We start from the raw sequence: 56006 nt of genomic DNA on the forward strand, positions 1-56006 counted from the left end.
TTCTCTCCTTCCTCTTGAAACCTGTACCCTATTTTAAATTAACAGGCTGTAAGTAGCAAACTTTATATTCAGCCATGGTTTACCTCACAACCAAGTTTCCAAATAAGTCACCCTCTCCATTCCATTCTTTTTCTAAAAGGCGAACCTCTAGCTCTAACAAACGACGATAGGTTAAGGAATAGTTAGTGACTGGATGCTTCCACTTTTCCTGCTTGCGATCTTCGTAAATTTGAATCATCTTTTTCCGCCCTTCTTCGCTAAGCCAAACTTGTTGTCCTCGTATGATGAAGTCTGCTTCTGGATCCCATTGTTTACGATTCACTGAAGCTACGATTGGCATATCCACAAGAGGCACGCGAAAGATTTCCATCAAGTCGAGAGCTAGAGGGGGTGCTTGAGAGCGAGGCTGGTGATAGAAACCGAGAGCAGGCTCTAGGCCTACCGTCAAAATAGCGTTCATGACGTCTTTAAGCAAAAGGGCATATCCAAATCCCAGTAGAGCATTAAAGCGATCCTTAGGGGGCCTTCGGTTTCGGCCTGAAAATCGCATCTCCTCTGGCACCTTATCTGATAGCACATAGGGCAAAGCGGCAAAGTAAAGTGCCGATAGATTTCCTTCCAAACCCAGCAAGCTTGATAATGACTCTGCTCGATCAACTTGCTTGAGTACTCGCCTCATTTGGTCAATGGCTTGCTCTACCTCTGGTGGACGAGCAGATCCCAGCCGCATCAAGAACTTACGCTGACTTTGACCTCGACACGCAACCAGCTTCCGAGCTAACTTCAAGCACATTTGAGGATCGCTCAGGGCCTGGTACTGTCGGATCCGGCGTTGGATGCTTCCGTGCCGGGGATCTAGGCTACCAACGTAGCGTCCACCCCCAGAGATTAGGTGAATCCCAATGCCTTGCTCAGCACAGAAATAAATGGCCTGAGTTGAGATTTGAGAAAAACCGTGCAGCACAATTTGCCCGGTTTGCTGAGCAGAGATAAACTCTTCGTTTTGGTTTCGGTAGCTTACTTTAAGACGGAATCCGCTGCGCCCTACCCGCGCCCCCGGCTCTAGAATGTGGACACACTGCCGTTCATCGTCTTCCGGGAAGAGGCGAATAGGCTGCCATTCTCTATCATGAGCTAGCCGCGCTTCTTCAGGTAAGCACACAGGGGCCAGAGAGCAGCCTGCGCAGAGTCGCTCGTTGTCAGTAATTGGGGGACGGAGATGGGATTGGCGCAGCAACCTTGCTTGCTCGATTGCCTGACGCACAGCTTGGCGCCCGGCATCATCGAGGGGAACGCGCACTAGCACATTGTCGCCGTGGTATCGAATTCGTCCTTCAGGGATTGGGATCCCCAGGACAGTTTCCATCAGATAGGCATAGGCCAAGATCTGCAGCCGGTCGCTTTCCCAGGCTTGGGGCTGGTTGTCCGGATCCCGGGCTGCCCGACCCCTTTTATGCTCATAAGGAATAATCTGACCGTCGCGAGTACGCAGGGCATCTACCCGTCCCCGCAAACCCAGATCCTCGCTTTCTAGAAATAGATCCTCCCAATCTTCCCCCTCTTGCTTTTCTAGCTCTGTATGTAGCCGCCGACCAGCAAAAATAGCTGCGTTTTCACTGTAGAGCTCCTCAACTTCTTCTAGGTAAAATAATCGTGGGCAGTAGGCCAATGCATGCAACGCTGAAACACGAATCAAATCTGAATCTATCTGTACAGAGAAATCAGCCAACGATAGCGGCATAATCCAAAGCTCCAAAACATAAACAACATGAAGAATATGAGAAAACCTCAACAATACTGAAAAAACCTTCTCCTCAGATAGAGGCAAAATCTAGTCTCAAAGCACTGCCCGTTCTCGCATACATGTGCAAGGATGACAGCAGACAGCAGCTAATCTGGCCGAATTTCTGTCCAGGCCAGTTCAGGTATCTCCTCACTCTCAAGAGTTTGGAGCAAGTACCTTTGCCAGCGGGTGCCACGGGCTCCTACGTGATCGACCCAATACGGCAAAGTGAGGATCCCGTCCTCATCTCGAATTAGCCATCGACTCTGCTTGGGAACTACTGGAATTGGCGTTATCGAGTTAACAAGGTCACGGCTCTCCCCCAAGCTCAGTCCTCCGGATCGGTTAATCGATTCGGGATTCTCAAAGGCTCTTTCCAAATCATGAGCAAGGGATCCTTTAACCAGCACTGCAATCTGCACGTCAGTGAGTAATTGCTGATAGTCAGGACGGGCGTTGGCCGGATCCCGAATGTCTTTGCTTTTAAAGCGACGAAAGGTGCGGATTACCGTAGAAAGTTGAGGTTGGCTCAGTAGGGCGATTGCCAGTTGAGCACCACAATAGCGACGCCGATCCCACTCTCCCAGCAAGGAAAGCAGCATCCCATAAACAGTAGCAGGTGGCGGCACCGGATAGGTTTCGGCAAACTCCCTGGCCCAAGATTGACGAAAGCAAGCAATAGGTACCTCAACCTGAAGCTGAATCATGCTGCCTCCCTAGAAGAAATTTGACTTTGAATTATGGCAATTAGGTCGTCAACCGTTGACTTAATGCCCGGACTTACATGAGCACCTAATTCAGCTAGCTTCTCCCCATCCTCAGTTTCGGCAGCAGCTCCTGCTAGCCATAGCTCTTGAGGATCTATATCTCCTACTTGTACTCGACGCACCAAGTCTGGCATGCTTATTTCTCCCTCAGAGTTTTCTTCAAAACAGTAGAGCAGGCGGGGCGAAAAGTCGTGCGTCCAGCGCAAGACTATGCTATCTGGTGAAAAATCGTAGAGAAAGCGGGAGTGATTGCCGGCTACCTCCCCTAACGAAACCAGTCCCCTCACTACTTCAACTACTCGCTCTTGCCGCTGAAGTCGAGCAGGGGTCATTGCAAAACCGTATTGATAGCGAGTGGCATGCACTTCTGTTCCGTAGAGAGAAGTGGATCCCTTCTGACCGCTTCTTGCATTGAAGGTTATATCGCCACTGTACGGTCGGGTGGAGATTGCCCGAGTTACCTCTAAAACACCGCGCCTAGCAGTGGTAGTGCCTTTGGCCGGCTTTTTCCCCTTTCCTTTAGATGAGCTTTCGTCTGAGGCATCTACTTTAGCTCCCTCCGCGCGCATAAAGCCTAAAACATCATCATCAATGTACAGATCAGGATCAAAATTAGGCTCTTCCCACTCGTTGTCGTTAGTTTCATCATTCCAGCGTCGGTTGACCTTGCAACCGCTTCCTGATGTTTGCCAGTAGTAACGCAATGCCCAGCGAATTGCTTCAGCAGAAACAGTAGTATGCACTTCATTTTTCCAGAGAATCTTTTGCAGGGTAGTAATATTGCCCTCACTCTCGCCGCGATTGTTTGCAGCGGTACCATAGTTGGTCAAAATGTTGCCGAACAGGTGAAAAGTCATGGTTTTTCTCCAAACTAGGTTGCTAAGTTACTGCTACGTTGATTTTTTGTCTGGCTCACAAGCTTCTACTTTGAAGATTATAGTCTTAGTCCTCTTCTAATTCGGCAGGAGCAATCAAGTCAGTACCGTCCTCATCGGGCTCATCTTGAGTTTCTTCCTGACGCTCCTTACCTTTGTAGCTTGCTAACGCCAGAAGAGCCAGATCCCGTGCTTTTCTCCACTCTTTGGGATCCATAACTAAGTCCATCAAATCATCCCAGTGCTCTTGAAGCGTTGGTATTATCCCAGCTTTTGCCCAAAAGTTAGTAATAAACTCACGGAAGCTTTCTGCATTTTTACATCGAGCTAATCCAGTGCGAATACGTACGTTTTCCCTATCAAAGTTAGTCTGCTCTCCTCGATCTTGAGCCTTCTGATATAAACGACCATAGGTAAAGCGAATAGCCTCATGGCAGGTCTGGACAAACCAGCGTTCTCTATCATCCATGTCTGCTCTCATGACCATCTCACTTAAACCTCTGCGTTCGTAGCACAGTTGTTGGAACCGCTCGTTACTGTTAACCCAACCTGAAAACCCGGCATACCAAGGATGATCTCTTGCCAGATTTTCAGCAATCATCTCACGAGCAAAGCTTGTTGCGATAAAGCTTCCTTCCTCCGCTTTTGTCTTAAGGATAACTCGATCTGGTAGTACCGCTTTGCAGATCTGGTAGTTTTTGCAGGCATGATACTTTGCTTCTACAGTAAATAGATCTGTGCGAGACTTTTGTTGGCTCGACCAGGGGACAGAACCTAGAGTAAGAACCTGACATCGAGTTACCTTAAATCCTCGAGAAGATTCTGTAACCTCTTGATATGTCAGAAACTTAAGCCCAGCATCTCCCAAACCGGCAGCATGTAAATCTCGATAACTTGCATAACGGAGCCGAGGATCTTGCCGATAGCCTGCATAGACCTCCATATCGGTAATCTCAGGAACCACCAGAGCATATTGAGCTTTTTGATCCTTCAGCCGTGACCGAAGAATGTAGTAGAAGGAAGAAACAGGAGCGTAGAGGAGTATAAAGGCCATCTCTGGAGACTCTTCAAAGCTTGTATCTGAGGGAAACGCATTATGTCGCACAACGGCACCTGGATTAAGCCAGCCAGCAATGCTAATTGGCTGCCTAAGCCAATTACCGTCTTTATCGCATAGATTTTTGGCAAATTCCTGATGGACATAGCTTTCTAAAGCTTTGTACTTGATAATGATGGGTGGGTAGTTCTCATCGATCTCTAGAGATTCAGTTTGCTCACCAAGAATTTTGCGAGTTTTGTTATGTTGTAAAAATGTTCCCAAGATCCCCTGGTGAATGATTACCTGTGAGTCTTTCCGCATTGACTTACTATCAATCCCTCGCAGTGCGATAAGTCCATTGTTAAGCTGAAAAGACTCTTTAAGCAGCCAGTCAATGACCTCAAAGTCATTTCCCTGCCAGAACAGTTGGACTTGTCGAGGTGTCAGTTCCCAAGTTAGGAACCCCGGCCGCTTCTCTGGTGGAATCTCTTGTTCTATCTGCTTAAGAGTCATCCACAGCCCAGCCAGACCTGCTCGATGCAGCAGTGTCAACCCAGGATGTCCTATGTGTAGCTTTAGCTCAGTCATGGCGTGCCAGATTCCTCGCTATAGCTGATGTATCCAGGCTCTGTGACGAAATAAAATCCACGTCGCTGCCAATTCCACCACTCTATCTCTTGATCTGGAATCCGAATCGGAATTGCCCAGGCTTGAGCCTCTTGCAGAAAAGCTTGCATCTTCGATAGCTTTTGCCCCTTGGCCAAAGCTTTTTCCTGCCGACCTTTAGCAGCTTCCCAAATAAACTCCTGATCCTCTGCTAGAAGCACCGTTATTGTGTGTCCACTTTTGCGTAGGAAGCTTGGGTAAGTGCACCAATCTTGATCAAGGCAGGCCGATTTTACTTCAACGGGCTCTTTTTGGCTGAGCTGAGAAAGAATGCTAGCTAAATCCCGCTGTGAAACGCGCTCTAGTCCTCTGTATTTAACCTCATTAACTAGTTTTTGCCCGCTTTCTAGTTCTTCTGCAGTATAGGGAGAGCTTTTATCCCATCTGTAGAGGAGAGCTGTACAAGGTTCTTCTTTTTCGCTTTTCATTCTTCGATTTAGCCGACCCAATCGCTGAACCAAAGCCGTTGCTGGAGCCATGGCAGAGACAAGTAAATCTGCACTTAAATCTAAGGACATTTCACAGACTTGCGTAGTGACAGCAAGAACAGGTTCTGGCTGACTAAAAGCGTTGATGACCTGCTCATGCTTGGTGAGTCTATCTTTGTAGCGAAAGCGACTGTGGTAAATTAAAACTTTGGCTTTTATATCTTTTAGTTTTTCCTTGGCAACTTGATAAATATCAATACAACTGGACACTGAATTAGTTACCCATAGAACCTTTTGCCTCTCCTGAACTGCCTTGATGACTTCCGGCCAAATGAGCTTAGAGTGGGTGGGGTCACCTTCTGCTTGTATTTGATAGCGCTTCAGTTCTTCTAGCTCTCGCGGTCCTTCAACGGGATCCTCTATAGGTTCACCCAACTCATCCATCACTCGCTTAATTGCCTGGAGCTGTCCTGGGGTAAAGCTAGCGCTCATCAAGAGGACAGGTGCACCTCGAAAAGTCCGTAAGAATCTCAGTAAAGCGCCGAACAATTGATTGTCATAGGCATGCACTTCATCAAAAACAAAGGCAGATTGAGCTAGAACTGGCCATGAAAACAGTGACCTTCTATTGTTTTGCATTAAACCTAAAATGGAATCCACGGTGCAGATAATTAATTTCTTTCGCCATGCTTGCAGCGCAGCCAGACGAGATGAAGTTGCCTCATCTTTTTCGCCCTCTCCGGTTAGCAGCATTTCTCGATCTAAGTCTGCCCGCGAGTGCATCAGCATTTTTTCTATTGGGGATCCCTCGGCATAGTCTAGGTAGCCCTGAGTAGCTGTTCCAGTGGTAGGGTAGCCAAAAAACAGCCGCTTTCCCACTGCCCACTTTTTTGCCCAAGCATAGGCTCCTAAGGTTTTCCCCGTACCACAGCCTGCTTTTACCAGTGTTACCCGACAGCGGGTATTAGCAATTTGCTCTTGGAAGGGTCGTAGAGAATTTCCTCCTAGTTTCTGGGTAACCAGTTGCTCTAGTTCGCTTTCCTGAAGAACCAAACTCAGGGTATTAGAGATCCAATCCTGTAGGTTTTCTCCCTCTGATGGCAAGATCGATCCTGCCAGATCTGCAGCGATGACTGTGGCTTTAGCCGCCGCCACCAATGCCCGCTGATCTGAGCTTAGACTCTTGGCAAAGTCTCGGAACTGATTTGCCAAGGTATGTAAATGCTCTTCTAGCTGTTCTTTTTTCCAATTTGCCGAAGGTACATCTGGAATCTCTTCTGGCAGTCCAAGTTTCTGGGATCCCAGTCTCAATATGGATTGAAAATCCCGATGGTCAGTGTAAATACGAACCTCAGCTCCTGTGCCATCCGGTAACTCTGTAATTTTGTGTGATTCCTTGCCCTGTGAATCCACTCCTGCCTTGAGATGATGTCCGATTGCTGCCCAAGTAGCCAAGAGTAGCTCCTCTTCGGTAAATGCTTTCCGTAGCCACTCCCGAAATGGGCTAACCTGTAAGGCGAGTATGCCGCTTAAAAATTCATGTCGAATAAGTTGTTGCTTATTGTGAGCTCTCCAAGCCTTCTCAAGTCTTGCTTTTGATTCGGCGTCTAAAATTGATGACTTGAGATAAATCATCTCTTGGAAATGTTGGTTTGCCTTGCCCCAATCATGTAAATAAGATCCCAGCTTAACAATAGATTTCAGACGACTTGCGTCCTTCAACCTCAACTGCTGCTGAATAGTCTCTCCTAGATGCTCTGAAAGAACTTCAGCCGCTGATAATACAGCCGTGACATGGCCTGTAAGCTTAGCAGCGCCTTTTGCTTGAGCGTACTCTTCTTCGGATTGGCGGCTGGGATCCCGTTTCTCCAGAGATTTTGCCAGTAAAAACTTAAACATTGTAGATCTCTCCTTACTTGTATGGTAGAAAGAACCCGCAGCCCATGCGCCGTCGGCCACCTAGGCCTACTTGCTGTAGACGAATTGAATCTTCCTCTTGTAAGTTCTCTACCAATGTTGAGAAACCTATGATTGTATGCCCCTTGATTCTTAAGGTTTTACGCAGAGGCTTTCCGGTTTTATCTTGCAGTACTGTTACCTGGCCTGAAATCTTTAGCTTCTCTAGCTGAGCCTGAGCAGCTTGGGCAAATGTATCCGGCTCAGTGTAGCCCTTGATCGTAACGATTCGAGCTTTCAGGGAAGTACTTGGTTTGAGAGTAAAAATCTTAGGGATCCCTAGCTGTACCTCATGAGATCCAATCTTCAATTGTTTACCGGCTAGCTTGTACACCTCCGCCACTGCCTCGATAGGTAGTCGAATCCTAATGTGGGAGTGTGGAGTTAGTAGGATTTTGCCTTGTCTATCTCTGATCCCTGCTGTTGTCAAAATACTGACGCAGGGATTCCGATGCAACATCGGCACTCGGTGACACAGTGCCGCCAATAAGCCGTATCCATGATCTGCCGGGAGCGTGGCTCCTCGTACAGGCAGGCACAAGTCTACTACGAGGGTAAGGAAGTCTGTTGAGTCAGGTGGTGAAGCCTCAGCAGTCATTGGTCTGGCTCCGCATACAACTGCAGTGTAAGGCATCCCAGAAAGGAGGTTACTGGGGGCTCTTATCCCTTGTCAAGTGATAGACAGCGCCCTAAGGCGATCAGTGGATAGGGCAGTCAGGGGTGTTAGAGCCTGCTGCCACCAGCAAAGCACTTCTGACCACAACGGCCATTTAAGGGTGCTCAACGCCCGGAGGCTTACCTTCGACAATATCATCGTTCTCGGCTCACTGCATCTGTGAGTCAGTTCTGGGAATAGTTCTCAGAAGGCTGTTGGATCCCCCGCCCCTGCATAGGCAGGCTCAAGGGGCAGGGCTTAGGATGGCTTAGCATCTTTCTGCTTTTCATGTCTCCCCACTGCACTGCCTATGAACTTGTTCTTCGTTGCCAAGCCGCAGCCGTTTTCTCTTCTACTGATCGCGCTTCAGCTAGCTTTGGGAGCACCAGCAACAGCTCATCCGAGTTCTTTTTCTGGAAGTGACTCGACGGCGATAGCAGTTCAGAGAGTAACAGAAATCCATGGCGGAGCCGGCCCTTGGGCAGTGATCGGCTATCGCATGGGGACGCGCGCTCTGGAGGAGCTAGGCTTAATGGATCCAACTCCCCACACTTCTAGGAACCGTTTTTTGGTGGAGGTTATTCACGAGTCGCCGCCGGAGATCCCGTTTGTGTGTATTGTGGATGGCTTGCACGCTGCAACAGGAGCCAGTTTGGGCAAACTGAACTTGAAGCTGGTGGAAGTTGGCTCCCTGGACAAGATGCGCAGTGTGGTGATCCACCGAGAGACCGGCAAGCGGGTGGAGTTTCAAGTTTTGCCTGAGTTTATCGCCAAATACCGGAATTTGCCCCCGGAACAACTGGCGGCTGCAGGCCAGGAAGTTCTCCAACTGGCCGATGAGAAGCTCTTCCGCTTCACGATTAGCCCTTAGCAGGAAATCTTGTTTTGGGATCCCTTCAGCATTTGTCAATGGCCTGGAGATAAACTAGCAGGCTGTTTCACGCTATTTGCACTAAACCCACTAAGGGATCCGCGCTTGGGCAAACACATCCTGGGGAACAACCTTCAAGCCCGGCAAGCAATCGTCTTGGATGGCCTGGGATCCTGCAAATGTCTGCGGCGGGGCATCGGGGTAGAAGACGGTGATGCTCTTGGCCTGCGGATCCACAATCCAAACGCGCAGGATCCCGGCCTGCAGGTAATCTGCTGCTTTTTGAACCACAGCCCCAAAACTCTGACCTGGAGAAAGAATCTCAACCACCAGCTCGGGAATGGCGGAACAAGGCTCATCGGCCATGGCCTCAATTGGCAATCGCTCATTGGAGATGTAGGTGATATCCGGGATCGGGATCCAGGGCTCCGCATGTCGGGTTAGGACAATTGCCCATTCAGTATGAGCGGATCCCGGCTTGGGACACTCAGCAGCGGAGCACCAGTCCTCAAGGATTCGCCACAGGATGGGCTGGAGACGAGCGTGGAAGCGCTTTGGCGACATGGGTTCATATTTGGGAACAGCTTGTCCATCGACCAGCTCGTAGGTAATATCTTTCTCTGGCAGGGCAAGAAATTGTTCGGGAGTAAGTTTTTGATCTGAAGTCAACAACTCTGTAGTTGCCGTCACAAGAGAGCCCTCCTTGTTGAGAATAGCCAAGTTCTTGCTCAAGCCAATTCTCTCTCGATCTGCCTCAATCTCTTGGAGTGGGTGTCTGCAAAGATAACCGCACTCAATTGTAAACTCAGCTCACCCACTAAGGGATCCGCGCTTGAGCAAACACATCCTGGGTGATAACTGCTAGACCTGGCAAGAAGTCATCTTGGATGGCTTGGGATCCTGTAAAGGTCTTTGGTGGGGCATCGGGGTAGAAGACGGTGATGCTCTTGGCCTGCGGATCCACAATCCAAACGCGAGGGATCCCGGCCTCTAGATAGTCCGCTGCTTTTTGAAGTACAGCCCCAAAACTCTGGCCAGGAGAAAGAATCTCCACTACCAGTTCGGGAGCTGTTGGACAAGGGCCGTCTTCCACCTGCTGCTCCGGCCAGCGTTCAAACGAAACATAGAGCAAATCAGGAACGGGAAGCCACTTCTGACCCTGCCTTTGCAAAACAATTGCCAGCTCTGTATATACATCTCCCTTGCCCTGACACCACGCATCCAGAATGAAAAGCAATCGCTTCTGCAGAGAGGCATGAAATCTCTGAGGGGACATCGGCGCATCTTTGGGAACAGCTTGTCCATCGACCAGCTCGTAGGTAATATCTTCCTCTGGCAAAGCAAGAAACTGTTCGGGAGTGAGTTTTTGATGAGAAATCGATAGCTGTTCGGTCGAGAGCATGCCCAGATCCTCATCGTTCTAGAGGCCAACTGCTTTCTAGGCTAACCCCGGGCTCCTTCCACCTTCACTGCTTGGGAAAAGGCGTCTTGTTTTCGTGAAGGGGGAGCTTCCAGGTTGCGGTAGCTTGCAGGCGGTTGTGCTTTGATGCTTTGCAGACCCAACCGCGAGGATCCCTATGGCTAAAACCCTTTTGACCACCCTGGGCACCGGCGATTACACCGAGACGGTGTATTGTTTTGGGGAGCGGCGGGCAGAGAAAACCTGCTACGTTGCCAAAGCCCTCTGCCAGCTCTTTGAGATTGACAGAATTATCCTCCTGCTGACGGAAGAGGCCCGCGCCAAGCACTGGAGCCGCCTGCAGGAAGATCTACCGCCCCATGTGGAGAAGGTGGCCAAGGCCATTCCCGAAGGCAAAACCGAGGCGGAGACCTGGGCCATCTTCGACGTGCTGGTTGATAGCATCGAGCCCAACACCCGGCTGTTTTTCGATATCACCCACGCCTTTCGCTCCATCCCCCTGCTGGTGCTCTTGGGAGCTGCCCTTTTGCGCAAGGCCAAAAATGTCGAGATCCAGGGGCTCTACTACGGCCTCTACCGCCCTGGTCAGGCAGAAACCCCCATTATCGATCTCACCCCCGCCCTTCGGCTTTTGGACTGGCTGACGGCCACCGACAAGTTCATCAGTACCGGCTCAGCCCTGGAGCTGGGGCAGCTTTTGGACAGGGTTCAACGGGACTTTTACCGGCAGCAAAAGCCCGGCAAAGGGGATCCCAGGCCCACCCGGCTGCAGAGCTTTGGACAAGCCATCCGCGACATCTCCCGTTGCCTGGAGCTGGTGAGGCCGGTGAGCCTTTTGGAGGATGACCTGCCCAGGTTGCAAAAGCACTCTACCCAGGAGTTGGCAGAAGAGGTGGGCCAATTTGCCAAGCCCTTTGGCCTGCTGCTGCAAAGCATTCAAGACAGCTACAGCCAACTGGCGCTGCCGGCAGACCAGAAGGAGGATCGCCGAGCTCAAGTTCAAAAGCACTTTCAACTGCTGCGCTGGTATGTGGAAAAGCGCTTCACCACCCAAGCCCTTCTCTTGGCCCGGGAGTGGGTGGTTTCTGCCCTTTGCCTCTGTGAGGGAATCCAAGACTACCGCGGGCGAGAAGCGCGGCAGGGAATTGAACACCAGTTGGGATCCCTCATCCCGCGGGAAGAGCAGCTCTTGGGAGATCCCCCTGCGACTGGATCCCTTATCCAGCAAGAAGAGCAGCCTCAGTCTCTTCCTCCCATTGCCGCCCATGTCCCAGATGTCCAGCAGCTTGCTGATCTTTGGTCTCGCCTTAGCCAGTACCGCAACGACGTGGCCCATGTGCAGATGAATCCCAAACCTCTACCCAGCGAAGCTCTGGAGAGCTTTGTGCTGCGGGATCTGCTGCCCAGGCTGGAGGCGCTGTTTCCGGAATTGACCCGGACAGAAGGGGAATTGGAAGGGGATTCTTCCATTTCTCAGTAGGCTACAGACATCGGCCCACCCTCAGGTTCTGAGTTTTCAAGCTCGGTCAAACAGTTGGCAGGGGCTTAGCTTGTACAAGTCCTACTGAGCTGGAGAAATACTAAAGAAACCTGAGGGCTGGTCGGGATCGGTGGATTTTGTTTTGTAGCTTCTGCAGCCAGGTATCGGGTGGCTGCTGGGGTTTTTTCTTGCGCGTTCAGTTTTTAACTCTCCTGCGAAAACACCATGTCTCATCACTACTGGCAAGCGAAGCTCTGGGGTTTGCTGCACGACCCTGCCCTCAAGGCCCTCCACGACGCCTCTGGCCGCGCCAAGGAAGGGCTGTGGCCAAACCTAGCGGCGATGCAAGGGTGGATCTCGCCCAAGGCAGAGGGATCCCTCCTAGCAAGCGTTGGCGATGCGGATCTGGTTGCCGCCGCCAGCGATCGGGCTGCCATTGGCCACCTGCCGGTTGCCATCGACTACCAGGTAGCCGATCGCGGCCACAGCCTGGGGCCGGGCCTGGAGATGAGCCATCTGCTTTCGGGGCGCAAGCGCTTTTGGCAACTGCCCGAAGAGGAACACCGGGCCCTGCAGCAAGCCGGCTCCCGCGCCGAGCACCTGATGCAGCTAGAGAAAAAGGTGATTCCCGATTGGATCCGGCAAGAAGAGGAAGATATCCAGAAGGTGTTCTGGTGGTTCTGGCGCTGTTTTCCCCAGGCGCTGGTTCGGGAGTTGGGCGATGAGAACCTCCTGCTTTTGCCGGCGGAAACGCGGCTGCCGGATGGATCCCTGTGGAGCCACACCAGTGTCGTGGCGGCCCTGGCGGGCTGTTTGGCCGGCTACGACGAGCCCAAGTTCACGCGGCCCTTTTTGGCCAGCTTCACCTTCAACCCCATCCAGGAGCTGATTAAAGCCAGCCGCAAGATGCGGGATTTCTGGGCCGGATCCTGGCTGTTGCACTACCTCTCGGCACGGCTTTGCTGGCGCCTAGCGGAGAAATACGGCCCCGACTGCCTGCTCTACCCCAGTCTCTACGGCCAGCCGTTGATCGATGCCTGGCTGCTGGAGCGATATCCCGCATTTGCCGAGTGGATCCCTCAACCTTCTGCCCACGCCCTGCTCACCGCCGGCTTCCCCAACGTGATCCTCTTGCTGTTGCCGGAAGAGCGGGTGCAGGCGGCCATGCAGTTGGCCCAGCAGACCCTCAAAGAAGAATGGCGCCACCTGGCCGAAAGAGCGCTGGAGCACCTGCAACTGGAGCGCCGCTGGCTGGTGCAGTTGCGCCCGGAGGATCCCACCTGGGAGGGATGGCTGGAGCACCAGTGGCAGCTCTACTGGGCAGCAGCACCCCTGGGATCCCCCCAGCAAAGGCTCAAAGACACCGCCATCCTCAAGTCCCAGGAGCCGGTCGAACGGGATCCCTGGGTCAGCGCCCAAAACCGCACCTACCACCTAACAGGAGAGCGGCAGCTTTTTGCCGACGCGGAGCTGAAGTTCCTGCGGATCAGCTTCTGGGATCCCCAAAAGCAGCAGCACCGCCAGGGCAAGCCGGGGCTAAATGTCGGCTCCTGGTGGGCAGCAGCCGTAGAGGCGACGCGCCGGCTGCAGGCGGCTTGCAAACAGGCCCGCGATTGGCAACTGCCGGTGGCCTTTGGACCGCGCAGCACTGTCTCCGGCCTGGGGCCGGTGGTTCACCCTTCCCCCAGGGATCGCTGGATTGGCGAAGGGGAGAGCCGGCGGCTTTGGCAGCGGCAGGCGGGGCTTTTCGATGGCCGCGAGCAGCTCAACGCCACCGAAACCGTCAAGCGGGCCCTGGACAAGGTGTTGCCGGAGCTCTTTCCCAACCTCGATGAAGACAAGATTGCCGCTTCCTACCCCGATCTCACCGCCGGTGTGGCCGGCTACCTGAAAACCCACGGGCGACGGGAGCAGGAGCACTTGGAGCAAGCCTGCCGGGCCGTTGAGGCCATCCACCCCGGCATTCGGGAAGTGCTGCGGGAGATGCGCGGCAAGTGGGGGATCCCGTGGGCCGACCAGCAGAACCTACGCTACCACCCGCGGCTGCTCAACGCCGGCTGGCTGGTGGAAGACCTGGAAGCAGACGCAGCAACCCAGAAGCGCTGCCGCCAGGAGATAGAAGACACCCTCAGCCGCTACTACCCCAGCATCAACCCCGCCAGTTGGTACGTGCTGGCCGCCGGCGACGGCGACGACATGGGCCAGTGGCTGAGGGGGGAGAAGATGCGACCCTACTACGACTACCTGCCCCAGCCGCTGCAGCGCCTAGCCGATAAACAGAAGGACACCATTGGCCAGGTCATCAACTCCGAGGAGCTCGACCAGGTCAAGGATGCCTTCGGCGAATTTGTCAAAAACAGCCGCAAGCGCATGGGCCCGGCCACCCACAGTGCCCTCAGCCGCGCCCTGTTGGATTTTTCCGGCCAGTTGGTGCCCTACCTCACCGAGCAGCGCTACGCCGGCAGGCTCATCTACGCTGGGGGAGACGACGTTTTGGCCTATACCAACCTCTGGGAGTGGGATGGCTGGCTCTGGGACATCCGCCAATGTTTCCGCGGCGGCGAAGACGACTGGCGGGAGTTCGCCAACGAAGGGGACTACTGGCAGTGGCAAAAGGCGCAGTTGCCGCCTGGCCTCAGCCGCCGCCCTCTTTTTACTCTGGGATCCCTGGCCAGTATTAGCTTTGGCGTGGTGATTGCCCACCACTCGGTGCCCTTGGCCATTGCCCTGGAAAATCTCTGGGAGGCGGAAAAAGACGCCAAAGGGCAGGCCTATGCCCATGGCAGCCCCAAGGACAGCGTCCAGGTGCGGGTACTGTTTGCCAACGGCAACCAACTGGTGGGCACCAGCAAGTTCGACACCTTCGACAAGTGGAAAGACCTGCTGGATTTTGACTGGAAGTTGCTGGGCCAACAGCAGGATCAAAGCTCGCTGTTTGAGCAGGCTGCCCAGCTCTGGGAGCAGCACCCCGCCCCCAGCTTGGAAGCTGTGCCCGATTGGGCCCGCTTGTTCTGTAGCCGCCGGGATCTCTTTGGCGGCGAAAGCGAGCAGAGGGATCGCTTCCAGGCCAAGCTAATCGAGTTTATCCAGCACTTTTGGCAGCACAGCCTGCCCGCCCAGCCGGCAGCCTGGGATCTGGCCATCAAAAACTGGTTTAAGCTAGCGGCCTTTGTGCTGCGCAACCGCACCGTGAAATTGGGGAGGAACGGTCGATGAGTTGGTTTGTGCTCTCACCTTTGGATGTGTGGATGTTTCGCGATGCCAGGCCCTTTGCGCCGGGGGAGCGGGCCTGGGCCACCAGCGGCTTTCCGCCCAGCGGCCACACCCTGGCCGGAGCCATCCTGGCCCACCTGGGCCAGCCGGCAACCCTGCGCCTGCGCGGCCCCTTCCTCTGCTGGGATGAGCAGCTTTACTTCCCCAGCCCCCTGCACCTTGACCAGGGATCCCCGCTGGTGCCCATCCCCTGGCTGGAAGAGGAGCATTCCTACAGCGGCTACCGTTGGGATCCCACTCGGCCCGCCCCTTTGGTAGCGGCAGCTCCGGAGGAGGAACGGCCAAGCCCCAAGCAAAAGGCCGCCGGCTACCTGCCCTTTCAGGCGGTGCAAAAAGCGCTGCAGGGCAAGGGCTGGGATCTGGCTCAAGCTGTTCCGCCCCCCTGGGTGGCAGAGGTGCGGCCCCACAACACCCTGCAGGCAGGCAAACGTCAGGTGCGAGAAACCGATGGCTACTTTGTGGAAACCTGCATCCGCTTGCAGCCCGGCTGGAGCCTGGCTCTTTCCATCGAGTGCTGGGATCCCGAGCGCGAAACCTGGGATCCCTTGCCCCTGGAGCAAGAAGAGGTGGTGCGGCTGGGGGGAGAAGGCCACGGCGCTCTCCTGGGCCCTTGCCCAAAGCTGGGCAAGCAGTGGCAAGCGCTGCAGGAGCTCTCCCAAGAGACCTTCCGGCAAACCCGGCGGGCTCTCGCCTACCTGGTTACGCCTGGAGTGTTCATCAAGAAGGTGGATGGGCGCTCCCTCTGCCGCGCCTGGCCCTGGGAATGGCGCTTGGCCACCCCCCATCCCGCCCACTCCCTCACCGGCCCTCTGGTAAGCGTGGCCACCGGCAAGCCGGTTCCCATCAGCGGCCGCCTGCAGGTGGATTCCCTAACAGAGCCGCGCAAGACCAGCTTACCCGCTCCGCAAGTGTTTGCCGCCCCACCCGGCAGCGTCTACTACCTAGAGCAGCCGGCTCCCCTTGGGCAGGACGAGCCGGAGCTGGAAAATGGCCGGCTCAACGTCTTCCACCGCTGGCGGCTGTTGGGCTACAGCGAGTTGCTCTGGCTGCCCTGGGTCAACTGATGCTTTTGCAGCCCTGTTCTTTGTCGATAAGGAGTGTTTTTTCGATGACTTTTCACCTGGTCTATCTCACCCTGTTAACCCCCCTGCACACCGGCGGCACCACCCAAGAAGGCAACCTCTTGGGCATTGCCCGCGAAGCCCACACCAACTTGCCCTACATTCCTTCCAGCACCATCCGCGGCAAATTGCGGGCCAGTGTGGCTGAGAAAGAGTTAAAGTTTGAGCTCTTTGGCAACGAAATTGGGGAGGGGGATCAGCTTACCCAAGGCTCCATTTGGATTGGGGATGGATCCCTGTTGTGGGTGCCGGTGGCTTCCCTCAGCCACGGCGTAGTCTGGATGAGCTGCCCCCTCTTGCTCAAGCGCTGGCTGCGGCTAAGTGGCCAGCAGTTGCAGGTGCCGGATCCCTATAGCACCAACTTGGAGACAAACCGGGCCATCTACCTCAAGGATGCCATCCTGAAAAATGGCCTGAAAAAGTGGGCCAACTGGCAAGACTTTGTCAAGTCTTCCAGCATCACCCGCGTCATCGTCTTGCCGGATCAGCACTGTGCCACCCTTATTCAAATGAGCCTGTGGCGGCAGGTAAAAGTTAAGCTCAGCGAGCACAAAGTTGTAGAAGGCGGCTTTCGCTACGAAGAGGCCATTCCCCCCGATAGCTTGATGTACTTTACCTGGGGGGTAACAGCCCAAGCCAATGGCAGTTCCCAAAAAGCAGTGGAGCAATTCCGGAAGCTTCTGCAGGATAACCAGCTTCTGCAAATTGGCGGTCAGGAGAGCCTAGGTCGGGGCTTTGTCGAGTTGTCTTGGAACTAGTTGAGGAGGTTTTATGGAAACTTTTGATCCCCGCACGTTGGCCAAGCCTGTTTACGAATCCCTTCGCCAGTTAAGGGCTCAAACCAGAGACCAAGAAAAGCTTAAGGAGCAGAAAAACCAGGCTGTGGAACTCTACACCTACCTTTCCACCTGGGGCCTGCTGCGCCTTAAGGCAGAAGAAGATGCCCTCGGCCAAGACGGCAAAAAGCAAGTGGTCAAGGAGTTCTTTAATTGCCTGGAAGAGATTTCTGGTCAGAAGGGAATTGCTAACTCCAATGGTCTGGATCGTCTTATGGGACTGGGAGTCGAAGAGTATCTAGGTTTAACAGGGTTAGGGCTGGCTTTGGCTCAGGAGTTTGGCTTTTGGGCCATGGCCATCTACCACGACATTAAAGGAGGGGAGTAATGGGCGTCGCAATCCCCCTACAATCGATTTCCCTGCAAGAAGGCAGCCGAGTGGTTATCCATTCTCTTACCTGGCAAGACTGCGAGAGCATTCTGGAGGAGCTGGGCGAAGATCGCCACACTCGCATTGCCTACTACGATGGCACTTTTGAGATCAGGTCTCCCTTATCCAAACACGAGCGCCTTCATCGCATTGCCGGGTATATTGTCTCAGCCATTCTCGATTCTCAGGGTAGGGATTGGGAAGACTTTGGCTCAACAAACCTTAAAAAGTCAGGCAGGGCTGGAGTGGAGCCCGACACCTGCTTCTATGTCAATCACCTGGAGTTGGTGCGAGGTTGCGAGGGCAGGATCGATGTCGATCAGTTGCCCCCACCTGATTTGGCCATCGAGTCCGACGTTACTTCTCAAACTTTTATCGAGGCCTATAGAGCCATCGGCGTGCCGGAAGTTTGGATCTTGGGTGAGCGAAGTTTGCGGATCTTTATCCTGCAGGGAGAAGACTACGTAGAATCAAGCCGCAGCCGGCTTTTTCCAGACTTCGACATCCCCAATCTTGTACCTCAACTCATTCGACGCGCCCTAGAAATTGGTACCAGCACCATGTTGCGTGAATTTCGCCAAACCCTTGGCAATTCCTAACCCTGTTTCCCGCTTTTGGAGAAGATTCCATGACCGGTCATCGCCCTACTCGTCAGCCGCTTGCTCGTCCCCCCAGGCCAGGGGATCCCAGTCGCCAGCCACCTCAGGAAAATCGAGGGCCCAATTCTCCTAGAGGAGGCAATGGAGGGGGAAACCAGCCGCGCGGTGGAGGCGGTGGCGGAGGAGGCAACAATCCTCCGCCCTCGCCTTGGCTGGGTCACCCCTTGGATCCCACGCCCAGGCCGGATCCCACCGCCGGTTTTATTGAATATCTGCGTTGGATGCGAGCGCGGCTCGATGCTTTTAAAGACGGCACCAAAGCGGAGCTGGCGCACCAAGTGGAAACAACGATTAACCTTGGAGCCCGCCTGAAAGTTTTGAATGAGCGCACCCAACGCCTTGCCAGCGACACCCTTCAGGTTACCTGTCCCTGGCGAATTCGAGTCGGTGGGGCCAAGGGCCCAGAGAGCATGTTGCTCCCCGCTTTCGATCACTTAGGGATCCCTTACATTCCTGGCTCCACCCTGCGCGGTGTAGCCCGCTCCCAGGCCATTCGGGAGCTGATGCAGGAGCGCAACCTATCTTGGGATCAAGCAGACCAAGCTGTAGCTCCTTGGTTTGGCCACCTACAAGCTGAGGAAAAAGATAGCGCCGGCAAGGTTGTCTTTTTGGATGCCTATCCGGCACCCACTCGGCCCCAAAGGCGGGAGGATCCCGATAACTCCAAAACGGGGGGGCTGGCTGTAGATATTGCTAATAACGTCTGGAAATGGAATGGAAAAAATCTTGAATACTCGACCAACCCCAACTTGTTCTTCTCTCTCAAGCAAGCCACTTTTTTGATTGGCCTACGCAAAGGCAGCGGCTGCACCGATGAGATGCTGGATCAAGTTAAGCAATGGCTCCTCCGGGGTTTGGAGCAAGGGGTGGGATCCCAGGTGAATACCGGCTACGGTCGGCTAATCCCCTCAGGGAAATCGCCGGACAAGAGCCAAGGAGAATTCTTGCGCCTGCCCTTTGAGTTAGAAGGCCAACTCATTCACGGGCGCCAGGTAGTCAACTGGAGACCCGACAAGAATCGCTACGACAACCGATCCATCGCCGAAGTGCGGCCTGTGGCCTTTAAGAATATGCTGCGCTATTGGTTCCGCACCTTTGCCCTGGGAGTTTTGCCGGTCGATCAGGTGCAGGAGTGGGAAGGGCAACTTTTTGGCGCCATCACCCCTAAGCAAAAACACGGCTGGATCCATGTAGATCTCCTAGATGGCAAAGTCTCTCAGCCGGAGCCGGAGCCCAATCAGCAAGGAAGAAATAAACCTGCCGGACGACAAGAAGGGATCCTCGTCTTGAGTCTTTCGGGCGAGTGCCAAAATTATGCTTCGCAGGAAGATCAAGAGGCGGCGAAAAAGCTCTTTGCCAACCTCACCTGGATGATGTTCCATCTGGGAGGTGTGGGCCAAGGGGCCAGAAGACCCTGCTACTCCCGCCAAAACCGCGAGCGGGCTCCCTGGTGGCGCGGCTCTACCCTAATTCCCAGGTCAGAGGATGCCTTTTGGGAGCTGCCGAAATCGGTGGCTGAGTTTCAGAAGCTTTTCCAAAAGCGTCTGGAAAACTTTTTTGCTGCTCTCAAGACTCTAACCAAGCAGGCTATTAACCCCAATAGCCCAAGAAGTGTTGGCCGAGTTGACAGGGATAAATGGCCGCAAGCAGTGGATGCCAACTGCCAGATTGTGGTCTGCAGCGGCGAGGAAGAGTTTAATAAACCCTATGCCCTGGCAACTTTGCATCGTCTTGGCCGGCAGGGCGAAGGCCGGTACGACAAATTCTTGTGTGGGGGTGTACAGGTACCCTCTCCAGTTTGGATTGCCGATTTGGGTGATTACCAAGTGGTTACCGTTTTTGGAGCAACGGCGGATCCTAGGAAAATGTATCTCGACGAGCTCAAGGGAAGTGCCGATGGCTTTGGAGTAATCTGGCCCTTGAGATAGAAAAATCTTGGAGAGTTTTCGGGAAAACCATGCCTAGAAAGAAGACCAAAGCCAAAGTTCTCAGAAACCTTGTTACAGCTACAATCAATGGCCTGATTACACTAGTCATTTTGCTCATTGCCCCCTTGGGCCTAGCAGCCGTGATTACCAACATATTCTGGTTACAATTGCCAGCTTCTTTTCTGGAAGCTTAACGGAGATAGTCATGGATCTTTTGTCAAGTCCTGAAATTAATGTAGATGTTTTACCAGAAGAGCGCCAATCCAAGACCAGCACTTCCATAGAGCCAAGGCGAGGCTCAGAGAGTCTGCGCCGAGATGATCGATAATGCGAACCTTGTATGTTTCCCAGCAAGGGTGCAGGCTAAGCCTCAGGCAAGAGTTTGTGCTGGTTCATTTGGGCGATTTGCTCTTGCAGGAGGTGCCTCTGCCCTTGCTGGAGCAAATTTTAATCTTCGGCCGCTCGCAGGTGACTACCGATGTTGTAAGAGAGTGCTTGAAGCGCAATATCCCCATTGCCTACCTCTCCCGACTCGGCTATTGCTACGGTCGCCTCATTCCCATTGAAAGGGGCTACCGCCGCTTGGCCCATTGGCAACAAGCACTCCCTGAAGCATGGCGATTGCAAACAGCAGCCCAGATAGTGCGAGCTAAGCTCCTCAATAGCCGCGTGTTGTTGATGCGGCAACTTAGGCAGCGCCCCAGCGAAACTGGGGATCTAACCCTGCGCAGCCTGAAACATCTGGCCGAGCAAGTTCTGCAGGCTAAGTCTCTAGATCAACTGCGCGGCATTGAAGGGATCGGCGCAGCCCTGTATTTCCCGGAATTGGGCAATTGCTTACAACAAAAAGGGTTTGTTTTGCTCAAGCGCACCCGACAACCACCCACCAATCCAGTCAATGCCATGCTTAGCTTTGGCTATATGGTGCTCTGGAACCACCTATTAACCTTGATTGAGCTGCAAGATTTGGATCCCTATCAAGGTTGCCTACATGCCAGCAGTGAACGCCACGCTGCTCTGGTTTCCGATTTGCTGGAAGAGTTCCGAGCACCTATTGTGGACTCACTGGTACTGTGGCTTGTCAACAGCAGTGTTATGGATATCCAAGAAGACTTCGAGTATCGAGATGGGGGCTGTTTTCTCAACGATGCTGGCAGAAAGAAATACCTCAAAGCTTTTCTCCAGAGAATGGAGGGATCCATTACAACTCCTGCTGGGGATCAGCCCCGCTGGGATTTACTGACACAGCAGGTTAGGAAGTTTAAGCAGTCCGTCTATAATCCTCAAGACTTGTATCAGCCTTACCGGATTCGCTGATGTTTCTTTATGTTGTTACCTACGATACCCCCTGTGACAAGCGCCGCAAGAAAATTGCCGACTTGCTAGAAGGCTACGGCAAGCGGGTGCAGTACAGTGTCTTCGAGTGCGTCCTCAACAAGGACAAGTTCGAGGAGCTCAAGCTACGGCTCCGGAAAAGGATCAAGCCCAACGAAGACAGCGTCCGCTTCTATCCCCTCACCAGCCACGCCCTCGATCAAGTGGAAATCTGGGGTGAACCCCCTTTAACTGCACCCCCTGGCTCGGTCATTGTGTAGCTCAGGCAACTTTCCCCCTACCTAAGTACTTGATGTTCTCGAAAGCACAAAAAAATGGTATCAGCAGCTCTGCGAGCGCCTCGCCAAATCCCGCAAAGGCCGATTCTTTCGTTGACCCGCTCGATGCCTTGCCCCACAAGGCTTTCAGGCCTCTTGCCCCCCCTCTTCCAGGCCCTTTTTTGCCGTCTTCGACCGACCCCCTCGCAAATGGGTCTTGCATTCCTTGCCCCGCTTGGGTTTAATAGGGGTAGAGTTCCCCCTTCGGGGGGATCCCTAGAAATTGGAAACCCCTACAGTGTGTAGGGGGGGCCGTTAAACCCCCTCAATTGTTCCCCCTTCGGGGGGATCCCTAGAAATTGGAAACTCAAAGGCGGGGACATAGAGCGGTTCCGCCAACTGGCGTTCCCCCTTCGGGGGGATCCCTAGAAATTGGAAACTCTAGATACTCTTCTCTCACTGCATTGATTAATTCCAGTTCCCCCTTCGGGGGGATCCCTAGAAATTGGAAACACAATAACCTCAGCAAGCCTACTGTGAGGAAAATCGAGGTTCCCCCTTCGGGGGGATCCCTAGAAATTGGAAACTTGAAAAGAGGAAAAATTAAACGTCAATTACTTGGCCTAGTTCCCCCTTCGGGGGGATCCCTAGAAATTGGAAACCCAGGTACAGCAGCTCCACCTCAGCCGGGTAGCGGGCCGTCTGCTGTTCCCCCTTCGGGGGGATCCCTAGAAATTGGAAACCTTATCACGCATTTCATTAGGAAGCCGTCGAGTGTTGTTCCCCCTTCGGGGGGATCCCTAGAAATTGGAAACCTGCAAAAACCCAACTTTGGGATAGCCGAGAAAACAAGCCGTTCCCCCTTCGGGGGGATCCCTAGAAATTGGAAACAACAAAAAAGCCCCCTTGCGGGGGTTGGAGACAGGCTGTTCCCCCTTCGGGGGGATCCCTAGAAATTGGAAACGGGAGACACGAGTTCGAACGCCGGCTCGCCTTTACTGAGTTCCCCCTTCGGGGGGATCCCTAGAAATTGGAAACCTGCCCGTCGTAGAGCAGCCCCTCGCCCAGCCCGTCGGGGTTCCCCCTTCGGGGGGATCCCTAGAAATTGGAAACAAATCGTCAATCCTGATATACCCGTTTACCAGCCTGAGAGCGTTCCCCCTTCGGGGGGATCCCTAGAAATTGGAAACACCGGGGTATCGGAGCACCAGCGCTTCAGGCAGTCCAGGTTCCCCCTTCGGGGGGATCCCTAGAAATTGGAAACGAACTGCCGCTGGCCGAGATCCAGGGGCTCTGGGTCGGTTCCCCCTTCGGGGGGATCCCTAGAAATTGGAAACTTGGCCACCGCCGGGGGTGGTGGGGGTAGCGGTTCGTTTGGTTCCCCCTTCGGGGGGATCCCTAGAAATTGGAAACTGCGCAGACCCGGTACACGGGATCTATGTAGCAACTGGTTCCCCCTTCGGGGGGATCCCTAGAAATTGGAAACGCGCTGCCGCACAGCAATGGCCTCGGCCAAAAACTCCGCCGAGTTCCCCCTTCGGGGGGATCCCTAGAAATTGGAAACAGAAGACCCCCGACGAGAAGAGTCTCTCAATGTCCTCTGGGTTCCCCCTTCGGGGGGATCCCTAGAAATTGGAAACATCCAGAGTGGTTCTGGGGCGGTGTGGCCCATCTGCTCCAGGTGGTTCCCCCTTCGGGGGGATCCCTAGAAATTGGAAACTACCGGGCCAACGCCCGATTCAACGGGTCGACAAACGTCTCCACCGTTCCCCCTTCGGGGGGATCCCTAGAAATTGGAAACAAGAACCAAGTCATGGAGAGGGGTATGAAGGTTTTGTTCCCCCTTCGGGGGGATCCCTAGAAATTGGAAACAATCTCAGCCAACGACTTCTTCATGGGGGTTCTCCTAGTGTTCCCCCTTCGGGGGGATCCCTAGAAATTGGAAACATGGTCTAGACCTATAAGCTCTGGATGAACAGTAGAGCTGTTCCCCCTTCGGGGGGATCCCTAGAAATTGGAAACTTTGCAGTCCAGCGAGCTGCCCTTGTTCTGCCAGGCAAGTTCCCCCTTCGGGGGGATCCCTAGAAATTGGAAACTGTCAACGTACTGGAGCTCTGGCGGCAAGGTGCCGTGTTCCCCCTTCGGGGGGATCCCTAGAAATTGGAAACATTAGGTTAGAGGCAACTGGGTAGGGATCGCCGTTGATGTTCCCCCTTCGGGGGGATCCCTAGAAATTGGAAACAAACCAATTGCAATAAAGCTGCCGCTGCTCAGCAGTAGACAGATAGCGCTGTTGGTAGCCGGGCCACTCCTGGAGTGCTAGCTTTTGTTGCTCTTGGAGAAGGGTTTGCAGTTCTGAGTCTGCGGGCAGCTCGGCTTGCAAAACCTGCAAGTCGTTAAAGCGGCCCAGTTGGTCTTGCAGGCGCTTCAGGGTCGCTATCCAATCTTGCATGGCTTCCCCGTAAAAGGGCGCAAAAAACTCCACCTGATAGCGCAGCCGTTTGGTAGCCTTGCGCAGCTCGTGCAGTTGCTCAGCTTGAGCCTCCGTCCTGGGAAAAGCAGGGATCCGCCAACCCGGTTGCAGCAGCCACTCGGCCAGCAGAGGGGTCAGCAAATGGGGCAAGCTTTCCAGCAAAGGCAGCTCTGCCTGAGGCTTGTAGCGCGGGTGAGCCAGCCACTGCTCGCAGGCGGCTTGAAACTCCAGAAAGTCAGAATCTTCGAGGATGCGACGGGAGCGCTTCTCAGCTTGGGCTCGACGTTGCCGCAGATCTTGCCTTAGCTTCTCCAGCTCCGCTTGCTGGGCCGCCGGGATCCCTTCCCAGCACGGCTCCTGCAGGATTTCCAGCAGCACGTCCAGATCCCGCTGTTTGCCCAAAGCCCTGGCCAACTTTTGCAGGCGTTTGGGCTTAAGAGGTTTGGGCAGCCGGACAGATCCCTGAAACACCTCCACCCAGGTGCCAATACGGCGCAGGATCACCCGGATTTGATGCAAGGATTCTACTGCCTCTGGATGCTGGGCCAGAACTCGCCGCACGTGTTTTTGCAGTCGCTGCCATTGCTGGCTCAACAGTTGGTGGGCTTGGAGCGCCAGAGAGGACGAGGACAAAGGGGAAAGCATGATCTGGTTCTGTTCACCCTTTTGCTCGGTACCCAGCAACATCGCATCTATAGACAGGTCTCCCTTTCCAAAAGCCCAGCGAAGCAATCGAAAAGACAAAACTCTCGCCCGCGGAGCTGCCCAGCCAACCTAACCTAGGAAGAGGTAGAGCGGCTTTGCTTCTTAACCTAATCTTAACTTTAAGAGGGCGAGAGGGGAGAGATACTAGCTTGCACTGTTGTCGCGCCGGGGTAGGCGGGGCTTCACCACCGACCAGATGCGCGCGGCTACCTCGGCAGGGGATCCCTCGGCATCGATGCGGACAGTCCGCTGCGGTTCTGCAGCGGCCAGGGCTTGGAACCCTTGGTAGACGCGGCGGTGGAACTTCAGGTGCTCCTGTTCCAGTTTGTCGCCAAGATGGGAGCGCGCTAGCCCCACTTCGGGAGCAAGATCCAGCCACAGGGTGAGATGCGGCTGCAGCCCGCCGGTGGCCAAGTGGTTGAGCTGGCGGATCTGCCCCAAATCCAGCCCCCGACCGTAGCCCTGGTAGGCCAGGGTGGAATCGGTGTAGCGATCACAGATCACCACTTGTCCCGCCGCCAGGGCCGGCGCGATGACCTTGCTCACGTGTTCAGCCCGATCCGCCGCGTACAGGAGCAGCTCGGCCAGCGGCGTCATGGGATCCCCGTGCAACAGCAGCTCCCGCAGCACCTTTCCCAGTGCTGTGCCCCCTGGCTCGCGGGTACACAGGCAAGCATAGCCCTCTTGTTGAAGCTGCTCGGCCAAAAGGGACTGCTGAGTGGTTTTGCCCGCTCCTTCTCCACCTTCTAAGGTGATGAACACGTCCTCGCCCAGGAGAGTGTGTCAAAGGATTGTTTGAGGGGCATGGCTAGCGCAGGTTGAGTTGAGGCTGCAAATTGAAGGAGTGCCCCGGCACCATCACGTACACATCGGGGATGTTGGTGGGCTCCAGGCCTTGCAGGGCCAGCCCTTCGATGTTGGAGCGCAGGGCGTCGTTGATGGTGGTTTCCAGTTGGGACAAAACCTGGGCCTCGTTACCCTGGGTGGCTAAGCTGGGAAACTGGTTGTAGATGGCGCGGGCCAAGCCGCTGGCGAGAGGGAGCTGGATGAGGGTGAGGTTGGATCCCCCCAATTGTGGGCCTAAGGTGTCTGCCCGCCCGCGGATGCCCAAGGCCTGCAGGGCGTTGGCGGTTTGGCTGACGGGGATGGTGCAGGTGTCCATCTTGTAAATGGGCACCGAAGCCATGGTGAGGGCGGAAACGCTGGTCAGTTGCACCACGGTAAAGGAAGCCGTGCCATTGTAGGCAAAGCAAAAATCCCGGAAGGCCGCCGGCACGTTGGCCGCGCGGATGGGACGCTCATCGTCGAAGCCGCCCGACTCGGCAAAGATGTTGCGGATGGCAAACCCGCCGAAGAAAGCCAGCAAGGCCACCACCAGCAGGATTGTCAGATCCGAGGAGGAGACTCCCCCTGAGGAGCTGCTGCTGCGTCCTCCACCTCCATATCCTCCACTGCCGCCGTAGCCGGCGGTGTAGCCGTAAGTTGCAGACCGGTAGGAGCCGGCATAGGCAGAAGAGCGGGCGGATCCGTTCCGGCTGCCGGAGACAGAACGGCGGGGAACTAGGGCCTGTCCAGAACGCTCACCCGCTCTTCTCTGCTCACCCTTTTCGTTGTCTCGGCTGCGGCCAGAAGGTCGCGAAGCCCTGTGGCTATCCCGCCCATTCTCCTCATCCAGCCAATCTTCTGCGCCCGCAACAGTTGAGCCCTCTTCCGGCAAAGGGGGCGGAGAACGACGGCCGCCCGCTGCTCCGCTGGAGTTTGGACTGGAAGTAGAATCTGGAGAACCACGGCCAGCAGCCTGCTCTGTCGCGGCGGTGGGATCGCGATCCTCAAACTCGGAGAAGCTCATGTTGCCTCAAGTACTCCCTTTCGGCTGCCAACGCAAGAGGGTTTTCCCTGTCCCAAACCCTCAAGAATTGGACTAGTGTATCCTAGCAGCTCCCAAGCCTTTGGTGAGTCTAGGCTAGCCCAGACTGCCCTCCAAGGCGAGCAACTGCTCCTTGAGGGCACGTAGGGCCTGGCCGCGGTGGCCGATGGCTTCTTTTTGCGCCGGGCTCATCTCGGCAAAGGTTAGCTCCACCTCCGGCACCCAAAACAGCGGGTCGTAGCCGAACCCCCCCTTTCCCCGCGGCTGGGTCAAGATTTCCCCGTGGCAAAGGCCTTCCACCAACGCCTGCACCTGGCCCTGGGGATCCACCAGGGCGATGGCGCAGTGAAAGGTGGCTCGGCGATTTGGGATCCCTTCCATCTCCTGCAGCAGCCGCTGGATGCGGGCGGCATCGCTGTTAGCATAGCGAGCCGAGTGGATCCCGGGGGCGCCGCCAAGGGCTGCCACCGCCAGGCCGGAATCGTCGGCAATGGCCCACTCTCTCAGAGCTTTGGCCACGGCCTTGGCTTTGAGAAGGGCATTTTCAACAAAGGTGCTGCCGCTCTCTTCCACAGTCAGCTCGGCAGGCATGGGGCGCAGCTCCCAAGCGGGGGCATGGGCTTGGAAAAAGGCGTTGAACTCGCGCCATTTGCCAGGGCTGCTGCTGGCCAAGATCAAAGAACGGGGCATGAAAGGGATCCTAGCGCAAATCCAAGGGATCCCTACCTAATCAATCTCGAGAACCATGTTGTGCAGAGCCGCGTTGATCACCAGGGTGGATCCCCACCGCTCTACCTTGCCCCCATCCCAATGCATGTGTCCGCAGATGTAGTAGCGCGGCTGCACCTGTTCCAATAAGGGGCGCAAAGTGGGCGTGCAATGGTGATACCATTTTCCGCCTTCATCCAAAAGACCTTGCGGCGGAGCATGGGTCAGCAGCAGGTCAATGGGCCGGGGGGGTTGACGGTAGAGGTGGAGCAGCTCCTGCAAATGGCCGGAGGTGAGAGACCAGCTCCAACCACAGGGGGGAGTCCAGGGCACAGCCAAAACCTGTAACCCCAGCCACTCAAAGCAGCAGGACTGGGTGATGGCCCGCCCCCAACTGCCAGCCAGCGAATCCAAAACCGCAGCCGCCGGATCGTGGTTGCCGGGCAGGAAGAGCCAGGGCTTGCCCAAACTCTCCACCGCCGCCAGAAAAGATTGCAACTGGGCTACCTCGGCTTGCGCTGCCGGATGAAAGCCCTGGGTGGCTTTACGGGAGGGCTTGCCGGCCTTGGAACAGAAATCGCCGCAGTTGATGTAAGCATCCACCTGTGGCAGATGGGCCAGGGCCTGCCGGATCAGCCGGTCGCTGCCGTGGTAGTCGGAGCCCAGCAGTAGCTTAATTCCCATGCTGCCCTACACCGCTGGCGCAAAAGGAATCTGCAGCAGCCGGGCGGCCACTTGCTGCCAGGAGCTGCGGTACCAAGCTTGCTGGGCTTCCAGTTCTTCGTCCAGGGATCCTGTGGGGCCAAAATCCGAACAGGCATACCCCAGGGAGCGCAAGCCTGCCACCAATACCGCCGGAGACAGCCACCATTGCTGGGCCAAGCGCAGCAGATCCACCTGGCTGTGGGTTTGCAGGTATTGGCGGAGCTGGCGTTGCAAGCCGGTGGCGGAGGGTAGGGGCACCGCTTGCCGATGGACGGCGATCAGCAGCTCACTGCTGGGAGTACCCCAGAGCAGCCACTTGAGGTGATCCACAGAAGGAGGCCAACTCCACAACCAGAGTTGATCGTAGCGGTGGCCGGTTTGGGGGCGGTCGTAGTGGAGAGTCAAGTGCCGCCCAGAAGACAGGACAAGCGAAGGGCGGCGGAAGCCGTAGAACAGGATGGTTCCCCGCGCCCGGGGCAAGAGGACAGAAAACCGGTCTACAGCTTGCCAACGCAAAGGCTGGGTGGGCTGGGGGGTGGGTCGCCAGATCAACAGGGGTGAGGACTCGGTCTCGCTCTGGGAGTGGGACATGGAAGGAGCAGCGTCCAGAGGAAAGGGGGGAGTGCGGGCAGCAGCCTCTTGGGCAGGTCGGATCCCGACAATTTCCAGCTCCAGTTGGGTTTCTCCCTGCCACGTTTTGGCCTTCAGAGTGTAGGCGAGGTCAACTCGGTCGGGCAGGGGATAATTCTCAGCCCCTCGCCAGCGAATGGCCCACAGGGGACGGCTGCGGGCTTTGGCGGTTGAGGCTAGTGAGGGTTCTGCTCGGTTGCCAAAGGCAGAAGTGTCGGGATCCTGAACCAGCAGCTTCAGGTGGCTGGGGGTATCCCCACTAACGGCCCTTGCGCCAAAGCGCTGCTGTTGCAGCACCTGCAGGTTGCGGCTGCAGAAGACCGGCTCAGGGTTGCCGATGCCACAGGGCTGCAGATGCTGAAGCTCTCGATAGAGGTCAAGGGTGAGATCCGCCAGTGCCACCTCCACGTCGATCTGTACCAGCGGCTGGATCTGCTCCGGCTGCAACTGCTGTTGGGCAAACTGCCGCAGCCGCTCTTCAAAAAGAGGCCAGTTTTCCGCCCTCAGGCTAAATCCCCCTGCCGCCGGGTGGCCGCCGTGTTTGCTGAACAGATCTTGGCAAAACTCCAACGCCTGAAACACGTCGAACTCCGGGATCCCCTGCCGCGCCGAGCCGCTGACCTCTCCTTGCCGCGACTGGCTGCCGATGAACACCGGACAGCCCAAACGCTCTGCCAAGCGCGAGGCCACGATGCCGATCACCCCTTTGTGCCATTTCTGCTGCGGGGATCCCAAAATCGTCAACACCCGTTCCTGCCGCAGATCCCGACCTTGCCGGGCAATTTGCTCCAGGGCCTCGGCCTCGATGCGGCTGCACATCTGCTGCCGCACCTGGTTGAGGCGTTCGCAGCGGCGGGCCAGTTTCTCCGCCTGCTGCGGGTCGTCGGTGGTCAGCAACTGGATCCCCATTCTCGCCTGGCCAATCCGCCCAACGGCGTTGATGCGCGGCCCCAGGCCAAACCCAATCCACTCAGGCCGCAGCTCCTCTGGGGATCCCTGCACCCCCATCACCTGCAACAGGGCGCGGATCCCGGCCACCTGGGAAGTGGGCAAGAGGTTCAGCCCCTGCCGCACCCAAAGGCGGTTGATCCCTGTCAGCGGCGCCAAATCGGCAATGGTGCCCACGGTAAACAGTTCCAGCGCCACCCGCTCCAAATGGCCGTCACCGCGCCGCTCCGCCAGCGCCTGGGCCAGGAGGTAGGCCACCCCCACCCCGGCCATCCCTCGATAGGGAGAAGAGAGCGGGAGCTGTTTGGGATTGAGGATGGCGTCGGCAGGGGGCAACTGGGGCGGCAAATCGTGGTGATCCGTCACGATCACCGTCAAACCTAGGGCTTTGGCCAGTTGGATGGGCTCGTGGGCAGAGATGCCGTTGTCCACCGTGAGGATGAGGCGCACCCCCTCGCGGTGCAGCTCTTGCACCATGCGGCTGTTGAGGCCATAGCCCTCGGTCATGCGGCTGGGAATGCGGTAAACCACTGGCGTGCCCCGCAACGCCCGCAGCAGCAGAGCCGTGCTGGTCATGCCGTCGGCATCGTAGTCGCCGCAGATGGCAATGGGCTCTTGTCGGCAAATCGCCCCATCCAGCAGTTCCACCGCCAGCGGCAAATCGGCAAAATCCTGGCTGGGCGGGGGCAGGTGGGCGGGATCCGGCTGCAAATACCGCTGCACAGCAGCAGGGCTAGAGAGGCCGCGATTGAGCAAGATCTGAGCCAACACAGAGGAGACCCCCACTGCCTCGGCCAAGTTCTGGGCAGCCAGTGTGTCTGCAGAATGAAACAGCCAGCGTTGGGCAGGGATCCCGGCCATTGCAATCGGTCTTCAGGTAGCAGTGCTACAGTTGGCCTATGGGCTATCCTTTTGACATTAACTCAAAACGCTCCTCTGCTCTTTCCTGCCGCCGATGTATTCTCTGCTGCTTACCTATGGCCTCAACCCGCTGACAGGCTGGAAGCTATTGGTCAAGTCTCCTGAGCAAGCCTCTCTGTGGACGTTGGCCCGGCAGCTTTGGAGCCGCCCTGGATCCCGGCGCCGCAGGCCGCGCCTCCAAATCTCTCTCGGCCGCCTCGTGCCCGAACAGACCGAGCGCCTGTCTAAACTGGAGGTGCTGCTGCGTCTAAGATTTTTCATCGCCCTCGAAGCCGAAACCCCGGATCAGCCCTTGCCAGCTCTTCCCTCCGGCCAGGGATCCGCTATTCAGCTTGCCCACTACACAGAGGGCTCGCAGCAGTACAAGACGGAGATCATCCGCTTTGCCCTGGGGGGATCCCGCACCCTGACTGCTCGGCGCCGCCGGCGCCGCCGCTTCTGAAAACCCCTGGGCCGCAAACCATTCCCGCCAGGGGTGGAGTTCTGCCGACCTGTCTATACTAGAGATGCACCCAAAAATGCGCTAAGTCTGTGCTTATCCCGTGAACGCCGGGCTGTTTCAGTGCCGCAGATGGCTTATAAACCAAAGGGCCGCTCCAGGGTGGCAGGGGCTCCCTGCTCCACGGCTGGGGATGACAGCGGCCCTCTTGGCCGGATCCCTGGCGGCTTTTGTCCTCGCCCTGCCTGCTGCTTTGGCCTTGACCCGCTACCAGGTACATGTGCTGGCCAACGAGGCAGCCGCTCTAGCCCAGGTGCGCGGCCAGGTGCCGGATGCCTATTTGGTGCAAGGGGACGGGCAGGTGTTCATTTTAGCGGGGACGTTCATCAACCGCAACCACGCCCAACGCCGCCAGGCTGAATTGGAACGGTTGGGCTTGCCGGTGCGGGTGGTGAGCCGTCAAGATACGGATCCGCCCCTTTCGCCCGCTTTTCCCGCCCAAACAGCGCCCGACCGCCCCTCCCCCAGCTCTGAAAACCCTGCCCCGCCGGCGCCAACGGCTCCCCCCTCCGATCCCCAGCGGCCCTTTGCCACCCAAGTGCCCAACCCCAGCAGGGATCCCCGGCTGGAAGAGCGGGTGCGCCGCTTTTTTCCAGGAGCTGCTGTGGTGCAGTACCGCGGCCAGGCGGCTTTGCAGACGGGCACCTTCTCCCGCCTGTCGCTGGCGCAGGATCAGGCCCGCTGGCTGACCGCCCAGGGCTTGCCGGCAGTGGCGGTGTCGCTGGCAGGGGAGGAAGCTGTAGGGGATCCCGACTCCAATCCACCTCAGGGGGAGCGCTACTGGGTGTTGGTGGCGGATCCCAGCGGTGAGAAATGGCCTGCACTCAAACAACTGCTAGAGGGATCCCTGCCTTTGATCTACGACGACCTGCGGGTGGTGCGCACGGGCGGGTTTGCCGATCCGGCTGCTGCCGCCGAACAGGTGCGGTACCTGGCCGACCGAGGCTACGAAGCCGGGATCTTCCCCGCCGATCTGCGCCGCTCTCGACCGCTTCTGGTTCAGGATCCCACCCCCTCTCCCGCATCCCTGCGCGAAGAAGGCACAGGCGGATTTTGGGTGGTGGTATCCGCCGGCGCAGAGGCGCTGCCCAAGCTGCAGCAGTTTGCCCCTGACGCTTTTGTGCGCGGCTCTGTGATTCAGGTGGGCACTTACCGGCAGCGGGCCAATGCCGAACAGGCGCGGCGCGCCCTGGCCGAGGCGGGGTTTGACGCCCGCATCCTGCCCGTGGAGTAGCAGCAGCCAGCTTCAGCTCCTCACCCCCAGCCCCTCTCCGGAAGGTCGGGAACCGTCTCGCTGCTGCTGAGAATAGCCCCATTGGGCCTCGCTGCCCTTTGCACCGCTTGTTGGAATCGCCAGGGATCCTTCTGCAAGTGAGATCGCCACTAGGGTGAGGCGCAGGGTTTCCGCCTGCAATTGGGCCGGGCTGGCCAGGGGATAGGCCAACTGTTGCACCACGTGGGGGCGATCCCCGCCGCCAAGATCTAAGCTGGGATCCAACCAGTCCAGTTGCCTTTCGCAGGGGCTGGACAAGATGCTGTGGACATCCTCCACCCCCCGATTGGCCCCGGTGAGGCGGAGCCAACGCCGAAAGCTGGGCCAAAGGTGCTGGGGCAAGGGTCGCACCTGACCCGGCACAGCCCTGTCGAAATAGATGAGAAAGTCTGCCTTCCAGCCGTTGCAGGCCGGGCAGAGGGGCTGCAAGTTGGCAGCCGTGTTGGGCCCTCCGCGGCTGAGGGGGATGATGTGATCCTGGACAGGAGCGGATCCCACCTGTGACCATGGCCTGCCACAGCAGGGGCAACAGGGGTACCAGCGCAACAGTTGCCAGAACTCGGCAGCAGCAACTTGGCCCGTCAGGTCGTAGCTGCCCCGCTTTTCCTTGGCGCGAGCGGCCCGCTGCTTCTGGCATTGTCGGCTGGCACAGGTGGGGCAGGGATCCGGTCGAAACAGGAACTCATCCCCACACTCCGGGCAACGATAGGGACTCGACATCAGAACCTAAGACCCTGAACGGGCTAAAGAGCTTGTTTGGCCTGTTGCAGCGTCTGCTCAAACACCTCCAGCGGCTGCGCCCCCGAGAAGGCAATGCCGTTCAAGATGAAATAGGGCGTGCCGCCAATGCCCAGTTGAGAGGCCAGATCCATATCCCGCTGAATGGCTCGCTCTGCCGCCCGGCTGCGCCGATCCCGGTTGAACTTCTCCACGTTCAGGCCCAACTTCTCGGCAGTGGCCACATAAAACGCATCTCCAAGCTGGGATTGGTTGGCGAACAGCTCGTCGTGAAATTCCCAGAACTTACCCTGGCGCTGGGCAGCCCAAGCCGCGCGAGCCGCCGCCATCGCCTCCGGGTGGATGCTGGTCAAGGGCAGGTGCTTGTACACCAAGGTCACCTCGTTCCCGTGCTCGGCCATGAACTGTTTGAGGGTATCGTGGGCGCGGGCGCAGAAGGGACATTGAAAATCGGAAAACTCCACCAACACCAACCGCAAAGCCTCGGATCCCAGTTGGGGAGAGTCTCCGATGACGGCACGCGGGTTCTCCCGCAACTGACGGCCAAATTCTTCCGCCAACTGCTGCTGCTGTTGCTGTTGCTCTTGGTACTGTCGCTGCTGGTATTCCTGGACAGCCTCTAGGATCACCTGGGGGTTCTTGCGAATGATCTGGAGCACCTGCTCTTCCAAATCTGCCGGGGCCGCCGCCGCCGGCAGGAAAACCGCAGCTCCACTTCCCACTTCCAGCAGAACCATTAGCCCAAGCAAAAGTCCGGCCTGAGCCCAAGCGCGAAAAACCCTCACCAGCCTATTCATCCTAACCCCCCTCTCAGACATGCCCAGAACTCCACACAGCCTACCGTCGGATCCCAACGGTGTCTATCACTCCTTCGGGGGGATCAGGAATTGGTGGCCTGCAGAAGCTGCTCCTTGATCCGCTGCAACTGGCTGGCCCAGCGGGGATCCGGCTCAGAGGCTGCCTCGCTGGCGGCAGCGACAGTGGCGCGCCCGCCTTTGTTGCCGCGCTGGCGTTGCTTTTTGCTGGGAGCAGAGTTTCCTGCTGATGGATCTTTAGAGCCTTTGGCCTCAGAATCTCTGGATGCTCTGGAATCTTTAGACTCCTTGCCAGACTCTTTGGCTGAGGGCTCAGGAGCTGCCGCTTTGGATGGGGCCTCTTCCCCTCGGTCGCGCGGCTGGGCGATCTCAATGCGCAAGTTAACATCCCCAAAGCTGTGGCCATTGAACTTTTCGATGTACTGCTGCGCCTGCTCCTCGGTATTCACCGTTACAAATCCGAAGCCGCGACACTTGCCGGTCTTGCGATCCCGAATCACCTTGGTGGAAATCACCTCGCCGGCAGAGCGAAAGAGCTTCTCCAACGCCTGACGATCCACCTCTTCCGGCAGATTTCCGACATACAGACGCACAGACATGATTCAGTGAAGCTCCTAATCGAAATAACAAAAGGCGACCAAAAAGCAAGGTGCTGGGTCAAAGGCGCTCAAGTCGGCACAGTTGGAGTCCAGAACCCAATCGTTAATTGTCACACCACAGCGCGACACGAAGCACAACCTTTGCAAATCACAGAGCTATTCTTTAATCTACCCCAACCTGGAGCTGCCAAGACGAGGAGAACGGTTTTTATGAACGCTTGCCTCATAACCTTTCCGGGGCAGGCCGTGTCCCCTAGGCCAAACCGGTGTTGTTCAGACGATCTCGATGTTGAAAAGGCCGGGCCTGCGGGCCTGTATAGTCGGCTACAAGATGTCCTTGCCCTCGCAGTTGGTAGCGGTAGGTCACCAAGCCCTCCAAACCCACCGGGCCGCGCGGCGGCAGTTTTTGGGTGCTGATCCCCACTTCTGCCCCAAAGCCGTAGCGGAAGCCGTCGGCAAAGCGGGTGGAAGCATTGTGAAAGACTCCTGCCGCATCCACTTCATCCAGAAATCGCCGGGCGGCGGCGGCATCTTCGGTCACGATGGCCTCGGTATGGCGGGATCCGTACTGCTGGATGTGGGCAATGGCCTCGTCGAGGGAGCCGACCATCTTGATCGAGAGGATCAAATCGGCGTACTCGGTGCTCCAGTCGGCCTCAGTGGCCGGGATCAGATCCGGCACCAGCTCGCGGCAGCGGGGATCCCCGCGCAACTCCACCCCTTGCTCGCGCAGCGCCTGGACCGCCGGGGGCAAAAACTGGGGGGCAATGTCCGCGTGCACCAGCAGGGTCTCGATGGCGTTGCAGGCGGCGGGGTACTGGGTTTTGCTGTCCAGCGTCAGCCTCACCGCCATCTCCACATCGGCAGCCCGATCCACGTACAGGTGACACAGGCCATCGGCGTGGCCCAGCACCGGGATGCGGGTATTTTCCATGATGTAGCGGACAAAGCTGCTGGAGCCGCGGGGGATAATTAGATCCACCAGCCCCTCCAGTTGCAGCAGGGCTTTGATCTCCTCACGGCTGGTGAGCAGCTGCAAAGATCCCTGGGGAAAGTCCGGGATCTGCTGCAGCCCCGCCTGGATGGCCGCCATCAACGCCTGACAGGAGAGCAGGGCTTCGGATCCCCCTTTGAGCAAGACGCTATTGCCCGTTTTCACCGCCAGGGCGGCAATTTGCACCAGAGCATCGGGCCGCGACTCGAAGATCACCCCCAGCACTCCCAAAGGATAGGTGCGCCGCTCCAGTACCAGCCCCTCGTCCAGCTCTCGGATCAGCAAAGCTCGGCCCACCGGATCCCCTAGCCGGATCACCTGCCGCACTCCGGCCACCATGTCCGCCAACTTGTGGGGATCCAGCTTCAGGCGGGCATAGGCGGCTGCCGACAACTCCCCGGCCTCGACCCTCTCTGCTGCCTGCTCCAAATCCGCCTGGTTGGCCGTCAAGATGGCCTCTTGGTGTTCCAGCAGGGCGGTGGCCATGGCCTCCAGAGCAGCATTTTTAATAGCAGTGGGCAAGGTGGCTGTGCGCTGGGCGGCAGCGCGGGCCAACTGCACTTGGGACAGCAAAGGCCGATCGAAAGCGGCCGCAAGCGAGTTGGGGCAGTCGGTGGAGAGGGACATAGGGTCAAGAAGGCGGCACAAGCGCCCATCCAGAACAAAGAGCGGCAATTGGGTTGGGATGTGTGATGAATGGGATCCCAGGAGCGCCCTTGTGGGGATCCCTATGCTAGGTTAGGCACATTCGGGCTGTGCCATTTGCAGCCTACCAAACTTTGGATCCCACCGGCTGCGGCGGGGTACTCCTCCTTCATCTCCGATGCTTCTGGGATGAGGGCGGACGAGAGAAAGCTTTTGCTTGCACTTCCGTTCCCGGACGGTTAGCGATCCACCTCGTCAACCTCGACTTTTAGCACCTTGTCTTCCAGGAGAGCCAATGAGAAAGCGTGGGTTTGTGGTGAGTGCAACGGCTGCGGTAGTCACAGCCGTGTCGCTGGTTGGCGTGCAGCTATCCAGTCCGGGTTGGGCAGGGTTTCGCCGGGATCCCAAAGAAGTGGTGGACGAAGTTTGGCAGATCGTCAATCGCGAGTACGTCGATCCTTCCTTTAACTCCGTCGATTGGGAGGCGGTGCGGCGGGATCTGCTCAGCCGAGAATATGCCACCCGAGAAGATGCCTATGCGGCCATTCGCGAAGCCCTGAAGAAACTGAACGATCCCTACACCCGCTTTTTGGATCCCGATCAGTTCGCCAGCATGCAAATTGATACATCCGGCGAGCTGACCGGGGTGGGGATCACGCTGGGCATGGATCAAGAGACGAACGAGCTGGTGGTGATCTCCCCCATCGAAGGGTCCCCCGCCGACCGGGCCGGGATCAAATCCAAAGACGTGATCGTGCGCATCGACGACAAGTCCACCGAAGGCATGGACACCAACGCCGCGGTCAACCTCATTCGGGGCGAGCCGGGTACGCGGGTGCGGCTGACCATCCGCCGCGAGGGAGAAGGGCTGAAGGTGTTCGACCTGGTGCGGGAGAGAATCGAGCTGGCCACCGTGCGCTACGAGGTTCACGAGGAAAGCGGCCTGCCCATCGGCTACATTCGCATCACCCAGTTTTCCGGCAACGCTGCCGAGAAGATGCGCCAAGCCATTCGCGAGCTGGAGAAACGAGGGGTGGCCGCCTACGTTCTCGATCTGCGGGCCAACCCAGGGGGGCTGCTCTACTCCAGCGCCGAGATCGCCCGCATGTGGATCGACCGAGGCAGCATTGTCTCGACGGTGAACCGGCAAGGGGAGCAGGATCGCCTCACGGCCAACAACACCGCCCTCACCGACAAGCCTTTGGCCGTTTTGGTGGATGGGGGATCCGCCAGCGCCAGCGAGATCCTGTCGGGGGCTTTGCAAGATAACCGTCGCGCCGTGATCATCGGCACGCAAACCTTCGGCAAGGGCCTGGTGCAGTCGGTGCATCCCCTGTCGGATGGGTCGGGCCTGGCGGTGACCATCGCCCGTTATCGCACCCCCAACGGCACCGACATCGATCACAAGGGCATCACCCCCGATATTTTGGTGGAGTTGTCTGAAGAAGATCTGAAGCGGCTGGGCCAGAACCGGGAGTTGGTGGCCACCTCGGCCGACCCCCAGTATGCTGCCGCCATCCAGGCCCTCCAGGCTCAGATCTCGGCCCGTCGGCAACAGGCCCAAGAGGCCATTCGTTCCTCTTCGCGGTAGCCGGATCCTGAGGCCGTGGTCGAGCTGAGGCTCAAAGACCAACGCGGGGTTGGCAATGCTGGGTTGTTCGTGGAGGTGGCGCGCGGCACTATGGCCGAGTCGAAGACCGTGGGATCTGTGAACTTAGCCGGGCGGGATCTGCTCCGGCTCAGCGACCTGACATCGGCAGAGCTATCGGCCCTGCTGGCTCAAGCGGCGGAACTGAAGCGGGATCCCTATCGGGCGGATCTGCGGGGTCGGGTGCTGGGGCTGTTGTTTCAAAAGGCTTCCACCCGCACCCGCGTCAGTTTTACTGCTGCCATGGCCCAGTGTGGGGGCAGCACCCTGGATCTGGTACCGACGGCGCTGCAGGTGAGCCGCGGCGAACCCCTGCCGGATACGGCCCGCGTCCTCTCCCGCTACCTGGATGTCATTGCCATTCGCACCTACGACCAGCGAGAGCTGGAGATCTTTGCCGAGTATGCCGAGATCCCGGTGATCAACGCCCTCACGGATCAGTTTCACCCCTGTCAGGTGTTGGCCGATCTGCTCACCATCCAGGAGAACTTCGGCCAACTGGCGGGCCTGACCTTGGCCTATTGCGGCGACGGCAATAACGTTGCCCATTCCCTGCTGCTGGGCTGTGCCATGAGCGGGATCCACATCCGTGTCGCCACACCCCCCGGTTACGAGCCGGATGGGGCGGTGGTGGCAGAAGCACAAGCCCTGGCCCAGGGATCGCAGGTGCTGGTCTTACGGGATCCCTACGCAGCAGTCGCAGGAGCTCAGGTGGTCTATACCGACGTGTGGGCCAGCATGGGCCAAGAGGATCAGGCCGAGGCCCGCAAAGCCCACTTCCTGCCCTACCAGGTCAACGCCGCGCTGATAAAACAGGCGGATCCCGAGGCTATCGTGCTGCACTGCTTGCCTGCCCACCGGGAAGAGGAGATTACTGCCGAGGTCTTAGAGGGATCCCAGTCCCGTGTGTGGGATCAAGCAGAAAATCGCCTCCACGTGCAAAAGGCGCTGCTGATCCAACTGCTGGGGGCAGGGTGACCCCAGAGAGAGGGAAGGTGTCAACGGTTATTGGCGGGGCGGCGAGCGGCAATGGCCAGGCTGACGTTGGGCAGCCGCTGCAGGGTATCCATCACCTCTACCACCTTGCCGTGGGAGAGGGCCAAATCGGCGTTGATCACCACCAGGCGGCGCCCTTCAGCCGGCTTCTCGGCCAGGATGCGTTCCACCGTCGGGATCAGAGCGGAGATATCGGCGATCTTCTCCTGGTTGACGGCGATCTGGCCTTCTGCCGTGATGCTCACCGTTACATCCGGCTGTAGACGAACTTGGGCCGTGGTTGCGTCCGGCAGGTTGACATCCAGCGCTTCCGAGCGGGTGAGCACCAAGCTGGCGATGACAAAAAACACCAAGATCGAAAAGATGACATCGATCAAGGGCACAATATTAATCTCGCCGGAGCGGAAGTTTTCTTCGGGGATGCGCATGGCTTAAGAGGGCTCAAGCGAAGAGTAGGGCGGAAGGGTGGAGCTGCCACCGGGTCTGGACTGCGTGTAGGGGTACTGGGAAAGTTGCTGGGCTTGCATCTCTTGCCGCTGCCGATGCAGCAACTCCAGCTCGCCGCCGTACTCCTGGATCTTGGAAAGTTGCCGCAGGTAGAGAGAGCGGAAGACATTGGAGATCAGCAAGGTGGGAATGGCCACGATCAGCCCAAAGGCGGTCGAGTAGAGGGCTTCGGCAATCCCCTGACCCACCCCCTGTGTGTCGGTGCCGCCGATATCTCCCAGTTGGATGGAGCTGAGGATCTGGATGATGCCGGTAACCGTGCCCAGCAGTCCCAGGAAGGGGGCAACGGTAATGACAGTGTCGAAGACCGTGTTGAAGCGCTTCAGCAGGGGCACCTCTGCCGCCAGGGCTGTTTCCAGGGCCAACTTAAAATCTTCGGGGCTGGCTTCGTTCAGCTCCAGGCCGGCCAAAAAGATGCGAGCAATGGGCAGGTCGGCATTTTGTTCCAGCAGATACTGGGCAGCGCGTGGGTTGCGGCGGTACTGGCTGAGGGCTTGCCGCACCACCTCCTCCTGCCGGTGGGTGACCTTCCACCAGAACAAGGCCCGCTCGATGCAACAGGCCACCGAGAAGACCGAGAACGTCAGCAGGGGGATGGAATAGTACCAACCCTGGATCAGGAGCTGCAAAACTCTATCCATACGACCCTGACTTCCCCCTTCTTCTTCGCTCATCTTGTCATAGCACTTTCTCGGCAGGGCTGGGATCCCTTCTTGCGCGGCGAAGGTTGCACCTTTTGGCAATTTTGCCCCAATCCCGGATCGCATCTCGTCAATCGTCGATCCAGAAGGCATACTGGTTGCAACCATTTTGGTTTGGATCCCGAGGGCGTGAATTATGAAATTCAGACGCTGGTTGGGCCTTTGCTGCGCCGGACTGATGGCACTGCTGTTGACGGCTTGCGGCAAGGGATCCACCCCCTACGACAGCATCGTGGTCAACTTTGTTAATACGGCCACCCCCAGCCAGATTGCCGCTATCGCCAAAGAGTATAATTTGACGCTCCGCCCCAGCAGCGACAGCGCTTTTGCCCGCCAAGAAGCGATCTACCTATTTGACGTGGATGCCGACCATCTGGGATCCACGCGGCGGCTGGTCAAGCGGCTCACCAACGAAGCTTTGATCGAGTACGCTCACCCCAACTATCAATTCCAGGCGGCCTTTGTGCCCAACGACCGCCTCTATCCCCAGCAGTGGAATCTCAGGGCCATCCGCATGCCGGAAGCCTGGGACATCTCTCAGGGGGAAGGGGTGACGGTAGCCGTGGTGGATACTGGGGTGACGCGAGTTCCCGACCTGGCCCAAACTCAATTTGTGCAGGGCTATGACTTCGTGGACGATGATGAGGACCCGGAAGACCTCAACGGCCACGGCACCCATGTGGCGGGAACCATCGCCCAATCCACCAACAATTTCTTGGGTGTAGCCGGCATCGCCTTCAAGGCCAAGATTATGCCGGTGCGGGTGTTGGATGCCAACGGCTTCGGCTCCCTGTCGGATGTGGTGGAAGGGATCCGCTATGCTGCCGACCACGGGGCCACGATCATCAACCTCAGCCTGGGTAGCCGCGCTTCGGCCCGACTGATGGAAGAGGCCGTAGCCTATGCCCACAGCAAAGGGGTGACGGTGATCGCAGCCGCCGGCAACGAAAACTCCGACCAGGTGAGCTACCCGGCTCGCTACCCGCATGTGATCGCTGTCTCGGCCACCGGCCCCGATGGCAGCAAAGCCCCTTACTCTAACTATGGGGTGGGGGTGGACATCTCTGCCCCGGGTGGCGCCAAAACCCCCGATCACCCTGAGTACGGCATTCTGCAGCAGACCATCAACCGCCGCAACCCCAACGAGCCGGTCTTTGCCTACTTCCAAGGCACCAGCATGGCCACTCCCCACGTGGCCGGCGTGGCGGCGCTGATCCAAGCCCAGGGCATCAAAGACCCGGACAAGGTGGAAGAGGTGCTGAAGATGTCGGCCACCCCGGTGCCTGGCGACAAACAGAACTTCTACGGGGCCGGTCGTCTGGATGCTGCCAAGGCGCTGGCCCGAGCCACCGGTCAGCAAGAGGAGAACCCCCTGGTGCTGTGGCTGAAGGACTTCCTGCAATACCTGAACAACAACGGCTACCTCAACCCGCGCTTCTGGTTTGATGGCGGCCCGATTGCCCTGGTGCCCAAGCTGCTGATGGTGATAGGCGGCTACATCATCCTGGTGCTGATCCGCTGGTGGCTGGCTCCCAAGCCGATGCGGGCAACAGTGCCTTTGCTGGCCGGGATCCTCTTGGGCAGCGCCGGCCTCTTCCCACTGCAGGGCTTGGCCATTGTGGGTGCCCCTCGCTGGCCCTTCCAATTGGCGGGGAGCTCCCTGCCGGAGCTGGGCACCGCCTTGGCCCAAACCAACGCTTTGAACCCCTTGTTTGCCAGCGTCTTGATCCCGGGCCTGTTGCTGGTGCTGCTCCTGGGCCATCGGCGCTGGCGCTGGGCGGTGATCGGCCTCTCTATCGGCATGGCCTCCCATCTGCTCTTGTCCGGATCTCTGTTCTATGAGGGGGTAGTATGGCTTGGATCCTCTGCTTGGCTGGGTCGCTCCTTTTTGCTCTTCAATGGCCTGCTCTGCCTGGGCCTGGCCTATTTGGGAGCACAAGCCATCCTGGAGTCCCAGTCCAACAGCACCGGTCTAGCGCTGAGGCGGTGATGGAAGAATACAGCGGTACCATCCAGTTCCTGGATATCGAAGGAGGGGTGTGGGTGCTGACCCTGCCTTCCGGCCAGCACTATGCCCTCTTCCGCGCCCCCAAAGAGCTCTTACAAGAGGGGTTGGAAGTCACCATCCAGGGACAGCTCAAAGAAGACATGGTGACGGTGGCTCAGGTGGGGCCGGTCTTGGAGGTGAAGAGCTTCCGACGGCAGCCCTAGCTTGGCCCAGATACAGATCGATCAAACAAATCGGGGATCCCCGCTCAGGGATCCCCATTTTTTCTAACTTTTTGGGATGTTTCGCTGCGCCAGCGTCTTCTGGATCCCTCACCCCCAGCCCCTCTCCCTGAGGGAGAGGGGAGCTGGGGATGGACGTAACGAACCGTTTCATTGCCGTTTGAAATGACGGTCAGCTCAACACAGCCTAGGAAAACACGGCCTCCAACTCTTGCAACGTCTTTTTCACCTTGGCCTGGGCTGCTTCCACCTCCGGTTGGTCATAGGCTTTGGCGGCAAAGTCCAGTTGTTCCAGGCTACGGCCCATCTCCTTGGCCAGGCGCAGCACTTCCCGCTTTTGCCGATCCGGCAAGGTGGCCGCCAGGCCGGTCAAGGTCTTGCGGGTCAGGCCCATCGGTCCGTGGATGTAGGAGCGGATCTCCAACCAGTCCTCCGCCTCCACCAGGCTTTGCAGCCGCTCCACCTGTTGCTCCAGTTGTTGCAGCTCTCGGGGCAAGCCGGCAGCCGCCTGTACAGGAAGCGATCCCAGCCACAGCCCCAATGTCAGGATGGCAACCAGCAACACACTCCGCCAGCGACAGATCATCACGTACCTCCCACATGCCTGCAACAGGCTTGATTTCAAGGACTCCGTCCCGCCGACACGATCGGCAATCAAATCAATAGTTTACCTGCTGGCTGCACCCCAGCTCCTCGGCTACCTCTCAAAGAGCAGAGCAAATCGGCTAGGCTAGAGCTATCCTGTAAAAGAATGTAAATGGCGCTCTCATGCAACGCATCATCCTCATGACCGGCAAGGGTGGGGTCGGCAAAACCTCGATGGCAGCGGCGACCGGCTGGCGTTGTGCCGAGATCGGCCTGAAAACTTTGGTGCTGAGCACCGATCCGGCCCACTCGTTGGCCGATAGCTTCGATCAGCCCTTGGGCCATGAGCCGGTGGAGGTCAAACCCAACCTTTGGGGCGCGGAGCTGGATGCCCTCAACGAGCTGGAGCTGAATTGGGGATCCGTCAAAACCTACATTACCCAGGTGTTGCAGGCGCGTGGGCTGGATGGGGTGCAGGCGCAGGAGCTGGCCATTTTGCCGGGGATGGACGAGATCTTTGCCCTGGTGCGGGTCAATCGCCATTACGACGAGGGCAAGTTCGATGTGCTCATCATCGACTCAGCCCCTACGGGCACGGCTCTGCGCCTTTTGAGTTTGCCGGATGTTTCCGGCTGGTACATGCGCAAGTTCTACAAGCCCCTGCAGGGCTTGGCGCAGATGCTGCGTCCTATTGCCGAGCCAATTGTGAAGGGACTGACCGGGATCCCCCTGCCCAATGACCAGGTACTGGATGCCCCCTACGAGTTCTACCAGAAGATCGAGCGGCTGGAGGGCATCCTCACCAACAACCGCATCACCTCGGTGCGGCTGGTCACCAACCCCGAAAAGATGGTGATCAAAGAATCGCTGCGGGCCCACGCCTACCTCAGCCTTTACGGCGTCGCCACCGATTTGGTGATTGCCAACCGCATTCTGCCGGATGGAGTGGTGGATCCCTACTTTGCTGCCTGGAAGGCCGCCCAACAAAAATATCGCCGGGAGATCCACGAGAACTTTGCTCCTCTACCGGTGGTGGAGATCCCGCTGTACTCCGAGGAGTTGGTGGGGTGGGACGCCCTGGCCCGCCTGAAAAAAGACCTTTGGGGAGAGCGCAACCCGGCGGAAGTGTTCTACACCGAGCAAACGATGCATGTGGTCACCGACAACGGCCAGTACCGCCTGGATCTGTACTTGCCCGGGATCCCGAAAGAGCAGGTGGAACTGAGCAAAACTGGGGATGAGCTGAACATCCGCATCGGCAACCACCGCCGCAACCTGGTGTTGCCCCAGACCTTGGCAGCCATGACCCCGGCCCGCGCCAAGATGGAAGAAGACTACCTGCGCATCCATTTTGCCGCTTGAGCCTGTAGCCCTCTGCCGAAGAGGTATCCTCAAATAGCAAACAGCCAGCTAACCCGGAGCGGATGAGCTACTACATTGCCCCCACCTTCCTCAAGGTCGTCGCCCTGCACCTGACGAAGAATCATCTCCCTTTGCCGGACGTGCCGGTTCCGCTCATCTTGGGCATCCACGGGCGTAAGGGTGAGGGCAAGACCTTTCAGTGCAACCTGATTTTCGAGCGCATGAAGGTCTATGCCGTTCACATCTCCGGCGGTGAGCTGGAAAGTCCCGACGCCGGGGATCCGGCTCGCATGATCCGTCTGCGCTACCGTGAAGCTGCCGAGCACATCCGCAAATTTGGCCAGATGGCCGTGCTGATGATCAACGACCTGGATGCCGGTGCTGGCCGTCTGAACACCATGACCCAGTACACCGTCAACACCCAACTGGTCAGCGCCACCTTGATGAACATCGCCGACAACCCCACCAACGTGCAGCTTCCCGGCAGCTACGATCCCAAGCCTCTGCCACGCGTGCCCATCATCGCCACCGGCAATGACTTTTCCACCCTCTATGCCCCCCTCATCCGCGATGGGCGCATGCGCAAGTTCTATTGGGAGCCCAGCCGCACCGACCGCATTCACATCGTTCACGGCATTTTTCAGGCTGACGGGCTGTCGCTGGAGGAAGTCGAGCGCCTGGTGGACACTTTTCCTGAACAGGCCATCGACTTTTTCGGCGCCCTGCGCGCCCAACTTTACGACGAGCAGGTATGGCAATTGATCCAACAAGTGGGCCTAGAGGGCATAGCCTTTCGCCTGCTCAAAAGCAAAGAAGGCGCCCCCCACTTTCCGCCGCCGCGATTTTCTCTGGAGCAGTTGATCCAGGCCGGCCACCAGCTCAAAGCCGAGCAACAACAAGTAGAAGCCCGTCGCCTCTCCGAAGAATACCTTGGCCTCAAGCGCTCCGCCTCCCAGGAGCCGCCTCCCGCTTCCCCGCCATCCCTTCCTGGGGCTGCTCACTCGGTCGATCCTCCCCCCGTTCCGCTCAACCCAAAAGTGCAGGCCCATATTCGCCAGATCCTGGCGCAAGGATACGAAATCCAGGTGGAGCACGCGGATCCGCGCCGCTACCGGGTTCATTCCTGGCAGGAGTGTGGAGTTGCCCACCTGAAAGAATGGGCCGCTGCCTGTCAGGCTGTCGAGCAGTGCCTCAGCCGTTTTCCCAAGGACTACATCCGGCTGGTGGGCGTAGATCCAGTGAAAAAACAACGGCAGATCGAGACCATTATCCAACGTCCATGAGGGGATCCCACCGCAAACTGGAAGGGGGAGTGCGGCGCCAGAGCAAAATGGCACAATGAGGGAGCCCCCTCTTTGCTCGACAATCCTCTCCAAATCATGCTGTGGCTGCGCCTTCTCCTGGTGGCTTTGTGCGTCGTGTTCATGGGCTGGTTGTCTCCGCCTGCCAATGCCCTCCTCAACGACGACCGCTACGACGGCAACATCTTTGCCCTCTACGGCTCCAACGGCGGCATGATCCCCCCTCGTGTCTCCCTGAAGCAGGCCAAAGAACAAGGGATCCCGGCCCTCCTCGTCTACTACATCGACGACAGCAGCGATTGCAAAAAATACGCTGCCACCCTGGCCAACCTACAAGTTCGCTATGGGCTGGGAGTCTATTTCATTCCTTATTCTGTCGATTCCCTCTTGCCCGGGGATGAGCGCGGCCAGTACTACAGCGGTCGCGTTCCCCAAACCCTTCTTTTTGACTCCCAGGGCAACATTGCTTATCAATCCATCGGCAACCGCCCCATCACGGAAGTGGAAAACGCCATTCGCGCCCTCTTCCACCTGGATCCCGTCCCCCCAGGGGTGATCAAAGCCAAGCCCTTCAACGAGATCCAAACCGGATTTTCCCGACCCCGTTCCCCCGCCCCCCCAGCCGAGGCACAGCCGTGACCGCTCCTCCCGATTCCCCGGATTCGCTTGAGGCTCTGCAAACCAAGCTCGAGATCTTGCAAGCGCGGCTGGTCGACCTGCGCGAGCTGGAGCGCCTGTCCCAGCTTTCCCCCGAACACTGGGCTGAAATTCAGGCGGAAGTTAGCCAATTGGAACAACGCCTGCAAGCCTACCTGTTGGAAGTGTTTAACCCCGTTCCCACCACCTTTTGGCAGGTGCTGCGTTTTGGCGGCCTCGGTCTGCTCCTTGGCATTGCTCTCCAGCGCTGGGTGCTGAGCTAGCACCCGTTAAGAAAGATCAAAAGTCTTGGATCCCGGAGCCCTTTCCCATGCGCCTGCGACGCCCTAGGCCCTTCAGCTCGAGTACGTCCGCAACTTGCCTGACGATATCCAAACCATCGTCAGCGAGCAAAACACCATCCTCAATCTCGGCGACTTTCTCAATACCACCAAATAATCGATACCGAAGTGGCCCCCAGCCCCTCTCCCAAGCTGAGAACTAGAGCTACGCCCACCATCCAACTTCCCCACACCCCCAGAACCTGCCGCAGCAGCCCCAGACTTTCCCGCACCACCTGGGGGCTCAAGGGACGGGCTGGGATCCCCACCTTGGGCTTCTCTTTGGGGATCCCGCGATAGCAATTGGTGCCTCCCAACTGGATCTGCAGCCGCCAGGCAAAGGCCGCCTCGCTCCACCCCGAATTGGGGCTGGGATCCGCCCGCCCGTCGCGGCGACACCGCTGCCAAAACCCCCAGGGATCCCCGCTGAACAGGGCCAGCGTCAACACCGTCAGCCGGCAGGGCAGCCAGGTCAACACATCCTCACAGCGGGCCGGCACCGTGCCCAGGTAGGTAAAGGGGGCATGGCGATAGCCCACCATCGAATCAAGCGTGCTGCTGGCCTTGTAGGCCAAAGCCAGGGGCGCCCCTCCCAAAAAGGCATAGAACAAAGGGGCCGTCGCCCCGTCCGGGGTATTTTCCGCCACCGTCTCGATCACCGCCCGCAAAATCTCCGCCTCCGTCAGGTGCTCTGTATCCCGGCCCACGTAGCGGCTGAGGCATTGGCGGGCCTGCAGCAGATCCCCCTTTTCCAAGGGATCCAACACCTCCAAGGCGGCAAAGCGCAGGCTGCGCCCCCCCAGGCAACTGGCCATCAGGATGGCGTGCATCAGGATCCCTGCCCAGGGGTGGAGAGCCTGGGCAACGGCGATCAGCCCCCAGCCTGCCGCGTAGGATCCCGCCAGCAGCGCCAGCGTCAGCACCGCCCCGCCCCACCGTTGTGCCTGTGGGGTCGAACAGTGCTTGAGGATACAGCCTTGCCCCCAGGCGATGACTGCCCCCATTACCCGCACCGGATGGGGCCACCCCCAGGGATCTGCCAACCAGTAATCCAGACCCAGCGCTGCCGCCAGCACCAGCGCAGCAGCCGGCTGAGTCGGGAAAAAGGGCAAGCGCTCCATCCTGCCCATCAGACCACAAATCCACTCTCCTGATCCTGAGCCGCCTGCCAACTGCGGGCATCAAAATACAGATCCTCCAGAGTGGTTTCCTCCAGCACCTGCTGCGCCCGTCGGGCGATCCGCTCCCAGAGAGCCGCTGTCACCCAGTCCAGCCGCTCCGTCGAGCCTGCCTGAGGCACGGCTGAAGCTTTGGAACTCTCCACAAGCGGATCCAGAGATTCTCCCACCGCTGCCAAAATGGCGCTGATCGGGATCCGCCGCGGTGCCCGTGCCAGCCGGTAGCCCCCCTGCGCCCCCCGCTGCGAACAGACCAAACCGGCCTGGCGCAGCTCGATCAACAGCTTTTCCAGATAGGGGGCCGGGATCTGCTGTCGCTCGGCAATGGCCCGCACCGAGGCCATCTGCCCCGCGCCGAGCATCGCCAGATCCAGCAAAGCCCGGATGCTGTAAGTAGCTCGCGTGGTCAGCCGCACCTGCTCTCTCCCGCCAGTCTCTCCCGATCCTGCCACAGGGATCCCGGCTAGAGGGGTTAACCTAGAAAGCAGTACCCGCTCAGCTCTGGCCTCGTCGGGATGGAGCGCCCCACCGCCGGTCTCTACTTGGTGGCCACCCCCATCGGCAACCGCGAAGACATTACCCTGCGGGCGCTGCGGGTTTTGCGGGAGGTGGACTGGGTGGCAGCAGAAGACACCCGCCACTCCGGCCAGCTTCTTAAACACTTTCAGATCTCCGCCCGCCTCATCAGCTATCACGAGCACAACACGGCACAGCGGATCCCGCAAATCCTGAAGTATCTGGCGGCAGGGCAGTCGGTGGCTCTAATCAGCGATGCCGGCACACCCGCCATCTCCGATCCGGGTGAAGAACTGGTGCGCGCCTGCATCCAAGCCGGGATCCCCGTGATCCCGGTGCCTGGCCCGGTAGCGGCAGTGGCCGCCTTGGCTGCTTCTGGGCTGGCCACAGGGCGGTTTGTCTTCGAGGGTTTTTTGCCGCTCAAGGCCAGCCAGCGGCAGGCCCGTCTGCAACAACTGGCCCAAGAAGAGCGCACCATCGTCCTCTACGAAGCCCCCCACCGCCTGCAGCAAACTCTGCAAGATCTCCTGGCTCACTGCGGCCCTCAGCGGCAGATCGTGCTGGCCCGTGAGCTGACTAAGCTGCACGAGTCCTTCTGGCGGGGATCCCTGGCCGCCGCTCTGGAGCACTGCGCCGCCCAGCCACCGCGGGGAGAGTTCACCCTTGTTCTAGAGGGGCGGTCTGCCTCCCAAAAAGACGAAGAAACCTCCCCCTCGGAAGCGGAAGTTCGCCAGGAGCTGGCCCGCCTGCTGGCCGAGGGCCTCTCCCGCTCCGCCGCCAGCCGGCAACTGGCCCAGCGCTTCCAGGGATCCCCCCTCTGGACGCGGCGCCGCCTTTATGATCTCTCTTTGCAACTGGAGCCGCCTCCCGGCTCGGATTCCTCCCTGACCCCTCCGGCAACCGACGACGAGACAGACTCCTAGAGCATGGCGCGCATCTTGTTGGTGGACGACGAAGTGGAGTTGGCCGATTCCCTGGCCCAGCACCTGCGGCGAGAGGGCCACAGCGTGGACGTGGCCTACGAGGGAAACAGTGCCTGGGAGCTGCTGCAGAAGCCCCCAGCTCCACCCTACGACCTACTGGTACTGGACTGGATGTTGCCGGGACTGTCCGGCCTCTCCCTCTGCCAACAGGTGCGCCAGGTGGAAAAAACTGCGTCCCGCGCCACCCCCATTCTCTTCCTAACCGCCAAAGATACCCTCGACGACCGGGTGGAAGGGCTGGACGCCGGCGCCGACGACTATCTGGTCAAGCCCTTCGAGCTGCGGGAGCTGCTGGCGCGGGTGCGGGCCCTCTTGCGGCGGGCCGCCAGCCCCGGCGAAGGGATCCCTCGCCTGCAAATTGGGGATCTGGAGCTGGATCGGGAGAACCAAGTGGCCTACCGCCAGGGGCGGATGATCCACCTCTCCCAAAAGGAATTCCGCCTGCTGGAGTACTTCATGGCCCACCCTGGCCAGTTGCTCACCCACGAGCAGATCTACGAGCGGGTGTGGGCCGGCGAGGATCCCCCCAGCAGCAACGTCCTGGCCGCCCAGGTGCGCCTGTTGCGGCGTCGCCTGCGCTTGCCCGGCTCTCCCGAGTTGATCCACGCCGTCTATGGCAAAGGCTACCGCTTCGGGCCCGTGGCCGAGGATCCCTAGCAGTCATCAACTCCCCTCTCCCGCCGGGAGCGGGGCTGGGGGTGAGGGCATTACTTAGACTTGAGTTTCTCCGCCTTCTCGATGGCCTCCTCGATGGTGCCCACCAGGTAGAAAGCCTGCTCCGGCAGATCGTCCAGTTCTCCCGACAAAATGCGCTGGAAGCCCTTGATGGTGTCCTCCAACTTCACGTACTTGCCGGGCGAGCCGGTGAACACCTCCGCCACAAAGAAGGGCTGCGACAGGAAGCGCTCGATACGGCGGGCGCGGGCCACCACCAGCTTGTCCTCTTCCGACAGCTCGTCCAACCCCAGAATGGCGATGATATCCTGCAACTCTTTGTAGCGCTGCAGCGTTTGCTTCACCGCCCGAGCGGTGTTGTAGTGCTCCTCGCCCACAATGTCGGCTTGCAGAATCGTGGAGGAAGAATCCAGGGGATCCACCGCCGGGTAGATGCCCTTGGCGGCCAAGCTGCGCGACAGCACCACTGTTGAATCCAAGTGGGCAAACGTCGTCGCCGGCGCCGGATCCGTCAGGTCATCGGCGGGCACATACACCGCCTGCACCGAAGTGATGGATCCCTGCTTGGTAGAGGTGATGCGCTCTTGCAGGTTGCCCATTTCGGTGGCCAGGGTAGGCTGATACCCCACCGCCGAGGGCATGCGGCCCAACAGCGCCGACACTTCCGACCCGGCCTGCACAAAGCGGAAGATGTTGTCGATAAACAGCAGCACATCCTGCTTGTTGACGTCGCGGAAGTACTCCGCCATCGTCAGGGCGGTCAGGCCCACCCGCATACGGGCGCCCGGCGGCTCGTTCATCTGGCCGTACACCAGCGCCACCTTGTCCAGCACCCCCGATTCTTTCATCTCGTTGTAGAGGTCGTTCCCCTCGCGGGTGCGCTCTCCCACGCCGGCAAACACCGATAGGCCGGAGTGCTCCTCGGCGATGTTGTGGATCAGCTCTTGGATGAGCACCGTCTTGCCTACGCCGGCGCCGCCAAACAGGCCCACCTTGCCGCCCTTTTTGAAGGGGGCCAGCAGGTCGATCACCTTAATGCCCGTTTCAAAGGGCTCTGGCTTAATCGTCAAATTGACAAACTCCGGCGCGCTGCGGTGGATGGGGGCAAATTCTTGAGCTTGAACGGGCTCCCCTTGGTCAACCGGCTCTCCCAGCACATTAAAAATACGACCTAGGGTGGGCTGCCCAACCGGTACGGTAATCGGAGCGCCCGTATCCACCACTGGCATGCCCCGTACCAAGCCATCGGTAGAGGACATGGCCACCGCCCGCACGCGGTTGTCTCCCAGAAGCTGCTGCACCTCGAAGGTGATGTTGATCTTCAGGCCACTTTCGGTTGTGCCCTCCACCTTGAGGGCATTGTAAATTTCGGGCAGCTTGCCGCTGGGAAACTCGGCGTCGATCACAGGGCCAATGACCTGTGTAATGTAGCCAACATTGGTGGCAGTAGCGGTGGCAGTAACCATAGTTGAGGCTCAGCTCCTTGTGTGCGCAGCTATCGACTCAGCAAAGCCGGGTTGATGTTGATAAGTCATTAATCATCATACAGATAAAGGGATCCAGTTGCTGCTGCGCTTGTTCTGCGACAGAGTAGGCTTTTCTTCGCTACCCTAGAGCTAGGCAAGACAGGGGAATGGCAGCGATGGATCACTACGGAGGGCGTACTGCACAGCTTGGCTCCGTCCGCTTGGGAGGACGGCGTCCTCGCCCCCGGCGCGGCCCGGCTCTGCAACTGGGGATCCTCGGCTTTTTGCTGGGGTTGGGGGTGATGGGGGGAGCTTGGTGGTACAGCATCGGGCCGCGGCAAACCCTTTCTTTGTACTGGCTGACCAGTGCTGACAATTCCATCTACTACGTGCAGCAGGAGCGCTCCCTGCGCGCTTTTGACACCCAAGAGGCCATTCGTCTGGCCTTGGAAGAGCTGATTGCCGGCCCCCGGGATCCCCACCTTGCCACCGCTATCCCCTCCCAGACGCGGCTGCTGGATGTGCGGGTGGAAGGCAACGATATTTTCCTCAATTTCTCTTCTGAATTCACGCAAGGGGGGGGATCCACGGCGATGATGAGCCGGATTGCGCAGGTGCTCTACACGGCCACCAGCCAGAACCCCGGCGCGCGGGTGTGGATCTCCGTCGAGGGGCGCGCCCTCGAGGTGTTGGGGGGGGAAGGGCTAATTATCGACCAACCCTTGACGCGGGCCTCGTTTGTGCCCAGCTTCCAGCTGCCGGCAGAACCTGAGGCGGAGCCGTCAGCCGTATCAGCCTCTTGAAACCCTTGAGACAAAGATCATGAACTGGTTGCAGCGGGTGGGCAGCAGTTTTCTCCTGGCCGGTCAGGTGATCTTGCACCTGCTGCAAGGCCGTATTCATCGGCGCAACACCCTGGAGCAACTGGCGACAGTGGGGCTGGAGTCGCTGCTGATTGTTTTGATCACGGCGGTGGTGATCAGCGGCGTTTTCACCATTCAGTTGGCACGCGAGTTCATCAATTTCGGGGCCTCTTCCCTCATCGGCGGGGTTTTGGCCATTGCCCTGGCCCGCGAGCTGACGCCGGTGGTGACGGCGGTGATCCTGGCCGGACGGGTGGGATCCGCCTTTGCCGCCGAGCTGGGCACCATGAAAGTCACTGAGCAGATCGACGCTCTGCTGTTGTTGCGCACCGATCCGGTGGATTACCTGGTGATCCCGCGGGTGGTGGCTTCAGGGCTGATGCTGCCGGTGCTCACCATCCTCTCCTTGCTAACCGGCTTAGTGGGAGGGATGATCATCTGCGCTTCGGTCTACAACATTCCTTCCGCGGTGTTTCTCACCTCGGCTCAGAATCTCCTGGCCCCTTGGGACTTGCTCGTCTGTTGTTTGAAGGCGATGGTGTTCGGGGCTCTGATCGCCATTGTCGGCTCCAACTGGGGCCTTTCCACCAGCGGCGGCGCCAAGGGGGTAGGGCGCTCCACCACCGATGCTGTCGTCACGGCGCTGCTGGGCGTGTTTGTTACCAACTTTCTGATCTCTTGGCTGTTGTTTCAGGGGCCGGGTAGCGCCCTCAGCCGCGCGCTGTAGTCGCGCCTGCCCACGCTGCCGCTAAGATGGGATCCCCTGCCCATTCTCCGGATCCATGCGAGTGGAATTTCAGATTTTGCGACAGTTGCCGCCGGAGCCACCCCGCTGGCAGTCTTTCTGGCTGGAGACATCCCCTGGCGCTACCATTCTCGATTGCCTCAACCGGATCAAGTGGGAGCAGGATGGCAGCTTGGCCTTCCGCAAAAACTGCCGCAACACCATCTGTGGCAGTTGTGCCATGCGCATCAACGGCAGGGCTACTTTGGCCTGTGGCCGACAGGTGGGCGAAGAGCTGGATCCCCGCAGCCCTCAGCCCATTCGCATCGGCCCTTTGGGCAACCTGCCCGTCCTGCGGGATCTGGTGGTGGATATGCAGCCCTTCTGGAACGATCTCAGCCGGGTGGATCCCTTTGTCAGCACGGCGGGGCGCCGCATCCCGGAGCGGGAATTTTTACAGTTGCCTGCCGAACGGGAGCATCTCAACGCTGCCGGTGGCTGTATTCTCTGCGGGGCCTGCTATTCCGACTGCAACGCCAAAGAGGTGAACCCGGAGTTTGTCGGCCCTCATGCTTTGGCCAAAGCCAACCGCCTTGTCCAAGACAGCCGCGACAGCCGACGGGAACAACGCCTGCAAGCTCAAGATAGCTTGGCCGGCGTCTGGGGCTGTACCCGCTGCTGGAACTGCAACAGTGTCTGCCCGATGGGTGTAGCGCCCCTGGATCAAATCACCGAGCTCAAGCAAGGGATCCTCTCCCGAGACCAGACTCCTGTTTTGTCGGGCAACCGTTCTCGTGCCCAGGACATAGCCATCCGCCACCGCAAGACCCTGGTGCAACTGGTGCGCTCCGGTGGTTGGGTGGATGAGCGCCGCTTCGGCCTGCAGGTGGTGGGGCGGGAGGGGCTGCTCAGCTTGGTGCCTTTGGGGCTGCGCCTGCTGGCCAGGGGCAAATTTCCCTTGCGCTTCAAGCCCTCCTCAGGGACGGCGACGGTGCGGCGGCTGATCGATGCGGTCAGACAGGAAACGAACGGTGGCGCCGCGGATCCCTAAGCCCCATTTTTGAGATTTTCCTGGCCTGAGATCAGCCGGGCGCTCAGGATCTGGTCCCCTAGCTTGATCTTGCGCAGCACCTCGGTGCCCTCGGTAACATAACCGAATACGGCATAGCGGCCATCCATGAGGTTGAGGCCGGCAGGGGTGAGATCCGGCTCGGCCATGAAGATGAAGAACTGAGAAGAGGCGCTGTTGGGATCATCGGGATAGCGGGCCATGGCCACCGTCCCCTCAGCAGCAAAGGGCAGGGCCGGCTCTACATCCCACAGGCCCAGTTGATCAAAGGTCTGGCCGTAGCGGGGCACCACCTCGCCTTTGGCCCGAATCTCCATCGGGATGGTGCGAACCTTGCCGGTGGCCGGATCCACATAGCCGTCGGCAGGGCCTGGGGGATCCCCCGCTTGCACCAGGAAGAAGTTCTCCACCCGGTCAAAGGTCAGGCCATCGTAGAAGCCCCGCTGCACCAAATCGGCAAAGTTGCCGGCGGTGAGGGGGGCGCTATACCCATCCAGCGTGATCACCATGCGCCCGGCGGTGGTGTTCAGCTCCGCTTCCGCCCGGCCCAGGAGCTGCGGCTTGTCGGCATATTCGGCAGGGATCGCGTAGGGAAAAGCCCCCACCCAGTGGTTTTCCAGGGATCCCAGCTCGTCTATGAGGCGGTCGTAGGCGGCGCGGGCCTCTTCCTTGCCCTTGGATTTGCGCTCTGTGGCCTGGCCGATGGTTTGCAACTCCTGGCGTAGAGTGGCAACTTCTCCAGCGGCGGCAGCAGCCTGCTCAGGGGGCAACTCCGCCAAGAGGGGATCCGTGTAGCGATCCAGAAGCCGCTCCACCTGGCGCACATCTCCCCGCACCGCCGACCAGCGGTTGTACTTCAAGTCGCTCTCAATTTTGGTGATGGCCTCATCGATTTCCCAGATCCGGCTGTCCTGGATGGGCAGCGCCCGCCGCAAGAGAGTACGCGGATCCGTAATGGCATCCCCTTGCGGCAGCGCCAGGGCCGGGATTCCACCCAGCCAAACCGCCCACAGCAACACAGCAGCTAAGACAAGCCGGAGCGATTTTCTCCCCCACTCCCACCGATTGCTGCCAACTGCGGATCCCTGCTGGGCACGCTGCGCCATATCCTCACCTGTTGCCGACACTGCTTTTGCTCTCAGCCTGGCATTCTACCGTTGCTGGCGGCAAGCGTTGCTGCAAGCGAAGAGAATGCAAAGGTCAAACGGCCAGGAACCGGCTGCGTCCCCCTCCTACCTGGGAACGACGGCCTCACAGATCCAAGGGTGTGGTGCGAAATTGATCCAAAAGCCCAAAAACAGCTAAGAAGCGACGGGACTGGGGATCCAAAACCAACAGGCTGCCGGAGCCGTCCATGAGGATGGCCATGAGCAAAGGCTGACGGGCCAGCTCAGCTCGAGGGTTCTCGATGCGGGTGGGGCTTAGAGTTACTGTGGCTGACTGCGGGATCCCTTGCAGATCGGTTATGCGGTTAACTTGCAAGCTGACCTGGGCAGGAGAAAGCTGGGTGACCGGCTGAGGCGGATCCCCTGCTTGCAAGAGGGCAATGTTGAACTCCATCTCCCCCTGGGTGGTGCTGAAACTGCGCGTCAGAGCCCCGTTGAAGGTCAAGCGCGTTTGGGATCCCAAAGAAGCAGGGTCGATCCCTGTGCTACTGGAAGAGCCACAGCCGGTTATGGAGATCCCCAGCAGGATCAAGACAATTGCCCAGCCAGTTTCTCGGTTTTGGGGTCTGCTAAGCTGCATTGTTGAAACCTGAAGAATATAGCCGATAACACAGACAAGCTTGAGGACAGCAGCGTAAACCTACCATGAGAAGAACTCAGGAGCATCGCGGAGAAAAGAACCCAAGTGTACAAGAAAGTACACTATAAGCTTGTTTTCGGGTCGATTGCTTCTATCGACGACGTTTCTGCAAGCTAATTGCTCTCCTATGAACTACCCCACCGCGCAGGCGGGTGGGGTTTCCCCATCCGCTTTACGGCGA

General features: G+C 58.3%; 51 protein-coding genes, 1 pseudogene and 1 CRISPR repeat array. Of the genes and pseudogenes, 26 read left to right on the forward strand and 26 right to left on the reverse strand.

Translation table 11 applies throughout. From position 1 onward, the window contains the following. Positions 1–79 precede the first annotated feature (79 nt). From cas1 (NW826_RS03430) to cas6, 6 genes are all read right to left on the reverse strand, one after another. A complete protein-coding gene (gene cas1 / locus NW826_RS03430; protein WP_414378095.1) occupies positions 80–1795 on the reverse strand; it encodes a type I-MYXAN CRISPR-associated endonuclease Cas1 in 1716 nt (571 codons plus the stop codon). Positions 1796–1890: 95 nt separating this feature from the next. Further along, positions 1891–2490: a type I-MYXAN CRISPR-associated protein Cas5/Cmx5/DevS gene (gene cas5 / locus NW826_RS03435; RefSeq protein WP_414509444.1), complete on the reverse strand. Its 600-nt coding sequence runs from the start codon at positions 2488–2490 to the stop codon at positions 1891–1893. Beyond that, a complete protein-coding gene (locus NW826_RS03440) occupies positions 2487–3407 on the reverse strand; it encodes a DevR family CRISPR-associated autoregulator (protein WP_414509445.1) in 921 nt (306 codons plus the stop codon). Before NW826_RS03440 ends, cas5 begins: the two co-directional genes overlap by 4 nt. Positions 3408–3492: 85 nt before the next feature. Next, positions 3493–5052, reverse strand: a complete 1560-nt coding sequence (cas8a1, locus tag NW826_RS03445; protein WP_414509446.1) for a type I-MYXAN CRISPR-associated Cas8a1/Cmx1 — start codon at positions 5050–5052, stop codon at positions 3493–3495. Further along, positions 5049–7457 (reverse strand): CRISPR-associated helicase Cas3', encoded by a 2409-nt coding sequence (gene cas3 / locus NW826_RS03450; protein WP_414509447.1) that lies wholly within the window; start codon positions 7455–7457, stop codon positions 5049–5051. The genes cas8a1 and cas3 overlap by 4 nt, the downstream gene beginning before the upstream one ends. 13 nt (positions 7458–7470) lie before the next feature. Continuing rightward, entirely contained in the window at positions 7471–8148 is a 678-nt protein-coding gene (cas6, locus tag NW826_RS03455) for a type I-MYXAN CRISPR-associated protein Cas6/Cmx6 (protein WP_414509448.1), read from the reverse strand. Positions 8149–8479: 331 nt separating this feature from the next. Here cas6 and NW826_RS03460 point away from each other — a divergent pair, with 331 nt between their 5' ends. After that, complete coding sequence (locus tag NW826_RS03460; RefSeq protein ID WP_414509449.1) at positions 8480–9040, forward strand: formylmethanofuran dehydrogenase subunit E family protein; 561 nt, start codon at positions 8480–8482, stop codon at positions 9038–9040. Positions 9041–9130: 90 nt separating this feature from the next. Here NW826_RS03460 and NW826_RS03465 read toward each other — a convergent pair whose 3' ends face one another. After that, positions 9131–9730: a Uma2 family endonuclease gene (locus NW826_RS03465; RefSeq protein ID WP_414509450.1), complete on the reverse strand. Its 600-nt coding sequence runs from the start codon at positions 9728–9730 to the stop codon at positions 9131–9133. A 127-nt stretch (positions 9731–9857) separates the two neighbouring features. After that, the gene (locus NW826_RS03470) at positions 9858–10442 is read right to left on the reverse strand and encodes a Uma2 family endonuclease (RefSeq protein WP_414509451.1); all 585 of its coding nucleotides are present in this window, start codon (positions 10440–10442) and stop codon (positions 9858–9860) included. Positions 10443–10617: 175 nt separating this feature from the next. On the opposite strand from NW826_RS03470, the gene csx2 reads away from it, so the two are divergent. From csx2 to cas2, 10 genes are all read left to right on the forward strand, one after another. Further along, positions 10618–11940: a TIGR02221 family CRISPR-associated protein gene (csx2, locus tag NW826_RS03475; RefSeq protein WP_414509452.1), complete on the forward strand. Its 1323-nt coding sequence runs from the start codon at positions 10618–10620 to the stop codon at positions 11938–11940. 225 nt (positions 11941–12165) lie between these two features. Further along, positions 12166–15156, forward strand: coding sequence for a type III-B CRISPR-associated protein Cas10/Cmr2 (cas10, locus tag NW826_RS03480; RefSeq protein ID WP_414509453.1), 2991 nt, complete (start codon positions 12166–12168; stop codon positions 15154–15156). Beyond that, entirely contained in the window at positions 15153–16277 is a 1125-nt protein-coding gene (locus NW826_RS03485) for a type III-B CRISPR module-associated protein Cmr3 (protein ID WP_414509454.1), read from the forward strand. Before cas10 ends, NW826_RS03485 begins: the two co-directional genes overlap by 4 nt. A 44-nt stretch (positions 16278–16321) precedes the next feature. Then, the gene (gene cmr4, locus NW826_RS03490) at positions 16322–17092 is read left to right on the forward strand and encodes a type III-B CRISPR module RAMP protein Cmr4 (protein ID WP_414415126.1); all 771 of its coding nucleotides are present in this window, start codon (positions 16322–16324) and stop codon (positions 17090–17092) included. A 13-nt stretch (positions 17093–17105) separates the two neighbouring features. Then, positions 17106–17498, forward strand: coding sequence for a hypothetical protein (locus tag NW826_RS03495; protein ID WP_414335540.1), 393 nt, complete (start codon positions 17106–17108; stop codon positions 17496–17498). After that, a complete protein-coding gene (locus NW826_RS03500; protein ID WP_414509455.1) occupies positions 17498–18139 on the forward strand; it encodes a Uma2 family endonuclease in 642 nt (213 codons plus the stop codon). Before NW826_RS03495 ends, NW826_RS03500 begins: the two co-directional genes overlap by 1 nt. A 29-nt stretch (positions 18140–18168) precedes the next feature. Next, positions 18169–20127 (forward strand): RAMP superfamily CRISPR-associated protein, encoded by a 1959-nt coding sequence (locus NW826_RS03505; RefSeq protein WP_414509456.1) that lies wholly within the window; start codon positions 18169–18171, stop codon positions 20125–20127. A gap of 29 nt (positions 20128–20156) precedes the next feature. After that, entirely contained in the window at positions 20157–20321 is a 165-nt protein-coding gene (gene csx18 / locus NW826_RS03510; protein WP_414509457.1) for a CRISPR-associated protein Csx18, read from the forward strand. 133 nt (positions 20322–20454) lie between these two features. Beyond that, the gene (gene cas1, locus NW826_RS03515) at positions 20455–21444 is read left to right on the forward strand and encodes a CRISPR-associated endonuclease Cas1 (RefSeq protein WP_414509458.1); all 990 of its coding nucleotides are present in this window, start codon (positions 20455–20457) and stop codon (positions 21442–21444) included. Further along, positions 21444–21722: a CRISPR-associated endonuclease Cas2 gene (gene cas2 / locus NW826_RS03520; RefSeq protein WP_414335550.1), complete on the forward strand. Its 279-nt coding sequence runs from the start codon at positions 21444–21446 to the stop codon at positions 21720–21722. The genes cas1 (NW826_RS03515) and cas2 overlap by 1 nt, the downstream gene beginning before the upstream one ends. A gap of 252 nt (positions 21723–21974) precedes the next feature. Beyond that, positions 21975–23961: direct repeats of the CRISPR family, unit length 36 nt; unit sequence GTTCCCCCTTCGGGGGGATCCCTAGAAATTGGAAAC. A 138-nt stretch (positions 23962–24099) separates the two neighbouring features. Here the strand turns inward: cas2 and NW826_RS03525 are convergent. The 6 genes and pseudogenes from NW826_RS03525 to recJ all read right to left on the reverse strand — a co-directional run. Continuing rightward, positions 24100–24879, reverse strand: a pseudogene (locus NW826_RS03525) (CHAD domain-containing protein); the annotation flags it as partial. A 162-nt stretch (positions 24880–25041) separates the two neighbouring features. Then, a complete protein-coding gene (tmk, locus tag NW826_RS03530; RefSeq protein WP_414509459.1) occupies positions 25042–25659 on the reverse strand; it encodes a dTMP kinase in 618 nt (205 codons plus the stop codon). A 46-nt stretch (positions 25660–25705) separates the two neighbouring features. Next, positions 25706–26746 (reverse strand): hypothetical protein, encoded by a 1041-nt coding sequence (locus NW826_RS03535; protein WP_414509460.1) that lies wholly within the window; start codon positions 26744–26746, stop codon positions 25706–25708. Positions 26747–26860: 114 nt separating this feature from the next. Beyond that, a complete protein-coding gene (gene rdgB / locus NW826_RS03540) occupies positions 26861–27454 on the reverse strand; it encodes an RdgB/HAM1 family non-canonical purine NTP pyrophosphatase (protein ID WP_414509461.1) in 594 nt (197 codons plus the stop codon). A gap of 36 nt (positions 27455–27490) precedes the next feature. Next, positions 27491–28156: a metallophosphoesterase family protein gene (locus NW826_RS03545; RefSeq protein ID WP_414334766.1), complete on the reverse strand. Its 666-nt coding sequence runs from the start codon at positions 28154–28156 to the stop codon at positions 27491–27493. Positions 28157–28162: 6 nt separating this feature from the next. Further along, a complete protein-coding gene (gene recJ / locus NW826_RS03550; RefSeq protein WP_414334767.1) occupies positions 28163–30616 on the reverse strand; it encodes a single-stranded-DNA-specific exonuclease RecJ in 2454 nt (817 codons plus the stop codon). Positions 30617–30710: 94 nt separating this feature from the next. Between recJ and NW826_RS03555 the strand changes: the two genes are divergently transcribed. Both NW826_RS03555 and NW826_RS03560 read left to right on the forward strand, forming a co-directional pair. Continuing rightward, a complete protein-coding gene (locus tag NW826_RS03555) occupies positions 30711–31118 on the forward strand; it encodes a hypothetical protein (protein WP_414334768.1) in 408 nt (135 codons plus the stop codon). Positions 31119–31308: 190 nt separating this feature from the next. Continuing rightward, on the forward strand, positions 31309–32409 hold the full coding sequence (locus NW826_RS03560) for an SPOR domain-containing protein (RefSeq protein ID WP_414509462.1): 1101 nt from the start codon (positions 31309–31311) through the stop codon (positions 32407–32409). 12 nt (positions 32410–32421) lie between these two features. Here NW826_RS03560 and NW826_RS03565 read toward each other — a convergent pair whose 3' ends face one another. From NW826_RS03565 to NW826_RS03580, 4 genes are all read right to left on the reverse strand, one after another. After that, entirely contained in the window at positions 32422–33168 is a 747-nt protein-coding gene (locus NW826_RS03565) for an HNH endonuclease (RefSeq protein WP_414509463.1), read from the reverse strand. 23 nt (positions 33169–33191) lie between these two features. Continuing rightward, a complete protein-coding gene (locus NW826_RS03570; protein WP_414337112.1) occupies positions 33192–33983 on the reverse strand; it encodes a DsbA family protein in 792 nt (263 codons plus the stop codon). An 83-nt stretch (positions 33984–34066) separates the two neighbouring features. Continuing rightward, entirely contained in the window at positions 34067–34600 is a 534-nt protein-coding gene (locus NW826_RS03575) for an RNA recognition motif domain-containing protein (protein WP_414334772.1), read from the reverse strand. 253 nt (positions 34601–34853) lie between these two features. Beyond that, a complete protein-coding gene (locus NW826_RS03580; RefSeq protein ID WP_414334773.1) occupies positions 34854–36221 on the reverse strand; it encodes a glutamate-5-semialdehyde dehydrogenase in 1368 nt (455 codons plus the stop codon). 313 nt (positions 36222–36534) lie between these two features. On the opposite strand from NW826_RS03580, the gene ctpC reads away from it, so the two are divergent. Beyond that, the gene (gene ctpC, locus NW826_RS03585; protein ID WP_414334774.1) at positions 36535–37830 is read left to right on the forward strand and encodes a carboxyl-terminal processing protease CtpC; all 1296 of its coding nucleotides are present in this window, start codon (positions 36535–36537) and stop codon (positions 37828–37830) included. A 117-nt stretch (positions 37831–37947) separates the two neighbouring features. Then, positions 37948–38865, forward strand: a complete 918-nt coding sequence (gene argF, locus NW826_RS03590) for an ornithine carbamoyltransferase (protein ID WP_414334778.1) — start codon at positions 37948–37950, stop codon at positions 38863–38865. Between the two features lie 20 nt (positions 38866–38885). On the opposite strand, the gene NW826_RS03595 is transcribed toward argF, so the two are convergent. Both NW826_RS03595 and NW826_RS03600 read right to left on the reverse strand, forming a co-directional pair. Next, positions 38886–39311 (reverse strand): ExbD/TolR family protein, encoded by a 426-nt coding sequence (locus NW826_RS03595; protein WP_414334775.1) that lies wholly within the window; start codon positions 39309–39311, stop codon positions 38886–38888. Between the two features lie 3 nt (positions 39312–39314). After that, a complete protein-coding gene (locus NW826_RS03600) occupies positions 39315–40007 on the reverse strand; it encodes a MotA/TolQ/ExbB proton channel family protein (protein WP_414334779.1) in 693 nt (230 codons plus the stop codon). A 262-nt stretch (positions 40008–40269) separates the two neighbouring features. Between NW826_RS03600 and NW826_RS03605 the strand changes: the two genes are divergently transcribed. Both NW826_RS03605 and NW826_RS03610 read left to right on the forward strand, forming a co-directional pair. Continuing rightward, positions 40270–42081: a S8 family serine peptidase gene (locus tag NW826_RS03605; protein WP_414348464.1), complete on the forward strand. Its 1812-nt coding sequence runs from the start codon at positions 40270–40272 to the stop codon at positions 42079–42081. Next, positions 42081–42302 carry a hypothetical protein gene (locus NW826_RS03610; protein WP_414334777.1) on the forward strand — a complete coding sequence of 74 codons (222 nt, stop codon included), beginning with the start codon at positions 42081–42083 and terminating at the stop codon, positions 42300–42302. Before NW826_RS03605 ends, NW826_RS03610 begins: the two co-directional genes overlap by 1 nt. A 205-nt stretch (positions 42303–42507) precedes the next feature. Here the strand turns inward: NW826_RS03610 and psbQ are convergent, their stop codons facing one another. After that, a complete protein-coding gene (gene psbQ, locus NW826_RS03615) occupies positions 42508–42906 on the reverse strand; it encodes a photosystem II protein PsbQ (protein WP_414335259.1) in 399 nt (132 codons plus the stop codon). A 182-nt stretch (positions 42907–43088) separates the two neighbouring features. Between psbQ and NW826_RS03620 the strand changes: the two genes are divergently transcribed. The 4 genes from NW826_RS03620 (at position 43089) to NW826_RS03635 (ending at position 46488) form a co-directional block, all read left to right on the forward strand. Further along, a complete protein-coding gene (locus NW826_RS03620) occupies positions 43089–44267 on the forward strand; it encodes a TRC40/GET3/ArsA family transport-energizing ATPase (protein WP_414335260.1) in 1179 nt (392 codons plus the stop codon). Between the two features lie 62 nt (positions 44268–44329). Continuing rightward, positions 44330–45550, forward strand: coding sequence for a ribulose bisphosphate carboxylase small subunit (locus NW826_RS03625; RefSeq protein WP_414509464.1), 1221 nt, complete (start codon positions 44330–44332; stop codon positions 45548–45550). A gap of 72 nt (positions 45551–45622) precedes the next feature. Next, positions 45623–46207: a thylakoid membrane photosystem I accumulation factor gene (locus NW826_RS03630; RefSeq protein ID WP_414335264.1), complete on the forward strand. Its 585-nt coding sequence runs from the start codon at positions 45623–45625 to the stop codon at positions 46205–46207. Further along, positions 46204–46488, forward strand: coding sequence for a hypothetical protein (locus NW826_RS03635; protein WP_414348461.1), 285 nt, complete (start codon positions 46204–46206; stop codon positions 46486–46488). Before NW826_RS03630 ends, NW826_RS03635 begins: the two co-directional genes overlap by 4 nt. 158 nt (positions 46489–46646) lie before the next feature. On the opposite strand, the gene cbiB is transcribed toward NW826_RS03635, so the two are convergent. Continuing rightward, positions 46647–47675: an adenosylcobinamide-phosphate synthase CbiB gene (gene cbiB, locus NW826_RS03640; RefSeq protein ID WP_414347493.1), complete on the reverse strand. Its 1029-nt coding sequence runs from the start codon at positions 47673–47675 to the stop codon at positions 46647–46649. Then, on the reverse strand, positions 47675–48139 hold the full coding sequence (locus NW826_RS03645; RefSeq protein WP_414335270.1) for an Rrf2 family transcriptional regulator: 465 nt from the start codon (positions 48137–48139) through the stop codon (positions 47675–47677). The genes cbiB and NW826_RS03645 overlap by 1 nt, the downstream gene beginning before the upstream one ends. Before the next feature lie 99 nt (positions 48140–48238). Between NW826_RS03645 and rsmI the strand changes: the two genes are divergently transcribed. Both rsmI and rppA read left to right on the forward strand, forming a co-directional pair. Then, positions 48239–49162 (forward strand): 16S rRNA (cytidine(1402)-2'-O)-methyltransferase, encoded by a 924-nt coding sequence (gene rsmI, locus NW826_RS03650; RefSeq protein WP_414509465.1) that lies wholly within the window; start codon positions 48239–48241, stop codon positions 49160–49162. 3 nt (positions 49163–49165) lie between these two features. Next, positions 49166–49879: a two-component system response regulator RppA gene (gene rppA, locus NW826_RS03655; RefSeq protein ID WP_414337116.1), complete on the forward strand. Its 714-nt coding sequence runs from the start codon at positions 49166–49168 to the stop codon at positions 49877–49879. A 50-nt stretch (positions 49880–49929) separates the two neighbouring features. Here the strand turns inward: rppA and atpD are convergent, their stop codons facing one another. Next, positions 49930–51363 (reverse strand): F0F1 ATP synthase subunit beta, encoded by a 1434-nt coding sequence (gene atpD, locus NW826_RS03660; RefSeq protein ID WP_414335276.1) that lies wholly within the window; start codon positions 51361–51363, stop codon positions 49930–49932. Between the two features lie 176 nt (positions 51364–51539). Here atpD and NW826_RS03665 point away from each other — a divergent pair, with 176 nt between their 5' ends. The 3 genes from NW826_RS03665 to NW826_RS03675 are packed head-to-tail and all read left to right on the forward strand — an operon-like array spanning position 51540 to position 54001. Continuing rightward, entirely contained in the window at positions 51540–52166 is a 627-nt protein-coding gene (locus tag NW826_RS03665; RefSeq protein WP_414337117.1) for a GerMN domain-containing protein, read from the forward strand. A gap of 16 nt (positions 52167–52182) precedes the next feature. Continuing rightward, a complete protein-coding gene (locus NW826_RS03670) occupies positions 52183–52953 on the forward strand; it encodes an MlaE family lipid ABC transporter permease subunit (RefSeq protein ID WP_414335284.1) in 771 nt (256 codons plus the stop codon). A 55-nt stretch (positions 52954–53008) separates the two neighbouring features. Then, positions 53009–54001 (forward strand): succinate dehydrogenase/fumarate reductase iron-sulfur subunit, encoded by a 993-nt coding sequence (locus tag NW826_RS03675; protein WP_414335280.1) that lies wholly within the window; start codon positions 53009–53011, stop codon positions 53999–54001. Here NW826_RS03675 and NW826_RS03680 read toward each other — a convergent pair. Together NW826_RS03680 and NW826_RS03685 are read right to left on the reverse strand one after the other, a co-directional pair. After that, complete coding sequence (locus tag NW826_RS03680) at positions 53998–55125, reverse strand: peptidylprolyl isomerase (RefSeq protein ID WP_414509466.1); 1128 nt, start codon at positions 55123–55125, stop codon at positions 53998–54000. The genes NW826_RS03675 and NW826_RS03680 overlap by 4 nt on opposite strands. Before the next feature lie 145 nt (positions 55126–55270). Then, positions 55271–55765 carry a hypothetical protein gene (locus tag NW826_RS03685; protein ID WP_414348165.1) on the reverse strand — a complete coding sequence of 165 codons (495 nt, stop codon included), beginning with the start codon at positions 55763–55765 and terminating at the stop codon, positions 55271–55273. Positions 55766–56006: the final 241 nt, after the last annotated feature.

Source organism: Synechococcus sp. OH20 (genome assembly GCF_047502685.1).
GTDB lineage: Bacteria > Cyanobacteriota > Cyanobacteriia > Thermostichales > Thermostichaceae > Thermostichus.

Bases quoted from the DNA above. Each gene is read 5' to 3' on its own strand.
- NW826_RS03470 (WP_414509451.1), bottom strand. From the start codon at position 10,442: ATGCTCTCGACCGAACAGCTATCGATTTCTCATCAAAAACTCACTCCC.
- NW826_RS03665 (WP_414337117.1), top strand. From the start codon at position 51,540: ATGGATCACTACGGAGGGCGTACTGCACAGCTTGGCTCCGTCCGCTTG.
- NW826_RS03495 (WP_414335540.1), top strand. From the start codon at position 17,106: ATGGAAACTTTTGATCCCCGCACGTTGGCCAAGCCTGTTTACGAATCC.
- NW826_RS03545 (WP_414334766.1), bottom strand. From the start codon at position 28,156: ATGGGAATTAAGCTACTGCTGGGCTCCGACTACCACGGCAGCGACCGG.
- NW826_RS03500 (WP_414509455.1), top strand. From the start codon at position 17,498: ATGGGCGTCGCAATCCCCCTACAATCGATTTCCCTGCAAGAAGGCAGC.
- NW826_RS03505 (WP_414509456.1), top strand. From the start codon at position 18,169: ATGACCGGTCATCGCCCTACTCGTCAGCCGCTTGCTCGTCCCCCCAGG.
- NW826_RS03675 (WP_414335280.1), top strand. From the start codon at position 53,009: ATGCGAGTGGAATTTCAGATTTTGCGACAGTTGCCGCCGGAGCCACCC.
- cas10 (WP_414509453.1), top strand. From the start codon at position 12,166: ATGTCTCATCACTACTGGCAAGCGAAGCTCTGGGGTTTGCTGCACGAC.
- NW826_RS03565 (WP_414509463.1), bottom strand. From the start codon at position 33,168: ATGTCGAGTCCCTATCGTTGCCCGGAGTGTGGGGATGAGTTCCTGTTT.
- cmr4 (WP_414415126.1), top strand. From the start codon at position 16,322: ATGACTTTTCACCTGGTCTATCTCACCCTGTTAACCCCCCTGCACACC.
- NW826_RS03610 (WP_414334777.1), top strand. From the start codon at position 42,081: ATGGAAGAATACAGCGGTACCATCCAGTTCCTGGATATCGAAGGAGGG.
- NW826_RS03680 (WP_414509466.1), bottom strand. From the start codon at position 55,125: ATGGCGCAGCGTGCCCAGCAGGGATCCGCAGTTGGCAGCAATCGGTGG.
- atpD (WP_414335276.1), bottom strand. From the start codon at position 51,363: ATGGTTACTGCCACCGCTACTGCCACCAATGTTGGCTACATTACACAG.
- NW826_RS03595 (WP_414334775.1), bottom strand. From the start codon at position 39,311: ATGCGCATCCCCGAAGAAAACTTCCGCTCCGGCGAGATTAATATTGTG.
- cas6 (WP_414509448.1), bottom strand. From the start codon at position 8,148: ATGCCTTACACTGCAGTTGTATGCGGAGCCAGACCAATGACTGCTGAG.
- NW826_RS03620 (WP_414335260.1), top strand. From the start codon at position 43,089: ATGCAACGCATCATCCTCATGACCGGCAAGGGTGGGGTCGGCAAAACC.
- NW826_RS03460 (WP_414509449.1), top strand. From the start codon at position 8,480: ATGAACTTGTTCTTCGTTGCCAAGCCGCAGCCGTTTTCTCTTCTACTG.
- csx2 (WP_414509452.1), top strand. From the start codon at position 10,618: ATGGCTAAAACCCTTTTGACCACCCTGGGCACCGGCGATTACACCGAG.
- NW826_RS03625 (WP_414509464.1), top strand. From the start codon at position 44,330: ATGAGCTACTACATTGCCCCCACCTTCCTCAAGGTCGTCGCCCTGCAC.
- cbiB (WP_414347493.1), bottom strand. From the start codon at position 47,675: ATGGGCAGGATGGAGCGCTTGCCCTTTTTCCCGACTCAGCCGGCTGCT.
- ctpC (WP_414334774.1), top strand. From the start codon at position 36,535: ATGAGAAAGCGTGGGTTTGTGGTGAGTGCAACGGCTGCGGTAGTCACA.
- cas3 (WP_414509447.1), bottom strand. From the start codon at position 7,457: ATGTTTAAGTTTTTACTGGCAAAATCTCTGGAGAAACGGGATCCCAGC.
- NW826_RS03580 (WP_414334773.1), bottom strand. From the start codon at position 36,221: ATGTCCCTCTCCACCGACTGCCCCAACTCGCTTGCGGCCGCTTTCGAT.
- NW826_RS03440 (WP_414509445.1), bottom strand. From the start codon at position 3,407: ATGACTTTTCACCTGTTCGGCAACATTTTGACCAACTATGGTACCGCT.
- cas8a1 (WP_414509446.1), bottom strand. From the start codon at position 5,052: ATGACTGAGCTAAAGCTACACATAGGACATCCTGGGTTGACACTGCTG.
- psbQ (WP_414335259.1), bottom strand. From the start codon at position 42,906: ATGATCTGTCGCTGGCGGAGTGTGTTGCTGGTTGCCATCCTGACATTG.
- rdgB (WP_414509461.1), bottom strand. From the start codon at position 27,454: ATGCCCCGTTCTTTGATCTTGGCCAGCAGCAGCCCTGGCAAATGGCGC.
- NW826_RS03535 (WP_414509460.1), bottom strand. From the start codon at position 26,746: ATGAGCTTCTCCGAGTTTGAGGATCGCGATCCCACCGCCGCGACAGAG.
- NW826_RS03575 (WP_414334772.1), bottom strand. From the start codon at position 34,600: ATGTCTGTGCGTCTGTATGTCGGAAATCTGCCGGAAGAGGTGGATCGT.
- NW826_RS03555 (WP_414334768.1), top strand. From the start codon at position 30,711: ATGTATTCTCTGCTGCTTACCTATGGCCTCAACCCGCTGACAGGCTGG.
- NW826_RS03605 (WP_414348464.1), top strand. From the start codon at position 40,270: ATGGCACTGCTGTTGACGGCTTGCGGCAAGGGATCCACCCCCTACGAC.
- recJ (WP_414334767.1), bottom strand. From the start codon at position 30,616: ATGGCCGGGATCCCTGCCCAACGCTGGCTGTTTCATTCTGCAGACACA.
- csx18 (WP_414509457.1), top strand. From the start codon at position 20,157: ATGCCTAGAAAGAAGACCAAAGCCAAAGTTCTCAGAAACCTTGTTACA.
- cas1 (WP_414509458.1), top strand. From the start codon at position 20,455: ATGCGAACCTTGTATGTTTCCCAGCAAGGGTGCAGGCTAAGCCTCAGG.
- rppA (WP_414337116.1), top strand. From the start codon at position 49,166: ATGGCGCGCATCTTGTTGGTGGACGACGAAGTGGAGTTGGCCGATTCC.
- cas5 (WP_414509444.1), bottom strand. From the start codon at position 2,490: ATGATTCAGCTTCAGGTTGAGGTACCTATTGCTTGCTTTCGTCAATCT.
- NW826_RS03685 (WP_414348165.1), bottom strand. From the start codon at position 55,765: ATGCAGCTTAGCAGACCCCAAAACCGAGAAACTGGCTGGGCAATTGTC.
- cas2 (WP_414335550.1), top strand. From the start codon at position 21,444: ATGTTTCTTTATGTTGTTACCTACGATACCCCCTGTGACAAGCGCCGC.
- NW826_RS03485 (WP_414509454.1), top strand. From the start codon at position 15,153: ATGAGTTGGTTTGTGCTCTCACCTTTGGATGTGTGGATGTTTCGCGAT.
- NW826_RS03570 (WP_414337112.1), bottom strand. From the start codon at position 33,983: ATGAATAGGCTGGTGAGGGTTTTTCGCGCTTGGGCTCAGGCCGGACTT.
- rsmI (WP_414509465.1), top strand. From the start codon at position 48,239: ATGGAGCGCCCCACCGCCGGTCTCTACTTGGTGGCCACCCCCATCGGC.
- NW826_RS03560 (WP_414509462.1), top strand. From the start codon at position 31,309: ATGACAGCGGCCCTCTTGGCCGGATCCCTGGCGGCTTTTGTCCTCGCC.